The 55,871-nt window shown below is 66.2% G+C and carries 61 protein-coding genes (1 of these 61 running past the window's edge); 52 read left to right on the top strand and 9 right to left on the bottom strand.

Annotation, left to right across the window (positions count from 1 at the left end; genetic code table 11):
• Positions 1 to 122 precede the first annotated feature (122 nt).
• Positions 123 to 758, bottom strand: a complete 636-nt coding sequence (locus V3W46_RS06260) for a hypothetical protein (protein WP_331782240.1) — start codon at positions 756 to 758, stop codon at positions 123 to 125.
• Between the two features lie 157 nt (positions 759 to 915).
• Between V3W46_RS06260 and V3W46_RS06265 the strand changes: the two genes are divergently transcribed.
• From V3W46_RS06265 to V3W46_RS06275, 3 genes are all read left to right on the top strand, one after another.
• Positions 916 to 1,464 carry a hypothetical protein gene (locus V3W46_RS06265; RefSeq protein ID WP_331782241.1) on the top strand — a complete coding sequence of 183 codons (549 nt, stop codon included), beginning with the start codon at positions 916 to 918 and terminating at the stop codon, positions 1,462 to 1,464.
• 61 nt (positions 1,465 to 1,525) lie between these two features.
• Complete coding sequence (locus tag V3W46_RS06270) at positions 1,526 to 1,828, top strand: DUF427 domain-containing protein (RefSeq protein WP_331782242.1); 303 nt, start codon at positions 1,526 to 1,528, stop codon at positions 1,826 to 1,828.
• A 185-nt stretch (positions 1,829 to 2,013) separates the two neighbouring features.
• Positions 2,014 to 3,789 (top strand): DUF4214 domain-containing protein, encoded by a 1,776-nt coding sequence (locus V3W46_RS06275; RefSeq protein WP_331782243.1) that lies wholly within the window; start codon positions 2,014 to 2,016, stop codon positions 3,787 to 3,789.
• A 97-nt stretch (positions 3,790 to 3,886) separates the two neighbouring features.
• Here the strand turns inward: V3W46_RS06275 and V3W46_RS06280 are convergent, their stop codons facing one another.
• From V3W46_RS06280 to V3W46_RS06295, 4 genes are all read right to left on the bottom strand, one after another.
• Positions 3,887 to 4,375, bottom strand: coding sequence for a SprT-like domain-containing protein (locus V3W46_RS06280; RefSeq protein WP_331782244.1), 489 nt, complete (start codon positions 4,373 to 4,375; stop codon positions 3,887 to 3,889).
• 2 nt (positions 4,376 to 4,377) lie between these two features.
• Complete coding sequence (locus tag V3W46_RS06285; protein ID WP_331782245.1) at positions 4,378 to 4,890, bottom strand: hypothetical protein; 513 nt, start codon at positions 4,888 to 4,890, stop codon at positions 4,378 to 4,380.
• Positions 4,891 to 4,970: 80 nt separating this feature from the next.
• Positions 4,971 to 6,347 (bottom strand): PQQ-dependent sugar dehydrogenase, encoded by a 1,377-nt coding sequence (locus tag V3W46_RS06290; RefSeq protein WP_331782246.1) that lies wholly within the window; start codon positions 6,345 to 6,347, stop codon positions 4,971 to 4,973.
• A 43-nt stretch (positions 6,348 to 6,390) separates the two neighbouring features.
• Positions 6,391 to 7,290 carry a spermidine synthase gene (locus tag V3W46_RS06295; protein WP_331782247.1) on the bottom strand — a complete coding sequence of 300 codons (900 nt, stop codon included), beginning with the start codon at positions 7,288 to 7,290 and terminating at the stop codon, positions 6,391 to 6,393.
• A gap of 401 nt (positions 7,291 to 7,691) precedes the next feature.
• Between V3W46_RS06295 and rpoB the strand changes: the two genes are divergently transcribed.
• Positions 7,692 to 11,183 carry a DNA-directed RNA polymerase subunit beta gene (gene rpoB, locus V3W46_RS06300; RefSeq protein WP_331782248.1) on the top strand — a complete coding sequence of 1,164 codons (3,492 nt, stop codon included), beginning with the start codon at positions 7,692 to 7,694 and terminating at the stop codon, positions 11,181 to 11,183.
• A 101-nt stretch (positions 11,184 to 11,284) separates the two neighbouring features.
• Positions 11,285 to 15,184 (top strand): DNA-directed RNA polymerase subunit beta', encoded by a 3,900-nt coding sequence (locus V3W46_RS06305; RefSeq protein ID WP_331782249.1) that lies wholly within the window; start codon positions 11,285 to 11,287, stop codon positions 15,182 to 15,184.
• 222 nt (positions 15,185 to 15,406) lie between these two features.
• Here V3W46_RS06305 and V3W46_RS06310 read toward each other — a convergent pair whose 3' ends face one another.
• Together V3W46_RS06310 and V3W46_RS06315 are read right to left on the bottom strand one after the other, a co-directional pair.
• Entirely contained in the window at positions 15,407 to 16,723 is a 1,317-nt protein-coding gene (locus tag V3W46_RS06310) for an FAD-dependent oxidoreductase (RefSeq protein ID WP_331782250.1), read from the bottom strand.
• Positions 16,698 to 17,576 (bottom strand): spermidine synthase, encoded by an 879-nt coding sequence (locus tag V3W46_RS06315; RefSeq protein WP_331782251.1) that lies wholly within the window; start codon positions 17,574 to 17,576, stop codon positions 16,698 to 16,700. The genes V3W46_RS06310 and V3W46_RS06315 overlap by 26 nt, the downstream gene beginning before the upstream one ends.
• A gap of 259 nt (positions 17,577 to 17,835) precedes the next feature.
• On the opposite strand from V3W46_RS06315, the gene V3W46_RS06320 reads away from it, so the two are divergent.
• The 10 genes from V3W46_RS06320 (at position 17,836) to V3W46_RS06365 (ending at position 29,299) form a co-directional block, all read left to right on the top strand.
• Complete coding sequence (locus tag V3W46_RS06320; protein ID WP_331782252.1) at positions 17,836 to 19,641, top strand: hypothetical protein; 1,806 nt, start codon at positions 17,836 to 17,838, stop codon at positions 19,639 to 19,641.
• 283 nt (positions 19,642 to 19,924) lie between these two features.
• Complete coding sequence (gene rpsL, locus V3W46_RS06325; protein ID WP_104242432.1) at positions 19,925 to 20,299, top strand: 30S ribosomal protein S12; 375 nt, start codon at positions 19,925 to 19,927, stop codon at positions 20,297 to 20,299.
• Positions 20,299 to 20,769, top strand: coding sequence for a 30S ribosomal protein S7 (gene rpsG, locus V3W46_RS06330; RefSeq protein ID WP_331782253.1), 471 nt, complete (start codon positions 20,299 to 20,301; stop codon positions 20,767 to 20,769). Before rpsL ends, rpsG begins: the two co-directional genes overlap by 1 nt.
• A gap of 144 nt (positions 20,770 to 20,913) precedes the next feature.
• Positions 20,914 to 23,031: an elongation factor G gene (gene fusA / locus V3W46_RS06335; RefSeq protein WP_331782254.1), complete on the top strand. Its 2,118-nt coding sequence runs from the start codon at positions 20,914 to 20,916 to the stop codon at positions 23,029 to 23,031.
• 136 nt (positions 23,032 to 23,167) lie between these two features.
• The gene (gene tuf / locus V3W46_RS06340) at positions 23,168 to 24,358 is read left to right on the top strand and encodes an elongation factor Tu (protein ID WP_188675408.1); all 1,191 of its coding nucleotides are present in this window, start codon (positions 23,168 to 23,170) and stop codon (positions 24,356 to 24,358) included.
• Between the two features lie 152 nt (positions 24,359 to 24,510).
• On the top strand, positions 24,511 to 25,578 hold the full coding sequence (locus V3W46_RS06345; protein WP_331782255.1) for a DNA topoisomerase IB: 1,068 nt from the start codon (positions 24,511 to 24,513) through the stop codon (positions 25,576 to 25,578).
• Positions 25,579 to 25,732: 154 nt separating this feature from the next.
• A complete protein-coding gene (locus tag V3W46_RS06350; protein ID WP_331782256.1) occupies positions 25,733 to 26,728 on the top strand; it encodes an ABC transporter ATP-binding protein in 996 nt (331 codons plus the stop codon).
• Complete coding sequence (locus V3W46_RS06355; RefSeq protein ID WP_331782257.1) at positions 26,725 to 27,525, top strand: ABC transporter permease; 801 nt, start codon at positions 26,725 to 26,727, stop codon at positions 27,523 to 27,525. Before V3W46_RS06350 ends, V3W46_RS06355 begins: the two co-directional genes overlap by 4 nt.
• A gap of 2 nt (positions 27,526 to 27,527) precedes the next feature.
• Positions 27,528 to 28,691, top strand: coding sequence for a sensor histidine kinase (locus V3W46_RS06360; protein WP_331782258.1), 1,164 nt, complete (start codon positions 27,528 to 27,530; stop codon positions 28,689 to 28,691).
• Positions 28,688 to 29,299 carry a response regulator transcription factor gene (locus V3W46_RS06365; protein ID WP_331782259.1) on the top strand — a complete coding sequence of 204 codons (612 nt, stop codon included), beginning with the start codon at positions 28,688 to 28,690 and terminating at the stop codon, positions 29,297 to 29,299. The genes V3W46_RS06360 and V3W46_RS06365 overlap by 4 nt, the downstream gene beginning before the upstream one ends.
• A 131-nt stretch (positions 29,300 to 29,430) precedes the next feature.
• Here V3W46_RS06365 and V3W46_RS06370 read toward each other — a convergent pair whose 3' ends face one another.
• A complete protein-coding gene (locus tag V3W46_RS06370) occupies positions 29,431 to 29,907 on the bottom strand; it encodes a winged helix-turn-helix transcriptional regulator (RefSeq protein ID WP_331782260.1) in 477 nt (158 codons plus the stop codon).
• A gap of 63 nt (positions 29,908 to 29,970) precedes the next feature.
• Here V3W46_RS06370 and V3W46_RS06375 point away from each other — a divergent pair, with 63 nt between their 5' ends.
• The 24 genes from V3W46_RS06375 to map all read left to right on the top strand — a co-directional run bounded on the left by V3W46_RS06375 (position 29,971) and on the right by map (position 44,353).
• On the top strand, positions 29,971 to 31,182 hold the full coding sequence (locus V3W46_RS06375; RefSeq protein ID WP_331782261.1) for an MFS transporter: 1,212 nt from the start codon (positions 29,971 to 29,973) through the stop codon (positions 31,180 to 31,182).
• A gap of 405 nt (positions 31,183 to 31,587) precedes the next feature.
• Positions 31,588 to 31,896, top strand: coding sequence for a 30S ribosomal protein S10 (gene rpsJ, locus V3W46_RS06380; RefSeq protein ID WP_104242452.1), 309 nt, complete (start codon positions 31,588 to 31,590; stop codon positions 31,894 to 31,896).
• A 10-nt stretch (positions 31,897 to 31,906) separates the two neighbouring features.
• On the top strand, positions 31,907 to 32,563 hold the full coding sequence (gene rplC / locus V3W46_RS06385; protein WP_331782262.1) for a 50S ribosomal protein L3: 657 nt from the start codon (positions 31,907 to 31,909) through the stop codon (positions 32,561 to 32,563).
• 3 nt (positions 32,564 to 32,566) lie between these two features.
• Complete coding sequence (gene rplD, locus V3W46_RS06390) at positions 32,567 to 33,220, top strand: 50S ribosomal protein L4 (RefSeq protein ID WP_331782263.1); 654 nt, start codon at positions 32,567 to 32,569, stop codon at positions 33,218 to 33,220.
• Positions 33,217 to 33,516: a 50S ribosomal protein L23 gene (gene rplW / locus V3W46_RS06395; RefSeq protein ID WP_331782264.1), complete on the top strand. Its 300-nt coding sequence runs from the start codon at positions 33,217 to 33,219 to the stop codon at positions 33,514 to 33,516. The genes rplD and rplW overlap by 4 nt, the downstream gene beginning before the upstream one ends.
• A 23-nt stretch (positions 33,517 to 33,539) precedes the next feature.
• Positions 33,540 to 34,379 (top strand): 50S ribosomal protein L2, encoded by an 840-nt coding sequence (rplB, locus tag V3W46_RS06400; protein ID WP_331782265.1) that lies wholly within the window; start codon positions 33,540 to 33,542, stop codon positions 34,377 to 34,379.
• An 11-nt stretch (positions 34,380 to 34,390) separates the two neighbouring features.
• A complete protein-coding gene (gene rpsS / locus V3W46_RS06405; RefSeq protein WP_104242462.1) occupies positions 34,391 to 34,672 on the top strand; it encodes a 30S ribosomal protein S19 in 282 nt (93 codons plus the stop codon).
• Positions 34,673 to 34,696: 24 nt separating this feature from the next.
• The gene (gene rplV, locus V3W46_RS06410) at positions 34,697 to 35,095 is read left to right on the top strand and encodes a 50S ribosomal protein L22 (RefSeq protein ID WP_331782266.1); all 399 of its coding nucleotides are present in this window, start codon (positions 34,697 to 34,699) and stop codon (positions 35,093 to 35,095) included.
• Complete coding sequence (gene rpsC, locus V3W46_RS06415; protein ID WP_331782267.1) at positions 35,095 to 35,898, top strand: 30S ribosomal protein S3; 804 nt, start codon at positions 35,095 to 35,097, stop codon at positions 35,896 to 35,898. Before rplV ends, rpsC begins: the two co-directional genes overlap by 1 nt.
• A 2-nt stretch (positions 35,899 to 35,900) precedes the next feature.
• Positions 35,901 to 36,320: a 50S ribosomal protein L16 gene (gene rplP, locus V3W46_RS06420; RefSeq protein WP_331782268.1), complete on the top strand. Its 420-nt coding sequence runs from the start codon at positions 35,901 to 35,903 to the stop codon at positions 36,318 to 36,320.
• Positions 36,320 to 36,661 carry a 50S ribosomal protein L29 gene (gene rpmC / locus V3W46_RS06425; RefSeq protein ID WP_331782269.1) on the top strand — a complete coding sequence of 114 codons (342 nt, stop codon included), beginning with the start codon at positions 36,320 to 36,322 and terminating at the stop codon, positions 36,659 to 36,661. Before rplP ends, rpmC begins: the two co-directional genes overlap by 1 nt.
• Positions 36,661 to 36,972 carry a 30S ribosomal protein S17 gene (rpsQ, locus tag V3W46_RS06430; protein ID WP_331782270.1) on the top strand — a complete coding sequence of 104 codons (312 nt, stop codon included), beginning with the start codon at positions 36,661 to 36,663 and terminating at the stop codon, positions 36,970 to 36,972. Before rpmC ends, rpsQ begins: the two co-directional genes overlap by 1 nt.
• A 41-nt stretch (positions 36,973 to 37,013) precedes the next feature.
• Positions 37,014 to 37,382 (top strand): 50S ribosomal protein L14, encoded by a 369-nt coding sequence (gene rplN, locus V3W46_RS06435; RefSeq protein ID WP_205107253.1) that lies wholly within the window; start codon positions 37,014 to 37,016, stop codon positions 37,380 to 37,382.
• Positions 37,383 to 37,384: 2 nt separating this feature from the next.
• Entirely contained in the window at positions 37,385 to 37,744 is a 360-nt protein-coding gene (gene rplX, locus V3W46_RS06440) for a 50S ribosomal protein L24 (protein ID WP_231026310.1), read from the top strand.
• Positions 37,744 to 38,334, top strand: a complete 591-nt coding sequence (gene rplE / locus V3W46_RS06445) for a 50S ribosomal protein L5 (protein WP_331782271.1) — start codon at positions 37,744 to 37,746, stop codon at positions 38,332 to 38,334. Before rplX ends, rplE begins: the two co-directional genes overlap by 1 nt.
• Positions 38,335 to 38,518: 184 nt before the next feature.
• Positions 38,519 to 38,917 (top strand): 30S ribosomal protein S8, encoded by a 399-nt coding sequence (gene rpsH / locus V3W46_RS06450; RefSeq protein WP_331782272.1) that lies wholly within the window; start codon positions 38,519 to 38,521, stop codon positions 38,915 to 38,917.
• 6 nt (positions 38,918 to 38,923) lie between these two features.
• Positions 38,924 to 39,460, top strand: a complete 537-nt coding sequence (rplF, locus tag V3W46_RS06455; RefSeq protein WP_331782273.1) for a 50S ribosomal protein L6 — start codon at positions 38,924 to 38,926, stop codon at positions 39,458 to 39,460.
• 2 nt (positions 39,461 to 39,462) lie between these two features.
• Positions 39,463 to 39,834, top strand: coding sequence for a 50S ribosomal protein L18 (rplR, locus tag V3W46_RS06460; protein WP_331782274.1), 372 nt, complete (start codon positions 39,463 to 39,465; stop codon positions 39,832 to 39,834).
• A 26-nt stretch (positions 39,835 to 39,860) separates the two neighbouring features.
• Positions 39,861 to 40,544 carry a 30S ribosomal protein S5 gene (rpsE, locus tag V3W46_RS06465; RefSeq protein ID WP_331782275.1) on the top strand — a complete coding sequence of 228 codons (684 nt, stop codon included), beginning with the start codon at positions 39,861 to 39,863 and terminating at the stop codon, positions 40,542 to 40,544.
• Positions 40,544 to 40,729: a 50S ribosomal protein L30 gene (gene rpmD, locus V3W46_RS06470; protein WP_104242488.1), complete on the top strand. Its 186-nt coding sequence runs from the start codon at positions 40,544 to 40,546 to the stop codon at positions 40,727 to 40,729. The genes rpsE and rpmD overlap by 1 nt, the downstream gene beginning before the upstream one ends.
• Entirely contained in the window at positions 40,729 to 41,460 is a 732-nt protein-coding gene (gene rplO / locus V3W46_RS06475) for a 50S ribosomal protein L15 (RefSeq protein ID WP_331782276.1), read from the top strand. The genes rpmD and rplO overlap by 1 nt, the downstream gene beginning before the upstream one ends.
• A gap of 153 nt (positions 41,461 to 41,613) precedes the next feature.
• The gene (gene secY, locus V3W46_RS06480; RefSeq protein ID WP_331782277.1) at positions 41,614 to 42,936 is read left to right on the top strand and encodes a preprotein translocase subunit SecY; all 1,323 of its coding nucleotides are present in this window, start codon (positions 41,614 to 41,616) and stop codon (positions 42,934 to 42,936) included.
• Positions 42,933 to 43,523 (top strand): adenylate kinase, encoded by a 591-nt coding sequence (locus V3W46_RS06485; protein WP_331782278.1) that lies wholly within the window; start codon positions 42,933 to 42,935, stop codon positions 43,521 to 43,523. Before secY ends, V3W46_RS06485 begins: the two co-directional genes overlap by 4 nt.
• Positions 43,524 to 43,570: 47 nt before the next feature.
• The gene (gene map / locus V3W46_RS06490) at positions 43,571 to 44,353 is read left to right on the top strand and encodes a type I methionyl aminopeptidase (protein ID WP_331782311.1); all 783 of its coding nucleotides are present in this window, start codon (positions 43,571 to 43,573) and stop codon (positions 44,351 to 44,353) included.
• A gap of 84 nt (positions 44,354 to 44,437) precedes the next feature.
• Here map and V3W46_RS06495 read toward each other — a convergent pair whose 3' ends face one another.
• Complete coding sequence (locus V3W46_RS06495) at positions 44,438 to 46,351, bottom strand: BglG family transcription antiterminator (RefSeq protein WP_331782279.1); 1,914 nt, start codon at positions 46,349 to 46,351, stop codon at positions 44,438 to 44,440.
• A gap of 164 nt (positions 46,352 to 46,515) precedes the next feature.
• On the opposite strand from V3W46_RS06495, the gene V3W46_RS06500 reads away from it, so the two are divergent.
• The 13 genes from V3W46_RS06500 to V3W46_RS06560 form a co-directional block, all read left to right on the top strand.
• Entirely contained in the window at positions 46,516 to 46,845 is a 330-nt protein-coding gene (locus tag V3W46_RS06500) for a PTS sugar transporter subunit IIB (protein WP_331782280.1), read from the top strand.
• On the top strand, positions 46,842 to 47,111 hold the full coding sequence (locus V3W46_RS06505) for an HPr family phosphocarrier protein (RefSeq protein WP_331782281.1): 270 nt from the start codon (positions 46,842 to 46,844) through the stop codon (positions 47,109 to 47,111). The genes V3W46_RS06500 and V3W46_RS06505 overlap by 4 nt, the downstream gene beginning before the upstream one ends.
• Positions 47,101 to 48,801, top strand: a complete 1,701-nt coding sequence (gene ptsP, locus V3W46_RS06510) for a phosphoenolpyruvate--protein phosphotransferase (RefSeq protein ID WP_331782282.1) — start codon at positions 47,101 to 47,103, stop codon at positions 48,799 to 48,801. Before V3W46_RS06505 ends, ptsP begins: the two co-directional genes overlap by 11 nt.
• A gap of 11 nt (positions 48,802 to 48,812) precedes the next feature.
• Positions 48,813 to 50,423: a PTS mannitol transporter subunit IICB gene (locus V3W46_RS06515; protein ID WP_331782283.1), complete on the top strand. Its 1,611-nt coding sequence runs from the start codon at positions 48,813 to 48,815 to the stop codon at positions 50,421 to 50,423.
• Between the two features lie 69 nt (positions 50,424 to 50,492).
• Entirely contained in the window at positions 50,493 to 50,930 is a 438-nt protein-coding gene (locus tag V3W46_RS06520; protein ID WP_331782284.1) for a PTS sugar transporter subunit IIA, read from the top strand.
• A 15-nt stretch (positions 50,931 to 50,945) separates the two neighbouring features.
• Positions 50,946 to 52,097 (top strand): mannitol-1-phosphate 5-dehydrogenase, encoded by a 1,152-nt coding sequence (locus tag V3W46_RS06525; protein ID WP_331782285.1) that lies wholly within the window; start codon positions 50,946 to 50,948, stop codon positions 52,095 to 52,097.
• Positions 52,098 to 52,237: 140 nt separating this feature from the next.
• On the top strand, positions 52,238 to 52,459 hold the full coding sequence (gene infA / locus V3W46_RS06530; RefSeq protein WP_022883252.1) for a translation initiation factor IF-1: 222 nt from the start codon (positions 52,238 to 52,240) through the stop codon (positions 52,457 to 52,459).
• A 72-nt stretch (positions 52,460 to 52,531) separates the two neighbouring features.
• Positions 52,532 to 52,648, top strand: coding sequence for a 50S ribosomal protein L36 (rpmJ, locus tag V3W46_RS06535; protein WP_104242511.1), 117 nt, complete (start codon positions 52,532 to 52,534; stop codon positions 52,646 to 52,648).
• Between the two features lie 234 nt (positions 52,649 to 52,882).
• Positions 52,883 to 53,257: a 30S ribosomal protein S13 gene (gene rpsM, locus V3W46_RS06540; RefSeq protein WP_331782286.1), complete on the top strand. Its 375-nt coding sequence runs from the start codon at positions 52,883 to 52,885 to the stop codon at positions 53,255 to 53,257.
• Positions 53,258 to 53,327: 70 nt separating this feature from the next.
• Positions 53,328 to 53,726 carry a 30S ribosomal protein S11 gene (gene rpsK / locus V3W46_RS06545; RefSeq protein ID WP_331782287.1) on the top strand — a complete coding sequence of 133 codons (399 nt, stop codon included), beginning with the start codon at positions 53,328 to 53,330 and terminating at the stop codon, positions 53,724 to 53,726.
• A gap of 171 nt (positions 53,727 to 53,897) precedes the next feature.
• Positions 53,898 to 54,887 (top strand): DNA-directed RNA polymerase subunit alpha, encoded by a 990-nt coding sequence (locus tag V3W46_RS06550; RefSeq protein WP_116283869.1) that lies wholly within the window; start codon positions 53,898 to 53,900, stop codon positions 54,885 to 54,887.
• Positions 54,888 to 54,950: 63 nt separating this feature from the next.
• Positions 54,951 to 55,541 carry a 50S ribosomal protein L17 gene (rplQ, locus tag V3W46_RS06555; RefSeq protein WP_331782288.1) on the top strand — a complete coding sequence of 197 codons (591 nt, stop codon included), beginning with the start codon at positions 54,951 to 54,953 and terminating at the stop codon, positions 55,539 to 55,541.
• Positions 55,542 to 55,681: 140 nt separating this feature from the next.
• Positions 55,682 to 55,871 carry the beginning of an Lrp/AsnC family transcriptional regulator gene (locus V3W46_RS06560; protein ID WP_331782289.1) on the top strand. The gene runs 365 nt beyond the window's last position, so the window shows 190 of its 555 coding nt (coding positions 1-190); it begins with the start codon at positions 55,682 to 55,684; its stop codon lies off the right edge, out of view.

Here is a 55,871-nt window from a genome sequence, read left to right on the forward strand (position 1 = left end):
CGCGTTCGCGACACCGCCGCCGCCCGCCGCGTTCGCGACACCGCCGCCGCCCGCCGCGTTCGCGACACCGCCCCCGCCCGCCGCGTCCGCGACACCGCCGCCGGGCATCCCCTCGTCGCCCATCACTCTGACGCCAGGTCGGGGTCGACTCCGAGCGCCGACGAGTCGGGCGTGGGCGCCTCGGCCAGAACCTCGGCCGGCGATTCCTTCGCATGCCGCGCGGCCTCGGCGGCCGCCCGTTTCGCCGCGGCGGCCTTCGCGTCTCCGCTGAACTCAGGGTCGAAGGCCCACGTCGAAGCCAGCTGCTGCAACCGCACCCCGCGCAGCTGCCAGAACGACCACAGCGACGCCCACACGGCGGGAGTGAGCGGCCCCGCCTTCACGATCAGCCGGTCGCGGTACAGCGTCTTGCCCGTGCCCGCCGGATCGGCCGACACCGCCATGCGGTGATCCCACGTCGTGACGACCTTGAGCGCGCCCGTGACCCCGCGGCCCTTGTCGTGCACGATGCGCACCCCCGGATGCTGCGTGTGAGTGCGGTCGATGTCGATGATCTGCATGCCCACTGGAACCAGCCCCAGCGCCTGGATCTCGACCCGATTCTCGCCCTCGGGCCACACCGACTCGAACCCGCCCGGCTCGAGCGACCGCACCTTCAGCAGCGGTGCCGACACCTCCCTGAACACCGTCGGACTCTGCAGCGCGCGCCACGCGGCGTCGGGCTCGCAGTCGAGAACGAACTTCAGCAGTACCTTCATGCCTCCAGTCTCGTCGTTCCCGCGCCGTTCTGTCGCCGACTCGACCTTCCGCGAGACGAGTTCGACATGAGAGTTCGACATGACACACTGCCCGGTACAGCTGTGTACGGTCTGCCGACCCGTATGTCATGTGCAGCGAGGCGATTACGATCGTGAGATGCCCGAAACTCCGCCCCTCGCCGCCCAGACCCACTACCAGGTGCGCTTCGGCCGCGGCCTCGAGGGCCTGCAGACCGTGGGCGCCCTCGCCGACCTGGTCATCTGGGTCGACGCCCTGCCCGAGCCCGGTGCGGTCGCCGGCCAGAAGGCGCCGCGCGCCGAAGACGCGCACGCTCATGGCTGGCCTGAGCTCATCGGGGTGCCGATCATCCACGCTGACCTGACGAATCGCAGCGATGCGGCGAGGTGGATGCTCGAACAGCAGGTCGAGGCCGGCGACCGCGTCTCAGTCGCCATCGTCACCGCGGGTGACGGTGTGGAAGACACTCTCGCCGCCGGCGCCGTCATCGACGCCCTCGCGGGGCTCGGAATCGACTTCAGTTCGCCCGAGGCGGCCGTGGTGTGCGCCTCGTTCACCGCCCTCGAGCGGGCCGTCGGCCACCTGCTCAGTGCCTCGGTGGCCGGGCGCGCACTCATCGCTGACGGCTACGCGGATGTGGTTTCGAGCGCAAGTGGTATCGATTCGCAGAGCTCGGTGGTTGCATAGACATGCAGCCGTACGGGCTGCTGACCGCGGCTGGGCCGCGCGAGACCATCGGAGGTTCGAAGTGAAGGCTGTCGTCAACGGCACTGTGATTGCCGAAGCATCCAAGGATGACCTGATCGCCATCGAGGGCAACTGGTACTTTCCGCCCGAGAGCGTCAAGCAGGAGCTGCTCGTCAAGAGCGACACCCCCTACACGTGCCCGTGGAAGGGCGAGTGCCAGTACTTCAGCGTCAAAGACGGCGACGGCACGCTGAAAGACCGTGCGTGGAGCTACCCGACTCCGTACCCGTCGGCGTTCGACCGCGTGGGCAAAGACTTCAGCAACTACGTCGCCTTCTGGAAAGAAGTGAACGTCACCGACTAGCGCCACAGGTCGACCAGCCCCGGGTGTGCTGCACGGGCCACTCGCCCCCTCAGTCGCCCCCTCGGTCGGCTCGCCGTGTCTGACTCGTCAGCCGTGCTGCTGCGTGCGTCTGCTGCGCGCGTCGCCCGCGTGCTACCCTGATGCGCCGTGCCGAAGCTCGGCGTCGACGTTGCGGGGAGATGCTGGTGAAGAGACGGCTGCTGAGTAGTGTCGTGGCGCTGGCGTTGGCGACCGCGTCGCTGACCCTTGGCGCCGAAGCGGCCGACGCCGCGCCGGCGACTCCATTCGCGTCTGTCGCCGTTCCGGATGCGGCCGCCACCAGCTACACCGTGAGCGGCAGAGTGACGCTCAGCGGCGGCCGCCCCGCGACGACGGGCACCGTCGCGATCACGTACCTGGGCTACGTCGACGCCAGCGAGGGCTGGACCGACGGCTACCTCGGCACCAAGACCTTTTCTACCGCCGCCGACGGCTCGTACAGCATCCCCGTCGCCCCCTGCGCCGCGGTCGTCATCGAGGTCACGCCGACATACCCGCAGACCGGCGGCGGGTACCTCACGACATTCAACGTGCCGTTCACGATAGCATCGTTGCCGACAGACGCAGGGATGCTGCACCCGACGAAGACCCCCTCGATCACCGGCGTCGACGTGTCGATGACTCCCGCGGCTCAGGTCACCGGCCGAGTCACCGACCTGTCGGGAAAGCCGGTTGCGAACGAGCCGGTCAGTCTCTTCGCAAAGAACGCGACCACCGGCGCCTACGACGTGCTGACATCGAGTACCCAGACTGACGCGAACGGCGCCTACTCCACCGATCACGTCGCGGTCGGCGACTACAACGTGTTCTTCGGCGGATCGTCGTGGAGCGTTCCCGACTCGACCGGCACCCAGCCCCAGTGGTACGGAACCCAGGCCTCGACCCTTGACACCGGAACACCCTTCACCCTCGCGGCGGGTCAGGTGCGCACCGCAGACCAGGTCATGACGAAACCTGCGGGCATGTCGGGCTCGATACAGTGCGATGACTGCGGAATCGGCGACACGATCACGATGTCGCTCGAGGGACTCGACCCCACGACGTCGACGTGGATGCCGCTCTCTCACTACATCTCGGTTCAACAGTGGAATTCGTCGTATTCGATCACCGACCTCGTTCCCGGCAGTTACCGACTGACGGTCGGCCTGAACGGCACCTACGATTCCCTCGCGCAGACCACCGGCGCGCTCGTCGTCGCGAGCGGCTCCACACTCGCCCAGAATGTGACGTTCACCCCCGACCTCTCGAAGCCTCGCATCGTGCCGGCGGTTGCGGGAGTCTCCTCCAACGCCACGACGTACGTGAACGCTCTGTATTGGGACTATCTGAAGCGCCTGCCCTCGACAGCCGACGTGGCCTGGTGGGGCTCGCAGATCGATCGTGGCCAGCCCCGGTCATCCATCGCCCAGGGCTTCGTCAACAGCGACGAGTACCGGCTGATGCGCATCGACGCGGCGTACGTCACCATTCTCGGCAGGCCGACCGATCAGAACGGGGGCCGGCAGAGCTGGCTCGACGGCATGAAGCGCGGCCTGCTGACGACGGATGACGTCGAGAAGTCGTTCTACGCTTCTGACGAGTATTTTCGCAACAGTGGTGGCACGAACGCAGCGTTCGTCTCGTCGCTGTACTCGACCCTGCTGCACCGAACCGGATCAGCCGCCGACTACTCGTGGTGGGCATCCCTCGCCCAGGCGCACGGGCGCCTCTGGGTCGTGACGAACTTCTGGTCGACGGCCGAAACGGTGGCAGCGCGCGTGAGCAGCATGTACCAGCATTACCTGGGCCGCGTGCCCGACGCGACCGGTCTGGCGGGGTGGGTGAACTTCGGCCTGACGAACGGCGACACCGCGCTGCGCGCCGGTTTCACCCAGAGTGACGAGTACTTCGCACGTTCCCAGGCCCGGTTCAGCGTGCGCTGACCCGGTGGCGTGCGCCGACCCGGCGGCGTGCGCCGACCCCGTATCGTGCGCCGACCCGGTGGCGTGCGCCGACCCCGTAGACGGATGCCCGGCACCGCTACCGAGCCACCGCCGACCGTCGCCCGGCCGCCGTCACCTCGCGCGGCCGCCACTCGATCACGTACCGGCTGTCGAACCGTCGCGAGCACGCGCCGCACGCCATCACCTTCGTGGGCTTGCGGTACCTGAAGTGCTCGTGGCCGTTCGGGCAGGTTCCCACCCACGGCGCCATCTCGTGCGCGATCGCGCCGTGATGCAGGCGCCCGCCCTCGTAGCCCAACTCGTGCGCGGTGGCCCGCCACGCCGCCCCGTGTCCGGCCTTCGACCCCGCGATGGCGTGCGCCACCTCGTGCAGCAGAATCTGATGGATCTCGTCGTCGTCATACCTCGACGCCAGATACTTCGAGACGGTGATGCGTTTCAGCGTGTAATTGCACAGGCCCGCCCGGGTCTTCGCGTTGTCGAACCCGAACGTCCACACGGCCGGGTCGAGGTACAGCGCGATGAGGGCGTCTGCCCAGTTGCGCACGCGGTGCAGGTCGGCCACGACTACTTCGCGACGAACGCCTCGACCACGCCGATCGCGATCATCGAGCTTTCGAGCTGGTCGATGGATGCCCCGCTCTTCTCCCAGAGGAAGACGGCCGCCTTGAGGTCGGCCAGAGCATCCGGGTATTCGTGCAGGTCGAAGTGCACCTTGCCGCGGTTGTGCAGCGCCGTGGCCTCGAGTGCTCCCCACTCGTGTCCGTGCGCCTCTTCTACACAGATCGTCAGATCGGTGAGGGCCGGCTGCAGCTTGCCCTGGTACTGCTGCACCTGGGCCCGGCGGATGCGCGCACCGAGCGCGGTCTCGCGGTCGCCGGAGAAGCGAGCCTGGCGCAGGGCCTCGTTCGCGACATCCCACGCCTCGTCGGCGCGGCCGAGCAGGCGCAGCAGTTCGACCTTCTCGTTCAGCGCCGACAGGCTGCGCAGGTTGCCGAGGTCGGCCAGTCGCGCTTCGGCTGCGGCGACATCGACCGTCTCACGGAGTGTCTTCGGGTCGTAGCCGGTAATGATGCTCACAGACGAACCGCTCCAGAACTTGAATCGACCGCACATCCCGAGGTCACGGGGCACGAGGGGTGGTGGGTCAAGCTTACGGCTCAGCCCGCCGCGGGTTGCAGAGGCACGCTGAGCAGACGGTCATCCGAGGCCGAAGGAGAACCCCGGCCATCCGTGTTGTTCGTCAGCAGCAGGAGCGTCGAATCGGCGCCGATCGCGACGTCACGGATGCGCCCGAATGCCCCGTCGAACACCGAGGCGACCACCACCGGCTGGCTCGTGCCGGTGACCTGGGCGGTGACGGTGATGCTCCACAGGCGCTCGCCGCCGAGGCCGGCCATGAAGAGGGTGTCGCCGACCATCACCAGACCGCTCGGGCTGGCATCGTCGGTCGACCACTGGGCGATCGGGTCGATGAACGACGACCCCGATCGGCCAGAGATGCCCTCGACCGTCGGCCAGCCGTAGTTGCCGCCGGGGGTGACGATGTTGAGTTCGTCCCAGGTGTCCTGACCGAATTCGGCGGCGTACAAGGTGCCGTCGGCGCCCCAGGTGATGCCCTGCGGGTTGCGGTGGCCGAGGCTGTACACCGGCGACCCCGCGAACGGATTGTCGGCCGGAACGGCACCCGTCGGCGTCACCCGCAGAATCTTGCCCGACAGCGATCCGACGTCTTGGGCGTTCTCGCTCTGGCCGGCGTCGCCGGCGGTGATGTAGAGCATTCCGTCGGGGCCGAACTTCAGGCGGCCGCCATTGTGATTGCCCGACTTCGGGATGCCCGTCAGCACATCGCTCGCGGCCCCCAGGCTGAAGGCGCCGGGGCTCCCCACGAGAGGCATACGGATCACGCGGTTGTCGGTCGCGGTGGTCTCGTAGGCGTAGAGGAACGTCTGCGGGGTGCCGCTGGCGGTAGGGGAGCCGGTGGAGCCGGTGGTTCCGGTCGTGCCGGTCGTGCCGCTTGTGCCGGTTGAGCCGCTTGGGTCTACGTAGGGCTCGAGGCCGAGCAGTCCACCCTCACCCGCCGCCGCGACGCCCGGAACCGTGCCGACGGCGCCGGCCGACCCGTCTGACAGGATCTCCTTGATCACGCCCGTGTCGCGCTCGTCGATGAGTATGGCGCCGCTCGTTCCGCCGGCGGGGGTACCGCCGGGGGCGGTCGCGGTGATGAGCCGCACGATCGACCACGGCGCGTCGAGGTCGTCGGCGAGGGTGGTGGCGGCGGCAGGGTCTGCGGAGACCTGCTGGGGCCCGGTGAGTCCGCCCGCCAGGGGCGCGGTCGGCGCGGCGGATCCCCCTGTCGCGGGTGCAGGTGGAGCAGCAGATTCGGTGGCCGAAGAGGTCGTCTCCGGGCGGGGAGAGGCAGAAGTGGCGGTCGAGTCACTCGGCTGCGGTCGGTCTGCCGTGCATCCGGTCACCAGCAGAACGAGGGTCACCAGGGTGGGAACGACGGTGGCACGTGAGAGAACCGTCATCTGCATCAGAAACCTCCTCTACCGCGTAGGCCACGCCACGCGAGAACGCTCAGTCGCCCGCACCCGGCTTCACCTGGAAGATGCTGCGCGCAGGCGGCGGCGATGGCACCGCCGTCTGGTCGGTCACGACCGGCGCGTCGGCGATGAACTCCCGCAGTTCGGCCCCGTCGACCACCTTCGCCGGCACCGGATCGCTCGCGACCAGCCGCGGCAGCCGCTCGAACGGCAACGGCTGGTCTGACGCGAGCATCACCACGTTGCCGAACCGCCGCGACTTCAGCACCTGCGGATCGACCACCAGCGCCACATGCCCGAACACCGCCGACAGCGTCGCCGCCTGCCGCCGCGCGAACGCCAGCCCGGCCCCGTCGGCGACGTTGGCCGCCAGAATGCCGGTCGGCTTCAGAAAACCGGCGAGCTGGGTGTAGAACTCCATGCTCGTGACGTGGGCAGGGGTGCGGGCTCCGGCGAAGACGTCGACGACGACCACGTCGACGGCGCCCCGCAGACCGACCGGCAGTTTCGACAGCACCGCGCGGGCGTCACCGTGCCGAACCCTGATCTGGGCATCCCGAGGCAGCGGAAGCTGCTCGCGCACGAAATCGACCAGATCGCTCTCGAGCTCGACCACCTGCTGGCGCGAGCCGGGCCGGGTCGCCGCGATGTACCTCGGCAGTGTGAACGCCCCGCCGCCGAGGTGCAGCGCCGTGACGGCCTCACCCTCGAGGGCGACGAGGTCGATGGCGTGCCCGATGCGGCGCACGTACTCGAACGAGAGGTATTCGGGCTCGTCGAGTGAGACATGCGATTGCGGAGTGCCGTCGACCACCAACGTGAAAGCTCCCGGCTGGTGCCGGTCGGCCTCGATGACGGCCCGGTACCCGTTGCTGAGTGTGACCGACGGATGCTCGGCGGCCCCGTCTCGTCGCCTGCCCCTGCTCTCGCCCACGTCTCGACCCTACCCCGCACGATTCCCTTGCGTGGCGGCGCGTCTCGTGCTCCTATACGCCCCGAAGTAGGCCTCGGCGGGCAGGAATGGCGGGGGAGGGGCGGCGGTTATACCCGAAGACGCAAAAATGGTCAAGGCGAAGACTTTACAACCGGGCGCAATGCGCATATAGTTGTTCTTTGCGCTCCCAGTACTCCTACGCCTTCATATTGCGGTTGGCTCGCGCTGCAGAATCCTCTGATCCCACGGTCTCGCGACCACGAGTCAGAAGTGACCGCAGCATCACTCTAGAACGTCAACCGGCCCTTCGTGTCGATTGACTTCTGTTCGAGGGTCTGGCGAGTTCTCGACCAAAAGTAAACCCAGTACTGAGACCGACTAGGTCCACGGAGGTTATTTCCTTGGCTGCTGCGAGCAACGCAACCACCACCACACCCAAGAACGGTCGCGGAGCATCGCGACTCTCGTTCGCCAAAATCACAGACAACCTGACTGTCCCCGATCTGCTCGCGCTGCAGACCGAGAGCTTTCACTGGCTCGTCGGCGACGACGCGTGGAAGGCACGCGTAGCCGAGGCCAAGAAGCAGGGTCGTCAAGACCTTCCCGAGCACTCCGGCCTCGACGAGATCTTCGAGGAGATCTCGCCGATCGAAGACCTCGGCGAGACCATGCAGCTCAGCTTCACGAGCCCGTTCCTCGAGCCCGAGAAGTACACCATCGACGAGTGCAAGGAGCGCGGCAAGACCTACGCCGCCCCGCTCTACGTCGAGGCCGAGTTCATGAACCACCTCACCGGTGAGATCAAGACCCAGACGGTGTTCATGGGCGACTTCCCGCTCATGACCGAGAAGGGCACGTTCATCATCAACGGCACCGAGCGTGTCGTCGTGTCGCAGCTCGTGCGCAGCCCCGGTGTGTACTTCGACCGCCAGCTCGAGAAGACGAGCGACAAAGACATCTACTCGGCGCGCATCATCCCGAGCCGCGGAGCATGGCTCGAGTTCGAGATCGACAAGCGCGACCAGGTCGGCGTTCGCATCGACCGCAAGCGCAAGCAGAGCGTCACCGTCTTTCTCAAGGCCCTCGGCCTGACCAGCGAAGAGATCCTCGAGCAGTTCAAGGGCTACTCGTCAATCGAGGCCACCCTGGAGAAGGATTCGATCCTCACCAAAGAAGAGGCGCTCAAAGACATCTACCGCAAGCTGCGCCCGGGCGAGCAGGTCGCTGCCGAGGCCGCGCGTGCGCTGCTCGACAACTTCTACTTCAACCCGAAGCGGTATGACCTCGCGAAGGTCGGTCGGTACAAGATCAACCGCAAGCTGGGCATCGAGAGCGAGCTGTCGAACTCCGTTCTGACGAACGAAGACATCATCGCGACCATCAAGTACCTGGTCGCCCTGCACGAGAACCAGACCACGCTGCCCGGCCGTCGCAATGGCAAGGCTGTCGAGATCCGTCTCGACGTCGACGACATCGACCACTTCGGCAACCGTCGCATCCGCGCCGTCGGCGAGCTCATCCAGAACCAGGTTCGCACCGGCCTCAGCCGCATGGAGCGCGTGGTTCGCGAACGGATGACCACGCAGGACATCGAGGCGATCACCCCGCAGACCCTGATCAACGTGCGCCCCGTCGTCGCCGCGATCAAGGAGTTCTTCGGCACCTCCCAGCTGTCGCAGTTCATGGACCAGAACAACCCCCTCGCGGGCCTGACGCACAAGCGTCGCCTGTCTGCGCTGGGCCCGGGTGGTCTGAGCCGTGAGCGTGCCGGCGTCGAGGTTCGCGACGTGCACCCCAGCCACTACGGCCGCATGTGCCCCATCGAGACCCCTGAAGGCCCGAACATCGGCCTGATCGGCTCGCTGGCGTCGTTCGCCCGCATCAACTCGTTCGGTTTCATCGAGACCCCGTACCGTCGCATCGTCGACGGCGTGGTCACCGAGACCATCGACTACCTGACCGCGAGCGAAGAAGACGAGTTCGTCGTCGCACAGGCCAACGCGCCGCTGACGAAAGACAACCGTTTCGCCGAGCCCCGCGTTCTGGCCCGCCAGAAGGGCAACGAGGTCGACCTGTTCCCGATCGAGCAGATCGGCTACATGGATGTCTCGCCGCGCCAGATGGTGTCGGTCGCGACCAGCCTCATCCCGTTCCTCGAGCACGACGACGCCAACCGCGCCCTCATGGGTGCGAACATGCAGCGCCAGGCCGTTCCGCTCCTGATGAGCGACAGCCCGCTGGTCGGCACCGGTATGGAGGGCTTCGCGGCCGTCGACGCCGGTGACGTGGTCACCGCCACCAGGGCCGGCGTCGTGCAGGAGGTCTCTGCAGACTTCGTGACCGTCGCGCTCGACGAGGGCGGCACGCAGGACTACTACCTGCGCAAGTTCGACCGCTCGAACCAGGGCACGAGCTACAACCACCGCGTCATCGTCAACGAGGGCGACCGCATCGAGGTCGGAGAGGTCATCGCCGATGGCCCCGCCACTGAGAACGGCGAGCTCGCGCTCGGCAAGAACCTGCTCGTGGCGTTCATGCCGTGGGAGGGTCACAACTTCGAAGACGCCATCATCCTGAGCCAGAACCTGGTGAAAGACGACGTGCTGTCGAGCATCCACATCGAAGAGTACGAAGTGGATGCCCGTGACACGAAGCTCGGCAAGGAGGAGATCACCCGTGACCTCCCCAACGTCAGCCCCGAGCTGCTCGCCGACCTAGACGAGCGTGGCATCATCCGCATCGGAGCCGAGGTTCGCCCCGGCGACATCCTCGTCGGCAAGGTCACGCCGAAGGGCGAGACCGAGCTGAGCGCCGAAGAGCGACTGCTGCGCGCGATCTTCAACGAGAAGAGCCGCGAGGTTCGTGACACGAGCCTCAAGGTTCCCCACGGTGAGCGCGGAACCATCATCGCCGTCAAGGAGTTCTCTGCCGAGAACGACGACGAGCTCGGTTCGGGCGTCAACCAGCGCGTGGTCGTCTACATCGCCCAGAAGCGCAAGATCACCGAGGGTGACAAGCTCGCCGGCCGTCACGGCAACAAGGGCGTCATCGCGAAGATCCTGCCCGTCGAAGACATGCCGTTCCTCGCTGACGGCACCCCCGTCGACGTGGTGCTCAACCCGCTCGGCATCCCGGGTCGCATGAACTTCGGCCAGGTGCTCGAGATCCACTTGGGCTGGATCGCCAAGCAGGGCTGGCAGGTCGAGGGCAAGGGCAACAAGTGGGCGGGCCGTCTTCCGGCCGACGCCCACCAGGCCGATCCCAACACCAAGGTCGCCACCCCGGTGTTCGACGGTGCGCTCGAAGAGGAGATCGCGGGTCTGCTCGACTCGACGCTGCCCACCCGTGACGGCGACCGCCTGGTCGACGGCACAGGCAAGGCGACGCTCTTCGACGGCCGCTCCGGCGAGCCGTTCCCGCGCCCGATCTCGGTCGGGTACATGTACATCCTGAAGCTGCACCACCTTGTCGACGACAAGATCCACGCACGCTCCACCGGCCCGTACTCGATGATCACGCAGCAGCCGCTGGGTGGTAAGGCACAGTTCGGTGGCCAGCGCTTCGGTGAGATGGAAGTGTGGGCGCTCGAGGCCTACGGCGCCGCCTACGCGCTGCAGGAGCTTCTGACGATCAAGTCAGACGACATCCTGGGCCGCGTGAAGGTGTACGAGGCGATCGTCAAGGGTGAGAACATCCAGGAGCCCGGTATCCCCGAGAGCTTCAAGGTGCTCATCAAAGAGATGCAGTCGCTCTGCCTGAACGTCGAGGTGCTCTCGGCTGACGGCACGGCGGTCAGCCTCCGCGACACCGACGACGAGGTGTTCCGCGCCGCCGAAGAGCTGGGCATCAACATCTCGACGCGCTTCGAGAACTCGTCGATCGACGACATCTGAGTTAGCCAATGATGTGATTCGCGAGATCGCGAATCAGCGGCTCGCGAATCACATCATCACCAGGACAGAACTGTAACTTCCTAATTTCAGGAGAATATAAATTGCTCGACGTTACAACTTTCGACGAACTGCGAATCGGTCTCGCTACGGCAGACGACATTCGCAAGTGGTCGCACGGTGAGGTCAAGAAGCCCGAGACGATCAACTACCGCACGCTGAAGCCCGAGAAAGACGGTCTCTTCGGAGAACAGATCTTCGGACCCTCCCGCGACTGGGAGTGCTCGTGCGGCAAGTACAAGCGAGTGCGCTTCAAAGGCATCGTCTGTGAGCGCTGTGGTGTAGAGGTCACGAAGTCGTCGGTGCGCCGTGAGCGCATGGGCCACATCGAGCTCGCCGCCCCGGTCACCCACATCTGGTACTTCAAGGGTGTGCCCTCGCGCCTCGGCTACCTGCTCGACATGGCTCCGAAAGACCTCGAGAAGGTCATCTACTTCGCCGCCTACATGATCATCTCGGTCGACGAAGACGGTCGTCACGAAGACCTGCCCGGCCTCGAGAACGAACTGCGTCTCGAGATCAAGGCTCTCAGCGACCAGCGCGATGCCCGCATCGCCGATCGTCTCACCAAGCTCGAAGCCGACCTCGCCGCTCTTGAAGAAGAGGGTGCGAAGAGCGACCAGAAGCGTCGTACGAAAGACGGCGCCGAGAAGGAGATGGGCCAGGTTCGCAAGTCCTTCGACGAGCAGATCGCCCAGCTCGAGCGCGTGTGGGAAGACTTCCGCAGCCTCAAGGTCGGTGAGCTCAAGCCCGAAGACAGCGTCTTCCACGAGCTGCAAGACCGCTACGGACAGTACTTCGAGGCCTACATGGGCGCCGAGGCCATCAAGAAGCGCCTCGAGGCCTTCGACCTGGCCACCGAGAGCGACACGCTGCATCTGCAGATCGCCGAGGGCAAGGGTCAGAAGAAGATCCGCGCCATCAAGCGCCTGCGTGTAGTGAACTCGTTCCTGCAGACCGGCAACTCGCCGGCCGCCATGGTGCTCGACGTGGTTCCGGTCATCCCGCCGGAGCTTCGCCCGATGGTTCAGCTCGACGGTGGCCGCTTCGCGACCTCCGACCTCAACGACCTGTACCGCCGCGTCATCAACCGCAACAACCGCCTGCGTCGCCTGCTCGATCTCGGTGCCCCCGAGATCATCGTGAACAACGAGAAGCGCATGCTGCAGGAGGCCGTGGACGCCCTGTTCGACAACGGTCGTCGTGGCCGCCCCGTCACGGGCACCGGCAACCGCGCGCTGAAGTCCCTGAGCGACATGCTCAAGGGCAAGCAGGGCCGGTTCCGCCAGAACCTGCTCGGCAAGCGCGTCGACTACTCGGGTCGTTCGGTCATCATCGTCGGCCCGCAGCTGAAGCTGCACCAGTGCGGTCTGCCCAAGCAGATGGCTCTGGAGCTGTTCAAGCCGTTCGTCATCAAGCGCCTGATCGATCTGAGCCACGCCCAGAACATCAAGGCCGCCAAGCGCATGGTCGAGCGCAGCCGTCCCCAGGTGTGGGATGTTCTCGAAGAGATCATCCGCGAGCGCCCGGTGATGCTGAACCGCGCACCCACGCTGCACCGTCTGGGCATCCAGGCGTTCGAGCCTCAGCTCGTCGAGGGTAAGGCCATCCAGTTGCACCCGCTCGTCTGCACCGCGTTCAACGCAGACTTCGACGGCGACCAGATGGCCGTTCACCTTCCCCTCTCGGTCGAGGCCCAGGCCGAGGCGCGCATCCTGATGCTCGCCTCGAACAACATCCTGAAGCCGTCGGACGGCCGCCCCGTGACCCTGCCCACGCAGGACATGATCATCGGTCTGCACCACCTCACGACGCTGAAAGAGGGCGAGGTCGGCGAAGGCCGTGCCTTCTCGAGCATCGCCGAGGCCATCCTGGCCATGGACCAGCACACGCTCGACCTCAACTCGAAGGTCCGCATCCGTCTGGAGAACATCACGTTCGCCGAGGGTGCCGTTCCGGAGAACGCGAACGTCGACGAGAACAACTTCGCGGCGGGCATGACGCTCGTCGAGACGACTCTCGGCCGTGCGCTGTTCAACGAGACCCTGCCGTCGGACTACCCGTACGTCGAGGCCGTCGCTGACAAGGGCCAGATCTCTGCGATCGTCAACGACCTCGCCGAGCGCTACCCCAAGGTGGAGGTCGCCGCAGCACTCGACCGCATCAAAGACGCCGGTTTCCACTGGGCCACCCGCTCAGGCGTCACCGTTGCTCTCTCTGACATCCTGACCCCGCCGAACAAGCGGGAGATCGTTGCCCAGTACGAGAAGCTAGCCGCCAAGGTGCAGTCGCAGTACGAGAAGGGTCTGACCACCGACGCCGAGCGTCGCCAGGAACTCATCCAGATCTGGACCAAGGCGACCGAAGACGTCGCCGAGGCCATGCAGGCGAACTTCCCGGCCGACAACACGATCAACCGCATGGTGACATCGGGTGCTCGTGGTAACTGGCTGCAGGTGCGCAACATCGCCGGTATGCGAGGCCTGGTGAACAACCCGAAGGGTGAGATCATCCCTCGCCCGATCATCTCGTCGTACCGCGAGGGTCTGTCGGTGGCCGAGTACTTCATCGCCACCCACGGCGCCCGCAAGGGTCTGGCCGACACGGCTCTGCGTACCGCAGACTCGGGTTACCTGACGCGTCGACTGGTCGACGTCTCGCAGGATGTCATCATTCGTGAAGACGACTGCGGCACGACCAAGGGTCTCGACCTGCCGATCGCTGCGCACGACGCCAACGGCGTGCTGGTGAAAGACTCCAACGTCGAGAACTCGGTGTTCGCCCGTTCGCTCGCCGCAGATGCAGTGGATGCCTCCGGTACCGTCATCGCCGAAGCCGGCGAAGACATCGGTGACGTTCTGATCGACAAGCTGGTCGAGGCCGGTGTCGAGAACATCAAGGTGCGCTCGGTGCTGACCTGCGAGTCGGCCGTCGGTGTGTGTGCTGCCTGCTACGGCCGCTCGCTCGCCACCGGACTGCTCGTAGACATCGGAGAGGCCGTCGGCATCATCGCCGCACAGTCGATCGGTGAGCCCGGCACCCAGCTGACCATGCGTACCTTCCACACGGGTGGCTCTGCATCGGCCGACGACATCACGCAGGGTCTGCCCCGCGTGCAGGAGCTCTTCGAGGCGCGCACCCCCAAGGGTGCGTCGCCCATCGCAGAGGCTGCCGGCCGCATCACCATCGAAGACACCGACCGCAGCCGCAAGCTGATCCTCACGCCCGACAACGGCGACGAGGCGATTGCCTACCCGGTGCTCAAGCGTGCCAGCCTTCTCATCGAAGACGGCCAGCACGTCGAGCTCGGTACGCAGCTGCACGTCGGCGCGATCGACCCGAAAGAGGTTCTGCGAGTGCGTGGCGTTCGCGCCGTGCAGGAGCACCTCGTCGGTGGTGTGCAGGGCGTCTACCGCTCGCAGGGTGTTCCGATCCACGACAAGCACATCGAGGTCATCGTTCGCCAGATGCTCCGCAAGGTGACTGTCGTCGACCACGGTGACACCGACCTGCTGCCCGGTGAGCTCGTCGACCGCCAGCGCTACAACATCCTCAACCGCGAGGCGCTGACCGAGGGTCGCAAGACCGCTTCGGCCCGCCAGGAGGTCATGGGTATCACCAAGGCCTCGCTCGCGACCGAGTCGTGGCTCAGTGCCGCTTCCTTCCAGGAGACCACGCGTGTTCTCACGCAGGCCGCCATGGAGGGCAAGAGCGACCCGCTGGTCGGGCTCAAGGAGAACGTCATCATCGGTAAGCTCATCCCGGCCGGAACGGGCTTGCAGAAATACCGCAACGTCACCGTCGAGGCGACCGAAGAGGCCAAGGCCGAGCGCTACCCGAACCGCATCTTCACCGATGACGCCGTGTTCAGCGAAGCCGACCTCTCGTTCGTCGACTTCGACAGCTTCTCGAGCGACGACTACACCCCCGGCACCTACAACTAACCTGTAGCGCCCACAAAAATGGCCCCGCACTTCGGTGCGGGGCCATTTTCGTGCTCGCTGGTTGATAGGCCGCAGGCCACCAACTCGCTGGTTGAGTAGGCCGCAGGCACAACTCGCTGGTTGAGTAGGCCGTAGGCACAACTCGCTGGTTGAGTAGGCCGTAGGCCGTATCGAAACCAAGATGGGCCCTCTCACTTCGGTGAGAGGGCCCTTCTTCGTCTGTCAGGCAGTCTCCGGATGCTCGAGCTGCCGCAAAGCATCCAGAACCTGCACAGCGACCAGCCGCCCGGCCCTGTTGGCGCCGATCGTCGAGGCCTGGGGCCCGTAGCCCGCCAGAAAGACGCGGCCGTCGCGAGCAACGCGACCCTTCTCGACACGCACCCCGCCGCCGGTCTCGCGCAGGTTCAGCGGGTCGAGGTGCCGAAGCTCGGAGCGGAAGCCGGTGGCCCAGATGATGGCGTCGGCGGGCTCGAACGAACCGTCGGCGAAGCGCACGCCGTCGGGCTCGACGGAGGTGAACACGGGCCGCGCGACCAGAACGCCGCGGGCCTCGCCGGCGAGATTGGCGGGGGTGGCGGGCAGGCCCGTTCCGCTGATGATGCTCGGCAGCACGCGGCCCTCGCGGGCAGCCGCGTCTTGCGCCGCCACGGCGGCGAGGCGCGACTCGAGGCCCACCGCGGTCGCCGGTGGCGTGGCCGCGGTGGACTGGGGCGTCGACGACGCCGGCGGCGCAGGCTCGATGACCGGGTCGCCGAACACGACCGGGCGACGCGTGACCCAGAGGGTCGACGCGGCGACGCCCTCGAGCTCCAGCAGAAACCCCACGGCCGAGGTGCCCCCGCCGACCACCACGACCCGCTTGCCGGCGAATTCGGTGGCCGAGCGGTATTCAGGAGTCGCGAGCTGCCGCCCCGCGAAGGTGTCGACGCCCGGATAGTACGGCCGCACCGGCGTCGCCCATGTGCCGCTGGCGTTCACAACGATCTCGGTGCGGATGTCGCCTGCGCTCGTGCCGACCAGCAGCGAAGCGCGGCCACCGGCTGTGTCTGCGCCCACCCTGTCGCCGCCGACCGCGTCGCCGCCGACTGTGCCGGCTCCCCGAGCGTCGTGCTCCGCCCGTACCTCGACAGGCGCGTAGCGCACCGCCCCCGCCTCGACATGCGCGTCGCGCACGGTCCGTACCTCGACCGGCCGGAACACGTGCAGGCCGAAGTGCTGCTCGTAGCGCGCGTAGTACTCCGCCACCACGTCGCGCGCGGCTTGCGACTGGTCGGCCGTCTCGAAGCTCAGCCCCAGCTCGCCCATGCCGGGCAGGTCGTTGACGCGGTGCGCGGTGCCGAGCCGCAGTGACTCCCAGCGGAACTGCCACGCCCCACCCGTCTTCGGCCCGCGGTCGACGATCACGAGGTCGCGACCGGCAGTGAGTCCGCGGCGCTGCAGATGGTAGGCGGCCGAGAGGCCGGCCTGGCCCGCCCCGACGATCAGCACCCGCGTGCTGGCGGGCAGGGCGGGATCAGGCGCCGTACTCGAGTTCGGCATCCGTCACCGCCTTCGCGTCGCCGATGAACTCCGCGAGGCGACCGGGTTCGACGATGCCGGCCGGGTGCGGCCCTTCTGCGGCGAGCCTCGGCACCAGATCGAGGATGCCCGGGGCCGGCGATCCAACCAGAACGGCGTTGCCCTCACCGAGGCCCACGATGAGGTCTTTCGATCCGAGTATCACCACGTGCTCGAGCGCCGCCGCGAGGGCTGCCGTCTGCGCCCGTACGAGAGCGAGCCCGGCGTCGTCGGCCACATTCACCATCAGAATGCCCTGGGGGGAGAGCATCGCTGCGACCTGTGTATAGAACTCGACGGTGGTCAGGTGTGAGGGAGTGGATGAGCCCGCATACACGTCGAGCACGATCAGGTCGAAGGGGCCGAACGTGGCGGCCCAGGGCAGCCCGCGGCGGGCGTCGTCGGTGCGTACGGTGAATTCGGTTCCGCGGGGCAGGGGCAGATGGGATGTGACGAAGTCGAGAAGGTTCTCCTCCGACTCGAGCACGAACTGCTGCGAGTCGGGCCGAGTGATGGCGATGTAGCGCGGCAGAGTGAGCGCGCCGGCGCCGAGGTGCAGGGCGGCGATGGGCTCCCCGGTGGGAGCGAACAGGTCGACGACGTTCGCGATGCGCTGCAGGTAGTCGAACAGCAGGTGCGTCTGATGCTCTACGAACACGTGCGACTGGGGTTCACCGCCGATGTAGAGGGTGAAGCCGTCGCTCGCGACGGCCGGCTCGGCGCTGGATTCGGTGCCGGCCTGGGCGGTTCCCCTGCGAGCGAACTGCAGCTCGTCGGGCCGGATCTCGGCCGGGAGCCCGCTCGGAACCAGCGTGCGGAAGGGGAACGTCGTCACCTGCCGATACTACTGTCGCCGCAGTGGGCTGCTGCCCTCGCCGCGGTGGGCTGCTGCCGTCGCCGCGGGGGTTCCCGCCGTCGCGGCCTGGGGTCGGGCATGCGGATGCCCGTTCGGCGCCACAGCGCCACATTCCCTCAGTTTCGGGCGAGGCGTTGTTAGAGTGTGGCTGCGGCTACCCTGCCGCGTACAGTACGGCCGTCGGGGCCCGACAGCCGAGAGAGCCGGGCGGCGTCTGCGGCCGGTGAGGAGCTTCATCATGAGCGACGATCGCACCACAGGCGAGACCGACGCCCCGCACGACGCGCACCAGCCCGCCGACGGTACCGTCTCAGGGCATGCACCGGCCGGCCCCGAGCCGACCGTCGCCGAGCCGACTGCCGCCGACCCGACTGCCGCTGAGCCGACTGCCGCCGAGTCGCCCGTTCCGGCGCCTGCCGTCGACGACGAGCCCCAGGCGTTCACCGAGCTGCCGTCCGAGCCCGCCGCCGCCGAGCCCTACTCCGATCTCGCCGACCACCCGACCGAACCGGTCGGCGAGTACCCCGCCGAGCCGACCGAGACGGCCGTGTACGGCACGGAGCCGGTGACGGATTCGACTGAGCATGCCGCCGACGCAGACCCGGCCGCCCAAGCTGCGCCGACCGCCCAAGCTGCGCCGACCGCCCAAGCTGCGCCGGCCGACGAGGCCGAGCCGGTGACACTCGCTGAACCTGTCTCGCCGGCAGAACCCGTCGAACCCACCGCCGCGCCGGAGCCGGTGACGCTCGCCGAGCCTGTCTCGCCGGCCGAGACGTTCGCACCGGCCGAGACGTTCGCACCGGCCGAGGGGAGTTCGGCGCCAGCGGGAACCGCGTACGCCGCTCCTGTCGTGGCGAGCGTCACGCCCGACGACCTGCGGGCCGTCGCGACCCACTCGAGCGCCACGGCAGACCCCTCCGCCACGGCAGACCCCTCCGCCACGGCAGACTCGTCCGCCACGGCAGACCACTCCGCCGCGGGCGAGACGGGCGCCGGAAGCGCCCCAGGCACGATGGCCGCCACCGGAGCCGTGGCCGGCACGGGGGCGGTGGCGTATCCCGCCGCCGCCTTCCAGACGCCGGCCCCGTACGTCGCCCCGGGTGCATCGGGAGGGTTCTCCCAGGATGCCGCCGCTGGAGCGACGGGCTACGCGGCCGCCCCACAGAGCGCCGCCCCCGGCGCGCCGGGCTACACGGCCGACGGTAACTCCTCCAGCCGGGAGGCTGCTCCGGCTGGGGGAGTGCCCGCAGCGGCCGCCGTGGCCGCGACCGGGGCCGCTGCAGCAGTCGCCGCGACGCATCTCGCGAGTCCCTCCGGAGCTTCGACCGCAGCCGCCCCCGCCGGAGCCCCGCCCGCAGCGAACCCCGGCGGCTACCCCTCCACCGCCGCCTATCCGCCGGCCGAGAACACCGGTGCGGGCACAGCGCCGGGTGCACCCAGCGCGCAGGGTGCGTATCCGTCGGCGTACGGAACCCCGTCGGCGGTCGTCGTACCCGTGCTGACGCCGCCGAAGAAGCGCGGCAACCGGGGTATCGGCACCTTGATCGCCCTGGTCGGCACGCTGATCTTCGCCGTCGTGTTCGCACTGGTCGCCGCTGTCATTCTCGCCTTCACCGTTCCGGTGGACCGGCTCGGCACGGTGCTCGGCGAGTTCGCCGCGAGCCCGGCCTTCTACGTGCCCGTCATCTTCTTCGCCATCGCGTTGATCCTGCTCGTGCTGATCGTGAACCGGGCGGGGTGGTGGGCCTACGTGCTCGGCGGATTCATCGTGGCGGTGATCGTGTACGGGGCGGCCATTCTGGGGGCCCTGCTCGCCGTTCAGGCGTGGAACTTCACCGCCGCCGACGCCACCACGTTCATCCGGGGCCTGGTGATGGACCCGCTCACGCTCGCCGCTGCCATCGTCGCCCGAGAGGCGACCATCTGGATCGGGGCGTGGCTCAGCTCGCGCGGCCGTAAGCTGAAACTGAAGAACGCGGCCGACCGCGAGGAGTACGATCGCGCGGTCGCCGAGACCTCGGCGGCGACGTACCCGGCCATTTGACCGAAGGCCTCCGGCCGCGTAATATTCTCTGGGTGTGCGCTTTGTCGTGCTCTCGTGCCGTCACCGGCTGCGAGCCACGCACAATCACTCAAAGCAGGGTTTCACCGATCACATCGATCGGCCGGCCCCCACGGCATACCTGCCCCCGACGAACCAAGCTCTGGTTCGCAAGCAGGTCCAAATGAACTCGACACGCATGGCCGCAGAACGTTGCTGCCGTGCCGCGTTCGAATGCGAATCAGCAACAACTGTCACCGTGCAGTAAACACAAGGAGTTACGTCAGTGCCTACCATTCAGCAGCTGGTCCGAAAGGGCCGAACGCGCAAGGTCACGAAGACCAAAGCGCCTGCTCTCAAGTCGAACCCGCAGCAGCGCGGCGTGTGCACCCGTGTGTACACCACCACGCCCAAGAAGCCGAACTCGGCCCTGCGCAAGGTCGCCCGTGTCAAGCTGTCGAACGGCACCGAGGTCACCGCCTACATTCCCGGCGAGGGCCACAACCTGCAGGAGCACTCGATGGTGCTCGTTCGCGGCGGTCGTGTGAAAGACCTCCCCGGCGTTCGTTACAAGATCGTTCGCGGCGCCCTCGACACCCAGGCCGTCAAGAACCGCAAGCAGGCTCGTAGCCGCTACGGCGCGAAGATGGAGAAGAAGTAATGCCTCGTAAAGGTCCCGCTCCCAAGCGCCCCGTCGTCGCAGATCCCGTCTACGGCGCACCCATCGTCAGCCAGCTCGTCAACAAGATCCTGCTCGACGGCAAGAAGGGTCTCGCCGAGAAGATCGTCTACGACGCCCTCGAGGGTGTCGCGAATAAAAACGGTGCCGACGCTGTTGTAACTCTCAAGAAGGCGCTCGACAACGTGCGCCCGACCATCGAGGTCAAGAGCCGCCGTGTCGGTGGCTCGACGTACCAGGTGCCCGTCGAGGTCAAGCCTCACCGCGCCAACACCCTTGCACTGCGCTGGCTCACCACCTACGCGAAGGGTCGTCGCGAGAAGACCATGACCGAGCGTCTCACCAACGAGATCCTCGATGCGTCGAACGGTCTGGGCGCCGCTGTGAAGCGTCGTGAAGACACCCACAAGATGGCCGAGTCGAACAAGGCCTTCGCGCACTACCGCTGGTAGACCGCCCGCCGGTCGAGTAGCGCAGGAGGCGCGTATCGAGACCAGAAGGTGCCGCAGGGCATCCGGTTTCGATACGCGCTTCGCGCTACTCAACCAGCGTGACGTACCAGCCCACTCTTTTAGCAATCCAATCGGAGGAAATCCGTGGCACAGGACGTGCTTACCGACCTGAACAAGGTCCGCAACATCGGCATCATGGCCCACATCGATGCCGGCAAGACCACCACCACCGAGCGCATCCTGTTCTACACGGGCATCACTCACAAGATCGGTGAAGTGCACGACGGCGCCGCCACGATGGACTGGATGGCGCAGGAGCAGGAACGCGGCATCACGATCACGTCGGCTGCGACCACGTGCTTCTGGAACAACCACCAGATCAACATCATCGACACCCCCGGCCACGTCGACTTCACGGTCGAGGTCGAGCGCTCGCTTCGCGTGCTCGACGGTGCCGTCGCCGTCTTCGACGGCAAGGAGGGCGTCGAGCCCCAGTCTGAGACCGTCTGGCGCCAGGCCGACAAGTACGACGTGCCGCGCATCTGCTTCGTCAACAAGATGGACAAGCTCGGTGCCGACTTCTACTTCACCGTCGACACCATCGTGAAGCGCCTCGGCGCCCGCCCGCTGGTCATCCAGCTGCCCATCGGCGCCGAGTCGAACTTCGAGGGTGTCGTCGACCTGGTCGAGATGCGCGCGCTCACCTGGCGCGGTGACTCCAAGGGTGACGTCGCCCTGGGTGCGAAGTACGAGATCGAGCCGATTCCCGCAGACCTGCAGGAGCTGGCCGACGAGTACCGCGAGAAGCTGATCGAGGTCGTCGCCGAGACCAGCGACGAGCTGCTCGAGCGCTACCTCGGTGGCGAACCCGACTTCACCGTCGCAGAGATCAAGGCGGCCATCCGCAAGCTCACCGTGAACAGCGAGATCTACCCGGTTCTCTGTGGTTCGGCGTTCAAGAACCGTGGTGTGCAGCCGATGCTGGATGCCGTGGTCGACTACCTGCCGAGCCCGCTCGACGTTCCGAGTGTCGAGGGTCACGACGTGCGCGACGAGGAGATCGTCATCTCGCGCGGCGCCAACTCGACCGACCCGTTCGCCGCACTGGCGTTCAAGGTCGCGGTTCACCCGTTCTTCGGTCGTCTGACCTACATCCGCGTCTACTCGGGTCACGTCGACTCGGGCGCGCAGATCATCAACGCGACCAAGGGCAAGAAGGAGCGCATCGGAAAGATCTTCCAGATGCACGCCAACAAGGAGAACCCCGTCGACTCGGTGACCGCCGGTCACATCTACGCGGTCATCGGCCTGAAAGACACCACCACCGGTGACACCCTGGCCGACCCGGCGCACCCCGTCGTGCTGGAGTCGATGACGTTCCCCGAGCCCGTCATCGAGGTCGCGATCGAGCCGAAGACGAAGGCCGACCAGGAGAAGTTGGGCCTGGCCATCCAGAAGCTGGCCGAAGAAGACCCGACCTTCCGTACCGAGCAGAACCAGGACACCGGCCAGACGGTCATCAAGGGCATGGGCGAGCTTCACCTCGACATCCTGGTCGACCGCATGAAGCGCGAGTTCAACGTCGAAGCCAACGTGGGCAAGCCCCAGGTGGCCTACCGCGAGACGATCCGCCGCACGGTCGACAAGCACGACTACACGCACAAGAAGCAGACCGGTGGTTCAGGTCAGTTCGCGAAGATCCAGATCTCGATCGAGCCGCTCGAAGTGACGGCCGAGAAGGTCTACGAGTTCGAGAACAAGGTCACGGGTGGCCGCGTTCCGCGCGAGTACATCCCCTCGGTCGACCAGGGCTTCCAGGCCGCTATGGCCGTGGGCGTGCTGGCCGGGTACCCGATGGTCGGCGTGAAGGGCATCCTGCTCGACGGCGCCGCGCACGACGTCGACTCCTCGGAGATGGCGTTCAAGATCGCCGGCACCATGGCGTTCAAGGAGGCGGCTCGCAAGGCGCAGCCCGTTCTCCTCGAGCCGCTGATGGCCGTCGAGGTGCGTACCCCTGATGACTACATGGGCGACGTCATCGGCGACCTGAACTCTCGCCGTGGCCAGATCCAGTCGATGGAAGACGCCACCGGCGTCAAGGTCATCCGTGCCAACGTGCCGCTGAGCGAGATGTTCGGCTACGTGGGCGACCTGAGAAGCAAGACCTCGGGCCGCGCCGTGTACTCGATGACCTTCGACAGCTACGCTGAGGTGCCGAAGGCCGTGGCAGACGAGATCATCCAGAAGAACAAGGGCGAGTAGTCGCGCTGGTCTGCCTGCCCTCACAGGCGGGCAGATCAGCTACACTGTTGCGGTTGCCCAAACACGTAAAATAAAGAAATCCCCCGTAGAAGCCTGCACGTTCAGGCCTCTACATTGAAGTCCTGAGGAGGACCCAGTGGCTAAGGCCAAGTTCGAGCGGACAAAGCCGCACGTAAACATCGGAACAATCGGTCACGTCGACCACGGAAAGACCACGCTCACCGCGGCCATTTCCAAGGTCCTTTCCGAGAAGTACCCCGAGTCCAACAAGACCTTCAACTTCGACCAGATCGACTCTGCGCCCGAAGAGAAGCAGCGTGGTATCACGATCAACATCTCGCACATCGAGTACGAGACCCCGAAGCGCCACTACGCTCACGTCGATGCTCCCGGCCACGCCGACTACATCAAGAACATGATCACCGGTGCTGCCCAGATGGATGGCGCGATCCTCGTCGTCGCCGCCACCGACGGCCCGATGGCCCAGACGCGTGAGCACGTTCTGCTCGCTCGCCAGGTCGGCGTTCCCTACCTGCTCGTCGCGCTGAACAAGAGCGACGCTGTCGACGACGAAGAGATCCTGGAGCTCGTCGAGCTCGAGGTTCGCGAGCTCCTCTCGAGCCAGAACTTCGACGGCGACAACGCCCCGGTCATCCGCGTCTCCGCTCTGAAGGCACTCGAGGGCGACCCGGAGTGGACCGAGAAGATCGTCGAGCTGATGGACGCGGTCGACGAGTCGATCCCCGACCCGATCCGCGACAAGGACAAGCCGTTCCTCATGCCGATCGAAGACGTCTTCACGATCACCGGTCGTGGCACCGTCGTCACCGGTCGCGCCGAGCGTGGCACCCTCGCCATCAACTCCGAGGTCGAGATCGTCGGCATCCGCCCGACGCAGAAGACCACGGTCACCGGTATCGAGATGTTCCACAAGCAGCTCGACGAGGCATGGGCCGGCGAGAACTGTGGTCTGCTTCTCCGTGGCACCAAGCGCGAAGACGTCGAGCGCGGCCAGGTCGTCGTGAAGCCCGGTTCGGTCACCCCGCACACCGGCTTCGAGGGCACCGCCTACATCCTGTCGAAGGATGAGGGTGGCCGTCACAACCCGTTCTACACGAACTACCGTCCGCAGTTCTACTTCCGCACCACCGACGTCACCGGCGTCATCACGCTGCCCGAGGGCACCGAGATGGTCATGCCCGGCGACACCACCGACATCAGCGTCGAGCTCATCCAGCCCATCGCGATGGAGGAGGGCCTCGGCTTCGCCATCCGTGAGGGTGGCCGCACCGTCGGCGCCGGAACGGTGACCAAGGTCACCAAGTAGCACCTCTGCCTTCGGTTCGCCCTCTGGGCGACGCCATCGGTTGACGTTTCACACGAAGGGCCACACTCCTCACGGGGGGTGCGGCCCTTCGTCGTTGTCAAGGGAGTCCCGCCCGAGCTCGTGCCGGTGAACCGGAGCGGTAGCGTAAAGGCATGGTGAGGCTCAGGCGCAGCGACGTGGCCGGCAAGGGGTACCGACGGGTCAGGGCCGGCACGGGCTTCACGTACAAAGACCTGAACGGCGACGTGCTGCGCGACGACGAGCTGCGGGCGCGCATCCAGCACCTCGCCATACCGCCCGCCTGGAACGACGTGTGGATCGCCCCCTACGCGAACGGCCACATCCAGGCCACGGGCATCGACGCCGCGGGACGGCGGCAGTACATCTATCACCCCACCTGGCGCCAGCAGAAAGACCGCATCAAGTTCGACCGCGCGCTGATGCTGGCCGAGGCGCTGCCGACGGCGAGGCGCAAGGTGACGCTTGACCTGCGGCACGAGCATCCCGACCGTGACCGGGCGCTGGCGGCGGCCTTCCGCATGCTCGACCAGGGCTCGCTGCGGGTCGGCAGCGAGCGGTACGCAGAACAGCACGGCAGTTTCGGCCTCTCGACGCTGCTCTGCGCACACGTGAAGGTGAGCGGCGACGACGTGCATCTGAAGTTCCCGGCCAAGAGCGGGCAGCCGTGGGAGTCTGACATCCGCGACGCCGAGCTCGCGCGCGTCATCGCGGGGCTGAAGCGCCGGGGGCCCAATGCTCACCTGCTGGCGTTCCGCGCCGAGGCGCATCCGCACGCGCACTCGGCGGCGACGGATGCCGCGGCCGCGGTCTCGCGGGCAGAGCACCCCGATCGTCCCGCGCACGCTCAGGCGCACGGGCGCGCCGTGTGGCATCCGTTAGATGCCGCCGAGATCAACGCGTACGTGCGCGGCCAGACCGGGGGAGACTTCACGGCGAAAGACTTCCGCACGTTGCACGGCACGCTCGCGGCCGCCATCAGCCTCGCGAAGGCCGGCCCGCAGAAGTCGGAGAGCGCCCGCAAGCGTGTCGTCGCCCAGAGCATGCGCGACGCCGCGGCGGTGCTCAGCAACACCCCCACCATCGCTCGCACGAGCTACGTCGACCCGCGGGTGGTCGACAAGTACAGCGAGGGTGTAACGATCGACCCCGACCGCCTCGGCTCGGCCGAGACGGAGCTGCGAAACCTGCTCTACGAGTGACTCCGGTCGCTCTCATCAGAACCCGGTGTGCGTCGAGTGGTGATCCACACGTCGACCGCGCTGTCGCGAAGAGATCAGGGCCGTGACAAATGTCACGATCGACACGTGACGTTCGGGCGCAGCGCGCCGCGGTCAAACGCGCGAAGATCGTTGCATGGCACACACAACACTCAGCGCACCTCGCATCGACCCCGCCACCGCGGGCGATGCCGTCGCCCTGCGCGGCCTCACCAAGTCATTCGGCAAGGTGCACGCTGTCACGAATCTCGATCTGACGGTGAAGCCCGGCGAGGTTGTCGCCTTTCTCGGCCCGAACGGTGCCGGCAAGACGAGCACCGTCGACATGATCCTCGGCCTGAGCAAGCCCGACGCGGGCGAGGTCACGATCTACGGCATGCCGCCGCACCTGGCCATCTCGCGCGGGCAGGTGGCGGCGGTGATGCAGACGGGCGGCCTGCTGCGCGACCTGACCGTGCGTGAGACCGTGCTGCTGACGGCCACCCTCTTTCCCGGCGCGCGGCCCGTCGACGAGGTGCTCGACCGGGCGGGCATCCTGAACATCGGCGACCGCCGCGTGGGCAAGTGCTCGGGCGGCCAGCAGCAGCGCCTGCGCTTCGCCCTCGCGCTGCTGCCCGACCCCGACCTGCTCATTCTCGACGAGCCCACCACGGGCATGGATGTCGAGGGCCGCCGCGACTTCTGGAACGCCATCCGCGCCGACGCCGCCACCGGCCGCACGGTGATCTTCGCCACTCACTACCTCGAAGAGGCCGATGCCTACGCCGACCGCATCGTGCTCATCCGCGAGGGCGAGATCGTGGCCGACGGAACCGCCGCCGAGATCAAGAATCTCGCCTCGGGCCGCACAGTGCGTGCCACCGTCTCGAACCTCGACAGAGCCGCCGTGCTCGCCCTGCCCGGTGTCGACGACGTCGAAGACCGCGGCGAGGGCGTGCTCATCCACGCCAGCGACTCTGACGCCGTCGCGCGGTACCTGCTCACGCAGACGGATGCCCGTGACCTCGAGATCACGTCGCACAACCTCGAAGACGCCTTCGTCGCGCTGACCTCATCACGCGGGTCGACGCCGCCCGGCGGCGGCCGCACCCCCCAGCTCGCACCGACCGATTCAACCGGGAGCCTCTCATGACCACCGCACCCACGCTGCCCGACCGCACGCGCATCGAACGCCGCGTTCCTCCCTTGGGCGGCTTCAACGTCACCTTTCTCGCCCTCGAGATCAGACGCGTTCTGCGCAACCGCCGCACCCTGGTCTTCACCATCGTCATGCCGGTCGTCTTTCTGGTGCTGTTCGCGCTGCCGAACAAAGACCAGCCGCTCGGCGACACAGGCTACTCGTACGCGGCCTACGTGATGATCAGCTTCGCCGTCTACGGCGCCATGCTGGCGGCGACCTCGGGCGGGGGTATGGTCGCCGTCGAGCGGGCCCAGGGCTGGAGCAGGCAGCTGCGCCTGACGCCGTTGCGCCCGGCCGCGTACATCACGATCAAGATGCTGTCGGCCATGTTCCTCGGGCTGATCGCGGTGGTCGCAGTGTTCGTCGCCGGGCTTCTGATGGGCATCACGATGCCGCTGCAGGTGTGGTTCCTGTCGGGCCTCGTCGCGTGGATCGGCTCGATGGTGTTCGCCACCCTCGGCCTGTTCGTGGGGTATCTCGTGCCGAGCGAGAACGTGATGCAGATTCTCGGCCCGCTGCTGGCGTTCCTCGCCCTGTTCGGCGGGTTGTTCGTGCCCCTCGAGGTGCTGCCGCAGGTGCTGCAGGACATTGCGAAGTTCACCCCGGCCTACGGTGTCGGTGCCATCGCACGCACCCCGCTGCTCGGCAACGGCTTCGACTGGTGGGCGCTGGTGAACGTGCTGGCCTGGGGCATCATCTTCGGGCTGGCTGCGGCACGCATGTTCCGCCGCGACACGAAGCGGGTCTGACCGTGCCGGCGGAGGCTGCCGAGGGCCGAGCTCCCGCGACCGCGACCGCGACCTGGCGCGGCGCCCTCGACCGCCGCGGCGCCCGGCGCTGGTACCTCGGCTCGCTGGTCGGGCTGGTGTGGCTCGGCATCCCGATCGCCACCCTCTGGACCAATGGCCTGCCCCTCTGGGCCGAGCTGCTCGGCCAGGTTCTGCTGGTCGCCTGGGCAGCGGTGTACGTGCTCGGCCCGCCGCTGTTCTGGGGGCGAACGACGCGCCAGACGATCGCCGGCGGCGTGGTGTTCACCCTGTCGACGGTGGTGTTCGTGCCGTTTCTCGGGGTGGGCGTCACGTCGCTCTGGGTGTTCGTGGCGATCGCGGTGGCGATGGCGGGAACGACGGTGCGGGCCGAAGCGCTCTTCGCGGGCATCCTCGCCGTGCTCATCTTCGTCGTGCTCGCCCTCACCGGTCCGGTCGGCGATGCGATCTACCTGCCGCTCATCACGTTCTCGATCGCGATGATGATGTCGGCGTTCGCCCGCCAGCTCGACCTCGTGCGGCGCCTGCGCGAGTCGCAGGCCGAGGCGGCACGGCTCGCCGTCGAGCAGGAGCGCTCACGGGTGGCGCGCGACATCCACGACATTCTCGGGCACTCGCTGACCGTCATCACGGTGAAGGCCGAGCTGGCGGGCCGGCTGCTGCCCGAGCATCCGCTGCGCGCCGGTGCCGAGATCGACGACATCGAACGCCTCGCCCGCGGAGCCCTCGCCGACGTGCGCGCCACGGTCACCGGGTACCGTGGGGTGAACCTCGCAGCCGAGCTCTCGGGCGCACGCGAGGCGCTCAACAGCGCGGGAATCCAGGCCGACCTGCCGAACAGCATCGAGAATGTGCCGGGCGAGACCAGCCAGCTCTTCGCCTGGGTCGTGCGAGAGGGCGTCACCAACGTGATCAGGCATTCCCGTGCCGGACGCTGCACCATCACCCTCGAGCCGCACCGGGTCGAGATCGCCGACGACGGCTGGGGCGTGCCGGGTGATGGCGGGGTCGCGGCTGCGGATGCCCATGTGACGGTCACCCGCGGCAACGGGCTGAGTGGGCTCGCCGAGCGCGTCGCGAACGCCGGCGGCTCGCTCACGGCCTGCCCCGCGCCGCAGGGCGGCTTCGTGCTGAGCGTGACCGCATGATCAGGCTGTTGCTCGCCGATGATCAGGCCCTGGTGCGCGGTGCCCTGGTGGCGCTGCTCGGCCTCGAACCCGACCTCGAGATCGTCGCCGAGGCCGAGCGCGGCGACGTCGTGGTCGAGCTCGCCCTCGAGACACGGCCCGATGTCGCCCTGCTCGACGTCGAGATGCCGGGCCGTGACGGTATCGCCGTCACCGCCCAGCTGCGGGCAGCCCTGCCGAGCTGCCGGGTGCTCGTCGTCACGACCTTCGGCCGCCCCGGCTACCTCAAGCGTGCCATGGCCGCGGGCGCCAGCGGCTTCGTCGTCAAAGACACACCCGCGCGCCAGCTGGCCGAGGCCGTTCGCCGCGTGCACGACGGCCAGCGCGTCGTCGACCCCGCCCTCGCCGCCGAGTCGCTGGCCTCGGGCGACAACCCGCTGTCGGCGCGCGAGTCAGACGTGCTGCGGGCCGCCCAGCGCGGCACCAGCGTGGCCGAGATCGCGGCGGCGCTCTTCCTCTCCGAGGGCACGGTGCGCAACTACCTCTCGAGCGCGATCGGCAAGACCGCGGCGCGCAGCCGTGCCGAGGCCGTTCGCATCGCCGAGGAGAACGGCTGGCTGCTCAGCTGAGCCCCACCCCGCCGCCGGTTGAGTAGCGCGCAGCGCGTATCGAAACCAGCCGCCAGCGCGCCCGGGCGGTTGCTCAACCGATTTCGATACGGCCCTGTGGGCCCACTCAATCAGCGCAGCGCGGCGGGGGGTCACCAGCTGATCGCCGCCGCCGGCCCCGGCACCATGGTGACCGCCGAGGAGTCGAGCACAGAACCGTCGTCGCCGATGAACCCGATCGACGCGTGCTGGCCGGTTGCGGCATCCTGCGTCAGCGACACCCGGCCGCCGGGACTCGGGTTGTACTCGTCGCCCCACTCCTGCAGGGCGATCAGCACGGTCTTCAGTGCCTGCCCCTGCTCGGTGAGGTGGTAGCTGTACCGCTCGCGCTCGCCGGGCTCGCGGTACGACCGTCGTTCGAGCACACCCGCGTCGACCAGCGTCGCCAGCCGGGCCGAGAGCACGTCGCTCGGAATGCCGAGGTTGTCGCGCAGCTCGGAGAACCTGCTCTCGCCCCGCAGGGCGTTGCGCACAATCAGCAACGACCACTTCTCGCCCACCAGGTCGAGACTGCGGTGAATCGAGCAGTGGTGTTCTTTCTTGGTTCGGGAGTTCGCTGGCGTGACCACGTCTTAACGATAGAACGAGCCAGCTAGATTGGCAATCCCAACTGAGACGGGTAGTGTGCAGCCATGACCACCACGATCACGAGATTCTCGCGCAGAGGCAGCTTCTGGGCATCCGCCGCGGTTCTCGCCCTGTGCCTGTGGGCCAGCGGGGCCCCCTCGGTGCTCTACCCGAGCTACGCCGCCGAATGGCAGCTCTCGTCGACCGTCATCACGACCATCTTCGCTACCTACCCGCTCGTGCTGCTCGTCGGCCTGCTCGTCTTCGGCAACATCTCTGACACCATCGGCCGCCGCCGCGCAATGCTCATCGGGGTCGGCCTCATCCTCGTCTCGGGCGCCCTGTTCGCCATCGCGCCCAACGTGGCATGGCTCTACGTCGGTCGGGCGCTGCAGGGCATCGGCACCGCCTTCGCGCTCGGCGCCGCCAGCGCCTCGCTCGTCGAGAACAACACGTCGTCGAACCCGCGCCTCGCGAGCTCGCTCACCACGGCGTCGACCGCCCTCGGTCTCACGCTGGCGCTGCTCATCTCCGGAACCCTGGCCCAGTACGCGCCGTGGCCCCAGCAGCTCAGCTACATCGTGCTCGCGGTGCTGAGTGCCCTCGTCTTCGCGGCGGTCTACCGTATGCCCGCGCAGACTCCGGATGCCCGGCCGGCCTGGCGCCCGCAGCCCATCCGTGTGCCCCGCGGAACTGTTCGCGTGTTCCTCGTGTCGACCCTCTCGGTCGCCCTCGCCTACTCGGTCGGCGCTGTGTTCCTCTCGCTGGGCGCATCGATCGCCCGCGACCTCACGGCCACCACCAACCTTCTGGTGATCGGCGGACTGCTCGCCGTCTCTTCGGTGATGATCGGCGCCACCGCGATCGCGCTGCAGCGCATCCACGCCCACGTCGCCGTCATCGTCGGAGCCGTGCTGTCGATCGCCGGTCTGGGCGTGCTCGAGATCGTCGTCAGTTCGGGCTCGATCGGGCTGTTCCTGCTCTGGTGCGTCGTCGGCGGCGCCGGCTATTCGCTCGCCTTCATGGGCGGGCTGCAGCTGATCGGGCGCCTCACCCGCCCCGAGCACCGTGGCGCCACGCTGTCTGCGCTCTACCTCTTCTCGTACCTGCTGCAGGCGCTGACCGCCGTGGGTGCGGGCATCCTCGCCACCGGCCTCGGGCTCGCCGCCTCGGTCGACATCGTGGCGCCGCTGGTCGCCGTTCTCGCGGTGGCGACGGGGGTTCTGGCCCTAGTCGACTGGCGCCTGCGGGCGCGCGCGGCGGTCGCGGTCGCCTGAGTCGTTCGCCAGCGCAGGCGTGACACGCCGCCGCGACACGCCCGGGTTGCACGAACCCCTACGGTGTGGCAGACTCTTCTAGTTCAGTATTTCGGGTCGAACTGTGTCGCGTTGTGCCAGTCACATACGCATGACAGGGGCGGTCCGCATCACTACCAGGCAGTGCATAGCTATAGATCCTCGATCTTGTAGGGCTAGGCCGCGGGTAGCAGAACGCAAGTTCAAACATCAGCTTCAGAATCCCCTCTCGAAATCGCGTCGATTTCTGCGCGGTCGAATCGCGCCAGTACTCTGCGCGGCGGCGGGTGGGGCTTTGACAGAAGAACAGTGTTCTAAGCGCGTCCAATGCCGCCCAGGTGAACAACACCTGAGATGTACGACGCAAGACAAGAGAGTGAGTCACACATGGCGGGACAAAAGATCCGCATTCGACTTAAGTCGTACGACCACGAGGTCATCGACAGCTCGGCGCGCAAGATCGTCGACACAGTCACGCGTGCAGGTGCGACCGTAGTGGGCCCCGTGCCGCTGCCGACCGAGAAGAACGTCATCGCGGTCATCCGTTCGCCTCACAAGTACAAAGACAGCTTCGAGCACTTCGAGAAGCGCACCCACAAGCGCCTCATCGACATCATCGACCCGACGCCCAAGGCTGTCGACTCACTGATGCGCCTCGACCTTCCGGCCGATGTCAACATCGAGATCAAGCTGTAGGGAGTGACTGATGGCTACTACAACTAAGACGTCCAAAGGTCTGCTCGGCATCAAGCTCGGCATGACCCAGGTGTGGGACGAGAACAACCGTCTCATCCCCGTGACCGTCGTTCAGATCACCCCGAACGTCGTGACTCAGATTCGCACCCCCGAGGTCGACGGCTACGAAGCCGTTCAGATCGCGGCGGGCCAGATCGACCCCCGCAAGGTGAACCAGCCGCAGACCGGCCACTTCGACAAGGCAGGCGTCACGCCTCGCCGTCACGTGACCGAGATCCGCACCGCCGACGCCGCGGAGTACGCGCTCGGCCAGGAGCTCACCGTAGACGCCGTGTTCGAAGCCGGCAAGAAGGTCGATGTCGTCGGCACTTCGAAGGGCAAGGGCTTCGCCGGTGTCATGAAGCGCCACAACTTCAAGGGTGTCTCGTCGTCGCACGGTTCGCACCGCAACCACCGCAAGCCGGGTTCCATCGGCGCCTCGTCGACCCCCAGCCGTGTCTTCAAGGGCATGCGCATGGCCGGCCGCATGGGTGGCGAGCGCGTCACCGTGCTGAACCTCGTCGTGCACTCGGTCGACGCCGAGAAGAACCTCCTCCTCGTCAAGGGCGCCGTTCCCGGCGGCCGTGGCCGTCTCGTTTTCGTTCGTACCGCAGTAAAGGGGGCGTAACCCATGGTTGACGCAACTGTCGACGTCGTCGACGCCCAGGGCAAGAAGGCCGGCACGGTCACTCTTCCCGGTGAGCTCTTCGACGTTCAGACCAACATCCCGCTGATCCACCAGGTCGTCGTCGCGCAGCTCGCTGCTGCACGCCAGGGCACGCACAAGACCAAGCGTCGCGGCGAGGTCTCCGGTGCCGGCCGCAAGCCGTTCAAGCAGAAGGGAACCGGCCGCGCCCGTCAGGGCTCGATCCGCGCTCCCCAGATGACCGGCGGTGGCATCGTGCACGGCCCGACCCCGCGCAGCTATGACCAGCGCACCCCCAAGAAGATGATCGCGGCAGCTCTGCTGGGTTCGCTCTCCGACCGGGCCCGCGGCAGCCGCGTGCACGTCGTCGACTCGCTGACCCTCGGGCCGGTTCCGTCGACCAAGACTGCTCTCGACCTGCTGAACCTCATCGCGACCAGCAAGCACGTTCTCGTGGTCGTCGAGCGCGGCGACGACATCGCCGTCAAGAGCGTTCGCAACGTTCCCGAAGTCCACGTTCTGACGTACGACCAGCTGAACGCCTACGACGTACTGGTGAGCGACGACATCGTCTTCACCAAGGGCGCCATCGACGGCTTCATCGCGTCGAAGAACAAGAAGCAGGAGGTTGACGCATGAGCGGCAACAACAAAGACCCCCGCGACATCATCATCTCGCCGGTCGTCTCTGAGAAGAGCTACAGCCTGATCGACGAGGGCAAGTACACGTTCATCGTGGCCCCCACGTCGAACAAGACCGAGATCAAGCTCGCCATCGAGAAGATCTTCGGTGTTCAGGTCGACTCGGTCAACACGCTGAACAAGCAGGGCAAGACCCGCCGTACCAAGTTCGGCATGGGAAAGCGCAAAGACACCAAGCGTGCCATTGTCACTCTCAAGTCCGGCACCATCGACATCTTCACGGCTGTCGGCTAGCCGGAAAGCGTAAGGACAAAAACATGGCTATTCGCAAATACAAGCCGACTACTCCCGGCCGTCGTGGTTCATCTGTTGCAGACTTCGCAGAGATCACCCGCACCACGCCCGAGAAGTCGCTTCTCCGCCCGCTGCCCAAGACCGGTGGCCGCAACAACGCCGGTCGCATCACGACCCGTCACATCGGTGGTGGCCACAAGCGCCAGTACCGCGTCATCGACTTCCGTCGCAATGACAAAGACGGCGTCAACGCCCGCGTCGCCGAGATCGAGTACGACCCGAACCGCACGGCTCGCATCGCACTGCTGCACTTCGTCGACGGCACCAAGCGCTACATCATCGCCCCGAACAAGCTCAACCAGGGCGACATCGTAGAGTCGGGTGCCGGCGCCGACATCAAGCCGGGCAACAACCTGCCGCTGAAGAACATCCCCGTCGGTACCGTCATCCACGCGATCGAACTGAAGCCGGGCGGCGGTGCCAAGATGGCACGGTCAGCCGGTGCATCCGTTCGTCTCGTCGCAAAAGACGGCCCCTACGCCCAGCTCCGTCTGCCCAGCGGTGAGATCCGCAACGTGGATGCTCGCTGCCGCGCGACGATCGGCGAGGTCGGCAACGCCGAGCAGTCGAACATCAACTGGGGCAAGGCCGGCCGTAAGCGCTGGCTCGGAGTTCGCCCCACGGTTCGTGGTGTCGCGATGAACCCTGTCGACCACCCGCACGGTGGTGGTGAGGGCAAGACCTCCGGTGGTCGCCACCCGGTCAGCCCGTGGGGTCAGAAAGAGGGCCGCACCCGCCACCCCAACAAAGAGAGCGACAAGCTCATCGTTCGTCGCCGCAACGTCGGCAAGAAGCGTAAGTAGGAGTCGAGAAGATGCCACGCAGTCTCAAGAAGGGCCCCTTCGTTGACGATCACCTGCTCCGCAAGGTCGTCGTACAGAACGAAGCCGGTTCGAAGAACGTCATCAAGACCTGGTCACGCCGGTCGATGATCATCCCAGCCATGCTGGGCCACACGATCGCCGTTCACGACGGTCGTAAGCACATCCCCGTGTTCATCACGGAGACCATGGTCGGTCACAAGCTCGGCGAGTTCTCGCCGACGCGTACCTTCCGCGGCCACGTGAAAGACGACAAGAAGGGTCGTCGCCGCTAACGCGGTGGCGTAAGGAGGAGAGAAATGGTGGAGTCGATCGCACGCGTGCGTCACATCCGCGTCACCCCCATGAAAGCTCGTCGCGTCGTCAACATGATTCGCGGCAAGCAGGCCATGGAGGCCCTGGCAATTCTGAAGTTCGCCCAGCAGGGCGCGAGCGAGCCTGTCTACAAGCTCGTCGAGTCTGCGATCGCGAACGCGAAGGTCAAGGCCGACAGCAGCAACAGCTACCTCGACGAGCAAGACCTGTTCGTCTCGAAGGCATTCGTCGATGAGGGCGCAACCCTCAAGCGCTTCCAGCCCCGTGCACAGGGACGCGCTTTTCAGATCTTGAAGCGCACCAGCCACATCACGATCGTGCTCGCCACGCCCGATGAGGCCGGCGTCGTTTCACAGGGTTCCAAGAAGGCAGGAAAGAAGTAATGGGCCAGAAAGTAAACCCCTACGGTTTCCGTCTGGGCATCACGACCGACCACGTGTCGCGCTGGTTCTCTGACAGCACCAAGCCGGGTCAGCGCTACGCCGACTTCGTCGCCGAAGACGTGAAGATCCGCAACCTGCTCACGAAGTCCCTCGACCGTGCGGGCGTCGCCCGCATCGAGATCGAGCGCACCCGTGACCGCGTTCGCGTCGACATCCACACCGCCCGTCCGGGCATCGTGATCGGTCGCCGTGGCGCCGAGGCCGAGCGCATCCGTGCCGACCTCGAGAAGCTCACCAAGAAGCAGATCCAGCTGAACATCCTCGAGGTGAAGAACCCCGAGGCTGAGGCCCAGCTGGTGGCGCAGGGCATCGCCGAGCAGCTCAGCGCACGTGTGGCGTTCCGCCGCGCGATGCGCAAGGGCCTGCAGGGCGCCCAGCGCACGCCGACCGTCAAGGGTGTTCGCATCCAGGTCTCCGGCCGCCTCGGTGGCGCGGAGATGAGCCGCTCGGAGTTCTACCGCGAAGGCCGTGTGCCACTGCACACCCTGCGCGCGAACATCGACTACGGGTTCTACGAGGCCAAGACGACCTTCGGTCGCATCGGCGTCAAGGTGTGGATCTACAAGGGCGACATCACCAACAAGGAGCTTGCCCGCGAGCAGGCCAACCAGAAGTCAACGCGCCCCGAGCGTCGTGACGACCGTCGCGACGGTGGCGACCGCCCCCGTCGTAACAGCGGAGCCCCGACCAGTGCGCCCAAGGCAGACGCCGCCCCCGTGGCAGCTGCAGGAGTTGAGGCATAACCATGTTGATCCCACGCAGAGTCAAGCACCGCAAGCAGCACCACCCCGGCCGTAGCGGCCAGGCCACCGGCGGCACCACCGTGTCGTTCGGCGAGTGGGGCATCCAGGCCCTGACCCCGGCTTACGTGACCAACCGCCAGATCGAGTCCGCTCGTATCGCGATGACGCGTCACATCAAGCGTGGTGGAAAGGTGTGGATCAACATCTACCCCGACCGCCCGCTGACCAAGAAGCCGGCCGAGACCCGCATGGGTTCCGGTAAGGGTTCGCCTGAGTGGTGGATCGCGAACGTCAAGCCGGGTCGCGTGCTCTTCGAGCTCTCCGGTGTCAACGACACCGTCGCTCGTGAGGCGCTCACCCGAGCTATCCACAAGCTGCCCCTGAAGGCACGCATCATCAAGCGCGAGGAGGGCGACGCATAATGGCGATCGGTTCTAAAGAGCTCAACCCCGTCGAGCTCGACACATTCGAAGATTCACGCCTCGCCGACGAGCTGCGCAAGGCCAAGGAAGAGCTGTTCAACCTGCGCTTCCAGTCGGCCACCGGCCAGCTCGAGAGCCACGGCCGCCTGCGCGCCGTGAAGCGTGACATCGCCCGCATCTACACGATCGTGCGCGAGCGCGAGCTGGGCATCCGTGCCACGCCCGTCGCCGTCGAGGTCGCGCCGGTGGAGGCACCCAAGAAGACCCGCAAGGCAAAGGCCGCCCCTGTCGAAGAGGCGCCCGAAGCCGAAGCAACCGAGACAACTGAGGAGGCCAAGTAATGGCTAAGACTGAAGCAGCCGCTGCTGCAGCCGTCGAGACTGTTGCCGCGCCCGATCACGAGCGCGGTTACCGCAAGACCCGTCGTGGCTACGTCACCAGCGACAAGATGGAGAAGACCATCGTCGTCGAGGTCGAAGACCGCGTGAAGCACCCGCTCTACGGCAAGGTCATCCGCCGCACCTCCAAGGTGAAGGCGCACGACGAGGCCGGCGCCGCCGGTATCGGCGACCTGGTGCTCATTTCGGAGACCCGTCCGCTGAGCGCCACCAAGCGCTGGCGCCTGGTCGAGATTCTCGAAAAGGCCAAGTAGGCGCCCGCGCTTACTGACCTCTCGATTAGGAAGAGTAGAAAATGCTTCAGCAGGAATCCCGAGTCAAGGTTGCCGACAACACCGGCGCCAAGGAGCTCTTGACGATTCGCGTTCTCGGTGGCTCAGGCCGTCGGTACGCCGGCCTCGGTGACATCATCGTGGCGACCGTCAAAGACGCCATCCCCGGCGGCAACGTGAAGAAGGGTGACGTCGTCAAGGCGGTCATCGTTCGCACCAAGAAAGAGACCCGTCGCGTCGACGGTTCGTACATCAAGTTCGATGAGAACGCCGCCGTGATTCTGAAGGCCGACGGAGACCCCCGTGGTACCCGCATCTTCGGACCGGTCGGCCGCGAGCTTCGCGACAAGAAGTTCATGAAAATCATCTCGCTGGCACCGGAGGTCATTTAGTCATGGCGAACATCAAGAAGGGTGACCTGGTTCAGGTCATCTCGGGCGCGACCCAGGAACGCGGCGGAGACCGCGGCAAGCAGGGTCGTGTCATCGAAGTACAGGTCGAGAAGAATCGCGTGATCGTCGAAGGCGTGAACTACGTCAAGAAGCACGTGCGCGTCGGCCAGACCCAGCGCGGCACCAAGACCGGTGGCATCGAGACCGTCGAGGCCCCGATCCACGTGTCGAACGTCGCACTCGTCGACCCCGAGACCAAGAAGCCGACCCGCGTCGGTTTCCGCGTCGAGCAGGTCACCAAAGACGGCGTCACCAAGAACGTTCGCGTTCGTTACGCCAAGAAGAGTGGCAAGGACATCTGATGACTGACACAACAACTGCCGCGCAGGCTGTCAAGGTGCAGCCGCGCCTGAAGCAGAAGTACAAGAACGAGATCGTTCCCCAGCTCACGAAAGACTTCAGCTTCACGAACGTCCACCAGGTTCCCGGCCTCATCAAGGTCGTCGTGAACACCGGTGTCGGTGAGGCTGCACGCGATGGCAAGATCATCGACGGCGCCGTGAAAGACCTGACCGCCATCACCGGCCAGAAGCCGCAGGTCACCAAGGCCCGCAAGTCGATCGCCCAGTTCAAGCTGCGCGAGGGCCAGCCCATCGGCGCCCACGTCACGCTTCGTGGCGACCGCGCGTGGGAGTTCCTCGATCGGCTGCTGTCGCTCGCGCTTCCCCGCATCCGCGACTTCCGTGGTCTCTCCGACCGCCAGTTCGACGGCCAGGGCAACTACACCTTCGGTCTCACCGAGCAGTCGATGTTCCACGAGATCGACCAGGACAAGATCGACCGCGTTCGCGGTTTCGACATCACCGTCGTCACCACGGCGAAGAACGACGACGAGGGTCGTGCGCTGCTCAAGGCGCTCGGCTTCCCGTTCCGTACGGCCGACAACGCGTAACACCTCGTTGATCGAGTAGCGCGAAGCGCGGATCGAGATCCAGGTTTCGATACGCTCCTGCGGAGCTACTCAACCAGCGAGAAAGCAGTAAACCAGGCTCAGCAATTCGGCTGGGCCTGGCCGAGACCACAGGTCGGCATCCTCGAAAAGGGTGTCGAAACCAGGCCAGAAGGGCAACTCTCCAATGACAATGACAGATCCGGTCGCAGACATGCTGACCAGACTGCGCAACGCCAACTCGGCATTCCACGACACCGTGTCGATGCCGCACAGCAAGCTCAAGTCGCACATCGCTGACATCCTCAAGAGCGAGGGCTACATCTCTGCATGGGATGTCAAAGACGCAGAGGTCGGCAAGACCCTGACTCTCTCGCTCAAGTTCGGTCCGAACCGTGAGCGCTCCATCGCGGGCATCAAGCGCGTTTCGAAGCCCGGCCTCCGCGTATACGCGAAGTCGACCGAGATCCCCACCGTTCTGGGTGGCCTCGGCGTCGCAATCCTCTCAACGTCGTCGGGTCTGCTGACCGATCGACAGGCCTCACAGAAGGGCGTGGGTGGGGAAGTCCTCGCCTACGTGTGGTAGACACTCATGTCACGTATTGGAAGACTGCCGATCGAGATTCCTGCTGGAGTCGACATCACCATCAACGGTCAAGACGTCACCGTCAAGGGTCCGAAGGGTGAGCTCGCGCTCACCGTCAAGGCTCCCATCGAGGCGAAGGTCGAAGACGGCCAGATCCTGGTCACCCGCCCCGACGACGAGCGCGAGTCGCGTTCGCTGCACGGCCTGACCCGCACGCTCATCGCGAACCAGATCATCGGCGTGACCCAGGGCTACACCAAGGGCCTCGAGGTCGTCGGTACCGGTTACCGCGTCGCCGCCAAGGGAGCGAACATCGAGTTCGCCCTCGGCTACTCCCACCCCATCACCGTCGAGCCGCCCGCGGGCATCAGCTTCACGGTCGAGGGTGTCAACAAGCTCACTGTCAGCGGTATCGACAAGCAGGCTGTCGGCGAAGTAGCTGCCAACATTCGTAAGTTGCGCAAGCCGGAGCCCTACAAGGGCAAGGGTGTGCGCTACGCCGGCGAAGTCGTTCGTCGCAAGGCCGGAAAGAGCGGTAAGTAATCATGGCTACTGGAACCAGAGGCAAGAGCAAGGCCGCAGCACGCGGCCGTCGCCACGACCGCCTGCGCAAGAAGGTCGAGGGTACCGAGGTTCGTCCTCGCCTCGTCGTCACCCGCTCGGCCCGTCACGTGTTCGTTCAGGTCGTCGACGACAGCAAGGGTTTCACCCTCGCATCGGCATCGACGCTCGAAGCAGACCTGCGCACCTTCGATGGTGACAAGTCGGCGAAGGCCCACAAGGTCGGCGAACTGGTCGCCGAGCGCGCCAAGGCTGCTGGCATCGAAGCAGTCGTATTTGACCGCGGTGGCAACCGTTACGCCGGGCGCGTGGCGGCAGTCGCCGATGGCGCTCGTGAAGGTGGACTTGACCTGTGAGCGACGAAAAAGCAAAGGAAGCTGACGTGGCAGAAGCTACGACCGCCGAGCCGACAACGGCAGCGGCGACGACCGAAGCGCCCGCAGCGCAGAACGAGCCTCGTGAGGCCCGTCGCGGCGGTCGCGAGCGCAACCCCAACAAAGACCGCGGATCGCGTGACTCTGAGAAGAGCCAGTTCCTCGAGCGCGTCGTCACCATCAACCGCGTCTCCAAGGTGGTGAAGGGTGGTCGTCGCTTCAGCTTCACCGCCCTCGTCGTCGTCGGTGACGGCAACGGTCTGGTCGGTGTCGGCTACGGCAAGGCCCGCGAGGTGCCCACGGCCATCTCGAAGGGCGTCGAAGAGGCGAAGAAGAACTTCTTCCGCGTTCCCCGCGTCGCCAACACCATCCCGCACCCTGTACAGGGTGAGGCGGCTGCCGGCGTCGTTCTGCTGCGTCCCGCAGCGGCCGGTACCGGCGTCATCGCCGGTGGCCCCGTTCGCGCGGTGCTGGAGTGTGCGGGCATCCACGACGTTCTGAGCAAGTCGCTCGGGTCGTCGAACACGATCAACATCGTGCACGCAACCGTCGAAGCACTCAAGCAGCTCGAGGAGCCCCGCGCCGTGGCAGCACGCCGTGGCCTCGACCTCGACCGCGTCGTACCCGCTCGTCTGCTGCGTGCCCAGGCTGAGGCCGATGCGGCCGCAGCACTCGCAAAGGCAGGTGCATGATGGCTACGAGCCTGAAGATCACGCAGATCAAATCCAAGATCAGCGAAAAGCAAGACCAGCGCGACACCCTGCGTAGCCTTGGCCTTCACCGCATCGGACAGTTCGTCGTGCGTGAAGACAACTCGCAGAACCGCGGCTACGTTCGCCACGTCGCTCACCTGGTGAAAGTCGAGGAGATTGACTAATGGCTGAAGAGAAGAATGGCGCTGCCGAGGTAGCGCCGAAGGCTGCATCCAAGACGGCAGGCGCCGCCAAGGCCGCGCCCAAGGCGAAGGCCGCGTCGACCGAGACCACGACCGCTGCAGCGAAGGCCCCCAAGGCCACCGCCGCGAAGGCCAGTGCCTCGACCGACGAGGCGCCGAAGGCCGCCAAGGCTGCCAAGGCCCCCGCGACCACGGCCGCTGCTGCGGACTCCAGCTCGGAGACCGTGACGGCACCGAAGGCCGCCAAGGCCAAGGCCGAGCCGGCCGAGGCGCGCGAGCAGGTGCTGAAGGTTCACCACCTCCGCCCCGCCGCCGGGTCGAAGAAGGCACGCACGCGTGTCGGCCGCGGTGAAGGCTCGAAGGGCAAGACCGCGGGCCGTGGCACCAAGGGAACCAAGGCGCGTTACAACGTGCGCCTGGGTTTCGAGGGTGGCCAGATGCCGCAGCACATGCGCACACCGAAACTGCGCGGGTTCAAGAATCCGTTCAAGATCGAGTATCAGGTGGTCAACCTCGATCGTCTGGCAGAGCTGTACCCGACCGGTGGTGAGGTCACGATCGCCGACCTCGTCTCGAAGGGCGCAGTTCGCGACAACGAGAAGGTCAAAGTTCTCGGCAATGGGGATATTGCGGTCAAGCTGAACGTCACCGTCGACAAGGTCTCCGGCTCTGCCGAGCAGAAGATCGTCGCGGCTGGTGGCTCCGTCAAGTAACGCTGCATGCTCGTCGCGGGGGCGGCTGTCTTATGGCAGCCGCCCTTCGGCCTCCCGGCCCCGGCGAGTTCGAGTAGAGTCTTCGGTGGGAATCACTTCCTGCGATGACTCTGCTCGCGCAAGTCTCGTTTTCACCTAGCAGGAGGCCTTTTTTTGTTTAGAGCCGTCGGCAGGATCTTCCGTACTCCGGATCTCCGCCGGAAAATTCTGTTCACGCTCGGCATCGTCGCGCTCTTCAGGCTGGGGTCGTTCATCCCGGCGCCGTTCGTCGACTTCGGCAACGTGCAGGCCTGTCTCGCCGCGAACCAGAACACCTCGGGCCTCTACGAGCTCGTCAACCTGTTCAGTGGTGGCGCGCTTCTCCAGTTGTCGATCTTCGCGCTGGGCATCATGCCGTACATCACGGCGTCGATCATCGTGCAGTTGCTGCGCGTGGTCATCCCTCACTTCGAGACCCTGTACAAAGAGGGCCAAGCCGGCCAGAGCCGCCTCACCCAGTACACGCGGTACCTCACGATCGCCCTCGGCGTTCTGCAGTCGACGACCCTCATCACCGTGGCGCGCAGTGGCGCCCTGTTCGGCACGAGCACCACGACGCAGTGCACGCAGCTCATCACGAACGACGCCTGGTACGCCATCCTGCTGATGGTCATCACGATGACCGCCGGCACCGGCCTCATCATGTGGATGGGTGAGCTCGTCACCGAGCGCGGCATCGGCAACGGCATGTCGCTGCTGATCTTCACCTCGATCGCCGCCCGCTTCCCGGGTTCGCTCGTCGCCATCCAGCAGGAGCAGGGAATCGAGGTTCTGCTGATCGTCATTCTCATCGGCGTGCTGATCATGGCGGCCGTGGTGTTCGTCGAACAGTCGCAGCGCCGAATACCCGTTCAGTACGCCAAACGAATGGTCGGCCGTCGAACATACGGCGGCAACAACACCTACATTCCCATCAAGGTCAACATGGCCGGTGTGGTGCCGGTGATCTTCGCGTCGTCGCTGTTGTACCTGCCCGCCCTGATCGCGCAGTTCAACCAGCCGAAGGCCGGCGAGACCCCTGCCGCCTGGGTGACCTGGGTCACCAACTACCTCACGAGCGGCAACCACCCGCTCTACATGCTGCTGTACTTCCTGCTGATCGTGGGCTTCACGTACTTCTACGTGGCCATCACGTTCAACCCCGAAGAAGTCGCCGACAACATGAAGAAGTACGGCGGGTTCATCCCGGGCATCCGCGCCGGCCGGCCGACGGCCGAGTACCTCGACTACGTGCTGACGCGCATCACGCTCGCCGGTGCGCTGTACCTCGGTCTCATCGCGCTCATTCCGCTGATCGCGTTCGTGCTGGTCGGTGCCAACCAAAACTTCCCGTTCGGTGGCGCCTCGATTCTGATCATCGTCGGCGTCGGCCTCGAAACGGTCAAGCAGATAGACTCGCAGCTCCAGCAACGCCATTACGAAGGGCTTCTGCGTTGACGCGTCTCCTGTTGATCGGCCCGCCGGGTGCGGGTAAGGGCACCCAGGCCGTGCGGCTGTCGGTCGCCTGCAACGTGCCCGCCATCTCGACCGGCGACATCTTCCGCTCGAATGTCGAGCAGGGCACCGAGCTCGGCGTGAAGGCCGCCGAGTTCATGAACGCGGGCAAGTACGTGCCCGACAGCCTGACGAACGACCTCGTGCGCAGCCGGCTCAACGAGGCCGACGTCGAAGGCGGGTTCCTGCTCGACGGCTACCCCCGCACGGTCGCGCAGGTGGCCGAACTCGACGACATCCTCGCCGGCACCGGGCACTCGCTCGACGTCGTCGTGCTGCTGAGCGCCGACACCGACGAGATCGTCGGCCGTCTGCTCAAGCGCGCGCACGAACAGGGCCGCGCCGACGACACCGAAGACGTCATCCGTCATCGGCTCGAGGTGTATGCCGAGCAGACCACCCCGCTGATCGACATCTACGCCGAACGCGGGCTCGTGGTCGAAGTCGACGGCCTCGGCTCGGTCGATGAGGTCACGACGCGCATCACCGCAGCTCTGGATGCCCGGGGCATCGCGCTTTTCGCCAGCTGAACGTGGCCCGCCCCTCGATCTACAAGACCCCGGCCGAACTGCGCCTGATGGTCGGGCCCGGCCTGACGACTCTGGCGTCGCTCGATGCCGTGCGTGCGGCCATCCGCCCCGGAATCAGCACGCTCGAGCTGAACGACATCGCCGACGCGGCCATCCGTGCGCGCGGGGGAGTGTCGAACTTCCAGCTGGTGCCAGGCTACCGGCACACCGTGTGCGCTTCGGTCAACGATGACGTCGTGCACGGCATCCCAAACGACCGCGTGGTGGGCCCCGGTGACATCGTCTCCATCGATTCGGGCGCAGACGTGGGCGGGTGGAACGGCGACTCCGCGATCACCGTCGTGGTGCCCGACGCGTCGAGGCCCGAGCTCGTCGCCGAACGCCAGCGCCTGGCCGACGTCACCGAAGCGTCGATGTGGCACGGCATCGCGCGCCTGGCCGTGGCCCGGCACCTGAACGAGGTGGGCGAGGCGATCGAAGACTATGTCGAGTCGCAGGGCGAGTACGGCATCCTCACCGACTACATCGGGCACGGCATCGGCCGAAGCATGCACGAGGAGCCGCCGGTGTTCAACTACCGCGTGCGCTCGCGCGGCCCGGCGGTCAAACCCGGGCTCGTGGTGGCGATCGAGCCGATGATCACGGCGGGTGGCATCGACACCTTCACGCGCGACGACGACTGGACGGTCGCCACCCGTGACGGCAGCATGGCGGCGCACTGGGAGCACTCGGTGGCCGTGCACCAGGGCGGCATCTGGGTGCTGACGGCGGCCGATGGTGGTGCGGCCGCGCTGGCGCCCCTCGGGGTAACGCCCGTGCCGATCGCCTGAGCCTGCGGCGCCGCACACCGCCGACGCACGTCGGCGACGCACACCGCCGACGCACACCGCCGCCGCTCGCCTCCGGTGCCCGCCCTACGAGTCCATCAGGTGCACGAGCTGCTCGATGAACGAAGAGAAGTCGACCGAACCGCGAATGAGCTGCTGAACGTCGTCGTGCTCAGAGAACACCTCGACGAACTGGTCGAAGATCGACTGGAACGATCGCCGCCCGGTGTCGCTGAACGCGATCAGCGCGACGACGTTGACCCGGTTCTCTCCCCACGGCATGGCCGTGTCGTTGAGTGCGATGGCGATGGCGGTCTTCGACGCGTTCATCAGCATCGAGTGCGGCACGGCCACCGAGTCGGTGAAAGCGGTCGACGACATGCGCTCGCGCTCGATGGCGCCGTCGATGTAGCTCTGGTCGATGATGCCCGCAGCGAGCATCCGACCGCCCAGCGCACCGATCATCTCGGCCTCGTCGGCGGCCTCGAGGTTTCGCACGAAGAGATCTTCGCTGAAGTACAGCAGCAGCTCTTCTTTGAGCTGGCGGCGACGCTGCAGGCGCCGCACTCTGGCCGTGGCACGACGGATGCTCTCGATGTCGCCGTCGGTCAGAAACGGCTGCACGAGCACCACGTTGTCGCCGTAGGCCAGCGAGGGCACGGTGGTGATGACCAGGTCGGTCGTGAGCATCTTCGGGTCGATGTCGGTGCGCGTGATGATGGTGTCGACCCGCACGTCGTCGCCGAGGGCGTTCTCGAGCCGCCGCAGCATCATGAGGTGGATGTCGTAGTAGTTCGGAAAGACGACCGTGGCCGTCACTGCGTCGTCTCGGCGCGCCTTGCGCTCGAGGTGCGACCCCACGTGCAGGGCGATGTAGGCGATCTCGTCGTCGCTGATGACGATCGACTCTCTGCGCTGGATCTCGCTGGCGATGAACACCGCCAGCTCGTACGTCATCGGGTAGGTCGTCTTGATCGAGCGGGTCATCGGGTTGCGCGAGAACGAGCTCACCCGGGCCCGGGCGATGAGGTTGCGCACGTGCAGTGCGAGCCGCACCGTGAACTCGTCGTCGTCGAGGTCGATCAGGTACTGCTCGCTCGCCCGTCGGGCGACCTGGCGAATGAAGTCGACATCGTCGGTCAGCCCGAGCTCTTCGGCCTGCACCGAGACCTCGATGCCGTGACCGGGGGTGATGACCCGTGTCGTCAGCAGCAGCACGAGGTGGTCGAGGTCGGCGTCGGTCAGCGAGACGCCGAAGTGACGGTCGACCAGGGCCAGGATGCTCGCCGACAGCCCTGCAGCATCGGCGACCGGCGCCGTGACCGACTCGAGCGGCCGGTTCTTCGAACTGCGGTCGACGGCGATGGCCACGTGCAGCAGCACGCTGTCGAGGCCGTACTCATTGACGAAGTAGCCGCCTGTGCCGAGCAGGGCGAGCAGGTCGGTCTTGAACGCCGTCAGGTTCTCTGAGTCGAACTCCTGCTGAATGCGCTCGATCTCGAGAAACCCGCGGGCGCTCTCGGCGCGGAACATGCGGCTGATGAGCTTGCGCCGGTTCTCCTCCGACCCCTGCACACTGGTGGCGCTGCCGGTGCGAACCAGGCGCAGGCCCGAATCGTCGAACAGCGACTTCACCTTGCGCAGGTCGGCCTCGATGGTCGACTCGCTGACGAAGAGCTGCGCGGCGAGGTCGTACACATCGAGCCCGTCACGGGCATCCAGCAGCGTGCGCACCAGGTGGTAGAGGCGGTCGCGCGGTGTCTCGTGTTCGCTGCGTCGCCCGCTGCCCTTCAGGTATTCGGCGTAGGCGTCACGATTGAGCCGATAGCCGTCTGCCGACGAACGGATGATCTCCAGCGGTGCAGCGGCCGATTTCGCTGCGGTGACGTAGCTGCGCACGCTGCGCGTGGTGACGCCCAGACGGTCGGCGAGCTGCGCCGAGGTGATCCAGCCCTCGGTCTGGGCCAGGTACTCCAGCAGCTGCCTTCGGCGGTCGGTCATTCGTGAAACTCTAGACATCTTTCCGCCCGGGCGGAAAGTTTCCTGCTGGAAGGCCCCGCCGATACGCAGCACACTTGCCTTCAGAAGACGAGAAGGTTCGTCTGTACCCACAGGCGACACCCGCGACAGGCAGTTCGGCACGATCGCGCAAGGAGGCGAGAAACGTGAAGCACATCCTTGTGGTCTGCGGCGCCGGGGCGTCGAGCACGTTCCTCGCCCATCGCATGCGCAAGGTCGTTCTCGCGCGTGGGCTCGAGGTCACCGTCAAGGCGGCCAGCCAGGTCGGTCTCGACCAGCGTCTGCCCGAGTTCGACGTGCTGCTCGTCGGGCCCCATCTCGCCGCCGACTTCGACGAGCTCGAGCTGCTAGCCGCGCGTTTCGGTGTCGACGCCGCCCTGCTGCCCGAGACGGTGTTCGACGGGGGCGGCGACCGGGTCGCCCTCGACCTGGCCCTGACCCTGCTCATTCCGACACAACCGAAGGAACTCTCATGACCGAACGCACCGCATTGATCGCTTCGTCGCACGGGCTGCACGCCAGGCCCGCGTCGCTCTTCACCCAGGCCGTGGCCAAGTCGGGAGTCAAGGTCACCATCGCCAAAGACGAAGGCAAGCAGGTCAACGCCGCCAGCATTCTGGGTGTCATCTCGCTCGGCATCGAGAGCGGCGACACCGTCACCCTCAGCGCCGACGGTTCTGACGTCGACTCTGTTCTCGACGAACTGGTGGGCCTGCTGGAGCGCGATCTCGATGCCGAGTAACTCCTCCACCGTCACGCACACGCTCAGCGGAGCGGGCATCGGTCGCGGTCTTGCCGTCGGCCGGGTGGTACGGATGCCCGAGCCGCTGCCCGAACCGGCGAGCACCCCGTCGACGCTGTCGGTCGAGGCCGAGCTCTCGCGGGCATCCGCCGCCCTCGCCGCCACCGCGGCCGACATTCGCGAACGGGGCACCCGTGCGGGCGGAACCGCCCACGACGTGCTCGAGGCGCAAGCTTTCATGGCCGAAGACCCGACCCTCGCCGACGACGTCGAGACCCGGCTGCAGGGCGGCCTCACCGCCGAGCGCGCGGTGTTCGAGGCGTTCGCAAGCTTTCGCGACCTGCTGGTGAGCATGGGCGGCTACATGGGCGAGCGCGCCACCGACCTCGACGATGTGTCGCAGCGGGTCGTCGCGCACCTGCAGGGCGTGGCGGCCCCCGGCATTCCCGACCCCGACTATGCGTTCGTTCTTGTCGCCCGCGACCTCGCTCCCGCCGACACGGCGCTGCTCGACCTCGACAAGGTGCTGGCCCTGGTCACCAGCGACGGCGGGCCGACCTCGCACACCGCCATCCTGGCCCGCGACAAGGCCATCGTCGCCGTGGTCGGTGCGCCGGATGCCCTGCGGCTCGCCGAGGGCGAGACGGTGATCGTCGACGCGGCCGCCGGCACCGTCACGGTGGCGCCCTCGACCGACGAGATCGCCGCGGCCGAGGCCGACCTCGCCGAACGCAGGGCACGCCCCGTCGCGGCTCTGGGCGCAGGCGCTCTCGCCGACGGAACCGCCGTGGCGCTGCTCGCCAACCTCGGTTCTGCCGACGCGGCGGCCGACGCCGTGGCGAAGGGCGCAGAGGGCGTCGGGCTGTTCCGCACCGAGTTTCTGTTTCTCGACGCCCAGACGGCCCCGACGGTCGAGGCGCAGCAGGAGCAGTACACGCGATTGCTCGCTGCCTTTCCCGGCAGGAAGGTCGTCGTGCGGGCGCTCGACGCCGGCGCAGACAAGCCGCTCAGCTTTCTGAACGACTCGCCGGAGGAGAATCCGGCGCTCGGCCTTCGCGGACTTCGGGCGCTGCGCGCCAACGAGCAGATTCTGCGCGACCAGCTCACCGCGCTGGCAGGTGCCGACGCCGCCACCGACGCCGATCTCTGGGTCATGGCGCCGATGGTGTCGACCGTCGAAGAGACACGCTACTTCACAGGCCTGGGCCGCGAGCTCGGCCTGCAGACCCTCGGCGTGATGGTCGAGGTGCCCTCGGCCGCGCTGCTCGCCGACCGCATCCTGGCCGACGCCGACTTCGCCAGCATCGGCACCAACGATCTCACGCAGTACACGCTCGCGGCCGACCGCCTGCTCGGCTCGGTGGCGGCGTTCCAAGACCCGTGGCACCCTGCGGTGCTGCGACTGGTCGGCGAGGTCGGGCGGGCCGGGGCATCCCTCGGCAAGCCGGTGGGCGTGTGCGGCGAGGCGGCGGCCGACCCCCTGCTGGCCGTGGTGCTGGTCGGGCTCGGCGTCACCTCGCTCTCGATGTCGCCGGCAGCGCTGGCAGACGTTCGATCTGAACTTTCGCTCTACACCCTCGCCCAAGCGAAAGAGTTCGCCGACGTCGCGCTCGCCGCGAATTCGGCATTCGAGGCCCGCGCCGCGGTTCTCGAGGCAACCACCCACGCAACACCAATCACAGGTAGTTAAGGAGAGAGGCAATGACAACGTTGTCACAACCACAGGCAGGCGACGCGACCGCCACAAAGGGCGGCGCGCGCGTCGCCGTTCAGCGGTTCGGTACCTTCCTCAGCGGCATGATCATGCCGAACATCGCGGCCTTCATCGCGTGGGGACTGATCACCGCCTTGTTCATCAAGACGGGCTGGCTCGCCGGCCTCGGCATTCTCGTCCCCGCGATCGGAGGGTTCCCGAGCGACGACGGTACAGCGAACATCGGTCTCGTGGGCGCGATGCTGACCTATCTGCTGCCGCTGCTGATCGCGAACACGGGCGGCCGGATGGTCTACAACACGCGAGGCGGTGTCGTCGCCGTGATCGCGACCATGGGCGTGATCGTCGGCAGCTCGATTCCCATGTTCATCGGCGCGATGATCATGGGCCCGTTGGCGGCCTACATCATGAAACAGGTCGACAAGCTCTGGGCCGGCAAGATCAAGCCCGGGTTCGAGATGCTGGTCGACAACTTCTCGGCGGGCATCCTGGGCACCATTCTGGCGATCGCCGGCTTCTACCTGGTGGCCCCCATCATCAGCGCGCTCAGTAACGCGCTCGAGGCGGCTGTGAACTGGCTGATCGCGCTCGGGCTTCTGCCGCTGGCATCGATCCTTGTCGAGCCAGGCAAGGTGCTCTTCCTGAACAACGCCATCAACCACGGTGTGTTCACCCCTCTCGGAGCCCAGCAGGTGCAGGAGACCGGAAAGTCCGTTCTCTTTCTGATCGAGGCGAACCCCGGCCCCGGCCTCGGAATTCTGCTCGCCTTCGCGATCTTCGGTGTGGGACTCGCGAAGTCGAGCGCACCGGGTGCCATCATCATTCAGTTCTTCGGCGGGATCCACGAGATCTACTTCCCGTATGTTCTGATGAAGCCGTTGACCATCATCGGTGCGATTCTCGGCGGCATGACCGGCGTGTTCATCAACGTGCTGTTCCACACAGGTCTGCGGGCTCCAGCGTCTCCCGGGTCGATCTTCGCGATTCTGTTCGAGACGGCACCTGACAGCTATGTCGGGGTCGCCCTGTCGGTCGTCGGCGCGGCGACGGTCTCGTTCCTGGTGACCGCCGTCATTCTGCGGGCCAGCCGCAAGCGCGACCTGGCCGCCGAGAACGCCGGCGACCTCAGCGCCGCGATCGCGGCGACCGAGGCCAACAAGGGCAAGGCGAGCTCGGTGCTCGGCCACCTGCAGGCCGACGGACTGGCGAACGAGGCTGCGGCAGTGGCCGACCTGACCACCCGCGACCCGGAGTCGGCCGAACTGGTCGAGCGCTCTCAGGAGGCCCAGAGCATCGAGGCGGTGCACAACATCGTGTTCGCGTGCGACGCCGGAATGGGTTCGAGTGCCATGGGTGCCTCTGTGCTGCGCAACAAGATCAAGAAGGCGGGCATCACTGACGTTACTGTGGTGAACAAGGCGATCAGCAACCTCGTTGGCGACGAAGATCTGGTGATCACACACCAGGATCTGACGGCGCGGGCCCGGCAGCAGTCGCCGAGTGCTGAGCATGTGTCGGTCGACAACTTCATGTCGAGCCCGAAGTACGACGAGATCGTCGGCCTTCTGCAGCGCCAGCACGAAACAGAGAAGGCGTGATCGCGCCGGATCGCCCCGCAGAGCAGCCGCCGGCTGCACCGCACGACAAGTAAGAGGAGCCCTGGAGTCATGAGCGACGTACTCACCCCGACATCGATCAAGATCAACGGAACGGCCAGCACGAAAGAAGAGGCGATCGCCGAGGCGAACGACCTGCTGCTCGCTGCCGGCGCCGTGACCAACGATTACCTGGCGTCGATGCTCGAGCGTGAGAAGTCGGTCTCGACCTACATGGGCAACTACCTGGCGATTCCGCACGGCACGAACGAGGGCAAGGAGGCCATCCTGGCCTCTGCGCTCTCGTTCGTGCGGTACGCCAAGCCGATCGACTGGAACGGCGAAGAGGTGCGGTTCGTGGTCGGCATCGCCGGCAAGGAGAACGGCCACCTCGACATTCTGTCGAAGATCGCCGTCATCTTCAGCGACGAAGACGAGGTCGAGAAGCTGTTGAAGGCGCCGAGCGACGAGGCCGTGTTCGCTCTGCTGTCAGAAGTAAACGAAGACTAGAACGTAAGGAACCACGTGAAAGCCGTACATTTCGGAGCAGGGAACATCGGGCGAGGGTTCGTCGGGCTGATCCTGCACAATGCCGGCTACGAGGTGGTTTTCGCCGACGTCAACGCCGAGTTGATCGACGCGTTGGCGTCGGCCCCCAGCTACCAGGTGTTCGAGGTGGGCATGTCGCCGGCCAGCCACACGGTCGACGGCTTCCGGGCGCTGAACAGCGCCACCGACGAGGCGGGCGTGGTGGCCGAGATCGCCACGGCCGACATCGTGACCACGGCCGTCGGGCCGAACATCCTGCGCTTCGTCGCGCCGCTCATCGGGCGCGCGCTGCAGTCGCGTGCCGCCGAGCTGGCGCCGCTGCAGGTGATGGCGTGCGAGAACGCGATCAACGCGACGGATGCCCTGCGGCAGCACATCGAGACCTCGCTCGGTGCCGAGGCCTTCGCTGCGGTCTCGACGCGGGCGGTCTTCGCGAACACCGCCGTCGACCGCATCGTGCCGGGGCAGGCCGCGGATGCCGGACTCGACGTCACGGTCGAGGACTTCTTCGAGTGGGCCATCGAGTCCGGCCCCTTCGGCGACGCGCTGCCGAGCATTCCCGAGGCGCATTTCGTGCCCGACCTCGCACCCTACATCGAGCGCAAGCTCTTCACGGTGAACACCGGTCACGCGGCGACCGCCTACCTGGGGTACGAGGAGGGCGTGCAGCCGATCGCCGAGGCGATCGCGATTCCCGACATCTTCGCCGCCGTCAAGGCGGCCCTGCAGGAGACGTCGGCGCTCCTCGTGACGAAACACGAGTTCGACGCCGCTGTTCAAGAGGCGTACCTCGAGAAGAACCTGGTGCGGTTCGCCAACCCCTACCTGCCCGACACCGTCGACCGGGTCGGGCGCGCGCCGCTGCGCAAGCTCAGCAGGCACGAGCGGTTCATCGGCCCGGCCGCACAGCTGGCCGAACGCGGCATCACGCCGACCGCTCTGTTGCACGTGATCCGTGCCGCACTGGTCTTCGACCTGGCTGCCGACACCGAGGCGGTGCAGCTGCAGGAGGTGCTGTCGGCGCACAGCGCCGAGGAGGCCGTGCGGTCGGTGACCGGAATTTCCGACGGGCATCCGCTGTTTCACTCACTGGTGGAGACATTCCGATCGGTGCAGGCCAGCCGCTGACGGGGCAGGCCGCGGCACAATATACACCCGTTTTTGTGCTAGGCTCGATCTTTGGTGTTTCGAGCGTGTTCACGCGCGCCAATCACACCGATACAAATAACCGCACGACCAGCAATCAATACTTTAAACGACAGTGAGTTATGGCCAAAAAAGACGGTGTCATCGAGATCGAGGGCGCAGTGGTCGAGGCTCTTCCCAACGCGATGTTTCGCGTTGAGTTGACCAACGGACACAAAGTTCTTGCCCACATTTCGGGCAAGATGCGACAGCACTACATCCGCATTCTTCCTGAAGACCGCGTGATCGTGGAGCTCAGCCCCTATGACCTCACCCGTGGTCGTATCGTCTACCGCTACAAGTAAGAAGTAACGATCGCTGAGAAGTAACGGCCCGGGCGATCTCGGGTACGAAGACAGCGAAAAGGAAACAGAACAATGAAGGTCAACCCCAGCGTCAAGCCGATCTGCGAGCACTGCCGAGTGATTCGCCGCAACGGAAACGTCATGGTCATCTGCAAGTCGAACCCGCGCCACAAGCAGCGCCAGGGCTAGCCAGATCTCGATATGCTTCGCTACTCAATCAGCGGTCGCAGGCCGAGTAGGCCGAAGGCGGTCGCGGGTTGAGGCCGAAGGCCGTATCGAAACCCAGTTCGTACAACTGAATACAGATTGATAGCAAGGTCAGAACCCGGCGGAACGTGAGTCTCGCCGGGGGACACCTGCGGTTGGAGGCCGCAGCACAGGTCTTGCCCCACACCTCCACTCATCCACAGGAGACATGCCACCATGGCACGTATTGCAGGAGTAGACATTCCGCGCGAGAAGCGCGTGGAGGTCGCACTGACCTACATCTACGGCGTCGGCCGCACGAGGGCTCTTCAGACCCTCGCCGACACCGCGATCGACGGCAACACCCGCGTCAAAGATCTGACCGACGACCAGCTGGTTCTTCTTCGCGACCACATCGAGGGCACCTACAAGGTTGAAGGTGACCTCCGCCGTGAGGTCGCAGCCGACATCCGCCGCAAGGTCGAGATCGGCAGCTACCAGGGCATCCGTCACCGCCGTGGCCTGCCCGTGCACGGCCAGCGCACCAAGACCAACGCTCGCACCCGCAAGGGCCCGAAGCGCACCGTTGCAGGCAAGAAGAAGGCCCGATAGCCGACGCTCGTGAGGCTGCGTTCGAACGCAGCCCGCAGTCAGGCATCGCCACACGTTTTAGGAGAAAACAATGGCAGCACCAAAATCGGCCGCTCGTAAGCCGCGTCGTAAAGAGAAGAAGAACATCGCCGTGGGCCAGGCCCACATCAAGTCGACGTTCAACAACACCATCGTCACCATCACCGACCCCTCGGGTGCCGTGCTGAGCTGGGCCTCGTCGGGAACCGTCGGCTTCAAGGGTTCGCGAAAGTCGACCCCGTTCGCCGCGCAGCTCTCGGCCGAGTCGGCAGCCCGCCAGGCTCAGGAGCACGGCGTCAAGAAGGTCGACGTCTTCGTCAAGGGGCCGGGTTCAGGCCGCGAGACCGCGATCCGCTCCCTTCAGGCCGCCGGCCTCGAAGTCGGTTCGATCAACGACGTCACCCCGCAGGCGCACAACGGGTGCCGCCCGCCCAAGCGTCGCCGCGTGTAGGTCCTTTCCTTTCACGTTGATTGAGTAGCGCGCAGCGCGTATCAAAATCCACCTGGGTTTCGATACGCGGCTTCGCCGCTACTCAACCAGCGGTTAAGCACTTTCTTGACAACTCAATACCTCGCAAACGCAAGTGTCATATAGCGGACACTTAGCCGAAAGGAATCCACAGTGCTTATTGCACAGCGTCCAACGCTCACCGAAGAGAACATCTCGGAGTTCCGTTCACGGTTCGTCATCGAACCGCTCGAACCCGGCTTCGGCTACACCCTCGGCAACTCCCTCCGCCGCACCCTGCTCTCGTCGATTCCGGGAGCGGCTGTCACGAGCATCCGTCTCGACGGCGTTCTGCACGAGTTCAGCACGATTCCCGGTGTGAAGGAAGACGTCACCGAAATCATCCTGAACATCAAGGGCCTCGTCGTCTCGAGCGAGCACGACGAGCCGATCACCGCCTACCTGCGCAAGCACGCGTCGGGCCAGGTCACCGCGGCCGACATCTCGGCCCCGGCCGGCGTCGAGATCCACAACCCCGAGCTGGTCATCGCCACCCTGAACGACAAGGCGAAGTTCGAGCTCGAGCTCATCATCGAGCGTGGCCGCGGCTACGTGTCGTCGACCCAGAACCGCAGCGAGTTCAGCGAGGCCGGCCAGATTCCGATCGACTCGATCTACTCGCCCGTGCTGAAGGTCACCTACCGCGTCGAGGCCACTCGTGCCGGTGAGCGCACCGACTTCGACCGCCTGGTCGTCGACGTCGAGACGAAGCCGGCCATCACGCCGCGCGACGCCATCGCGTCTGCCGGTCGCACCCTGACCGAGCTCTTCGGCCTCGCCCGCGAGCTGAACACCGCCGCAGAGGGCATCGAGATCGGCCCCGCGCCGGTCGACGCCGTGCTGTCGAGCGAGCTCGCTGTGCCGATCGAAGACCTCGACCTGTCGGTTCGTTCGTACAACTGCCTCAAGCGTGAGGGCATCAACACTGTCAGCGAGCTCGTAGCGCTGTCGGAGACGCAGCTCATGAACATCCGCAACTTCGGCCAGAAGTCGGTCGATGAAGTCAAAGACAAGCTCGTCGAGCTTGGCCTGTCGCTGAAAGACACCGTGCCCGGTTTCGACGGTGCGCACTTCTACGGCGGCTACGACGACGAGAACATCTAACCCTTTCTGAACTCGTCGCGGGCGACCGCGACCTGATTTCATCGCACGTACTGGAGAAACGACATGCCTACCCCAACTAAAGGGCCCCGTCTCGGCGGCGGGCCGGCGCACGAGCGCCTTCTGCTCGCCAACCTGGCTGCAGCCCTGTTCACGCACAAGAGCATCAAGACCACCGAGACGAAGGCCAAGCGCCTCCGCCCGGTGGCCGAGCGCCTGATCACGTTCGCCAAGCGCGGCGACCTGCACGCGCGTCGTCGTGTGCTGGCCACCATCGGCGACAAGACCGTCGTGCACGAGCTCTTCACCGAGATCGCGCCGCTGGTCGCCGAGCGTGACGGCGGCTACACCCGCATCACCAAGCTCGGCTTCCGCAAGGGCGACAACGCCCCTATGGTGCAGATCGAGCTCGTTCTCGAGCCCGTGACGCCGAAGGTGCGCTCGACGCGCCGCCCGGGCGCCGCCGCAGCTGCGCCGGTCACCGACGACGCGGTCGACGAGGCTCCCGTCGCCGAGACCGCCGAGACGGCTGAGACCGACGTGCCGGCCGAAGAGACCGACGCGGTCGAGACCAGCGAGCTCGTCGAGGCCGAGGAGACCACTCCCGAAGCCGCCGAGGTCGAGGCAGACGCTGCCGAGAAGGCTGACGACAAGTAGGTTCGACGGTTCGGGCGCGTGACGCCCGAATCGCAGCGAAGAACCCCGGTACTCCACAGATGAGTGCTGGGGTTCTTTTTTGCTCTCAAAAGTAAGGTATGCTCAGATAATACTGGTGGGGGCACACTCTGGGAGCACGAATGAAACGACGCAGTCCTTTCTCAGCCTATGTCGGCGCCGACTTCGGCGAGCCTGAGGTCGACCTCGACAGTCGCGATGTGGCGCTGTTGCGTGAGCTGGCTGTCGACTCTCGGCAGTCGCAGCGCGCGCTGAGTCGCAAGGTCGGCATGTCGCCGCCGGCCGTGGCCGAACGGCTGGCCCGGTTCGAGC

It is taken from the genome of Subtercola sp. YIM 133946, from assembly GCF_036553535.1.
Classification (GTDB): domain Bacteria; phylum Actinomycetota; class Actinomycetes; order Actinomycetales; family Microbacteriaceae; genus Subtercola.

What these genes read in the sequence shown, in the direction of transcription:
- V3W46_RS06260 (WP_331782240.1), bottom strand. Translation starts at nt 758, where the DNA reads ATGAAGGTACTGCTGAAGTTCGTTCTCGACTGCGAGCCCGACGCCGCG.
- V3W46_RS06265 (WP_331782241.1), top strand. Translation starts at nt 916, where the DNA reads ATGCCCGAAACTCCGCCCCTCGCCGCCCAGACCCACTACCAGGTGCGC.
- V3W46_RS06290 (WP_331782246.1), bottom strand. Translation starts at nt 6,347, where the DNA reads ATGCAGATGACGGTTCTCTCACGTGCCACCGTCGTTCCCACCCTGGTG.
- V3W46_RS06310 (WP_331782250.1), bottom strand. Translation starts at nt 16,723, where the DNA reads ATGCCGAACTCGAGTACGGCGCCTGATCCCGCCCTGCCCGCCAGCACG.
- V3W46_RS06320 (WP_331782252.1), top strand. Translation starts at nt 17,836, where the DNA reads ATGAGCGACGATCGCACCACAGGCGAGACCGACGCCCCGCACGACGCG.
- rpsG (WP_331782253.1), top strand. Translation starts at nt 20,299, where the DNA reads ATGCCTCGTAAAGGTCCCGCTCCCAAGCGCCCCGTCGTCGCAGATCCC.
- V3W46_RS06345 (WP_331782255.1), top strand. Translation starts at nt 24,511, where the DNA reads ATGGTGAGGCTCAGGCGCAGCGACGTGGCCGGCAAGGGGTACCGACGG.
- V3W46_RS06350 (WP_331782256.1), top strand. Translation starts at nt 25,733, where the DNA reads ATGGCACACACAACACTCAGCGCACCTCGCATCGACCCCGCCACCGCG.
- V3W46_RS06355 (WP_331782257.1), top strand. Translation starts at nt 26,725, where the DNA reads ATGACCACCGCACCCACGCTGCCCGACCGCACGCGCATCGAACGCCGC.
- V3W46_RS06365 (WP_331782259.1), top strand. Translation starts at nt 28,688, where the DNA reads ATGATCAGGCTGTTGCTCGCCGATGATCAGGCCCTGGTGCGCGGTGCC.
- V3W46_RS06375 (WP_331782261.1), top strand. Translation starts at nt 29,971, where the DNA reads ATGACCACCACGATCACGAGATTCTCGCGCAGAGGCAGCTTCTGGGCA.
- rpsJ (WP_104242452.1), top strand. Translation starts at nt 31,588, where the DNA reads ATGGCGGGACAAAAGATCCGCATTCGACTTAAGTCGTACGACCACGAG.
- rplC (WP_331782262.1), top strand. Translation starts at nt 31,907, where the DNA reads ATGGCTACTACAACTAAGACGTCCAAAGGTCTGCTCGGCATCAAGCTC.
- rplD (WP_331782263.1), top strand. Translation starts at nt 32,567, where the DNA reads ATGGTTGACGCAACTGTCGACGTCGTCGACGCCCAGGGCAAGAAGGCC.
- rplW (WP_331782264.1), top strand. Translation starts at nt 33,217, where the DNA reads ATGAGCGGCAACAACAAAGACCCCCGCGACATCATCATCTCGCCGGTC.
- rplB (WP_331782265.1), top strand. Translation starts at nt 33,540, where the DNA reads ATGGCTATTCGCAAATACAAGCCGACTACTCCCGGCCGTCGTGGTTCA.
- rpsS (WP_104242462.1), top strand. Translation starts at nt 34,391, where the DNA reads ATGCCACGCAGTCTCAAGAAGGGCCCCTTCGTTGACGATCACCTGCTC.
- rplV (WP_331782266.1), top strand. Translation starts at nt 34,697, where the DNA reads ATGGTGGAGTCGATCGCACGCGTGCGTCACATCCGCGTCACCCCCATG.
- rpsC (WP_331782267.1), top strand. Translation starts at nt 35,095, where the DNA reads ATGGGCCAGAAAGTAAACCCCTACGGTTTCCGTCTGGGCATCACGACC.
- rplP (WP_331782268.1), top strand. Translation starts at nt 35,901, where the DNA reads ATGTTGATCCCACGCAGAGTCAAGCACCGCAAGCAGCACCACCCCGGC.
- rpmC (WP_331782269.1), top strand. Translation starts at nt 36,320, where the DNA reads ATGGCGATCGGTTCTAAAGAGCTCAACCCCGTCGAGCTCGACACATTC.
- rpsQ (WP_331782270.1), top strand. Translation starts at nt 36,661, where the DNA reads ATGGCTAAGACTGAAGCAGCCGCTGCTGCAGCCGTCGAGACTGTTGCC.
- rplN (WP_205107253.1), top strand. Translation starts at nt 37,014, where the DNA reads ATGCTTCAGCAGGAATCCCGAGTCAAGGTTGCCGACAACACCGGCGCC.
- rplX (WP_231026310.1), top strand. Translation starts at nt 37,385, where the DNA reads ATGGCGAACATCAAGAAGGGTGACCTGGTTCAGGTCATCTCGGGCGCG.
- rplE (WP_331782271.1), top strand. Translation starts at nt 37,744, where the DNA reads ATGACTGACACAACAACTGCCGCGCAGGCTGTCAAGGTGCAGCCGCGC.
- rpsH (WP_331782272.1), top strand. Translation starts at nt 38,519, where the DNA reads ATGACAATGACAGATCCGGTCGCAGACATGCTGACCAGACTGCGCAAC.
- rplF (WP_331782273.1), top strand. Translation starts at nt 38,924, where the DNA reads ATGTCACGTATTGGAAGACTGCCGATCGAGATTCCTGCTGGAGTCGAC.
- rplR (WP_331782274.1), top strand. Translation starts at nt 39,463, where the DNA reads ATGGCTACTGGAACCAGAGGCAAGAGCAAGGCCGCAGCACGCGGCCGT.
- rpmD (WP_104242488.1), top strand. Translation starts at nt 40,544, where the DNA reads ATGGCTACGAGCCTGAAGATCACGCAGATCAAATCCAAGATCAGCGAA.
- rplO (WP_331782276.1), top strand. Translation starts at nt 40,729, where the DNA reads ATGGCTGAAGAGAAGAATGGCGCTGCCGAGGTAGCGCCGAAGGCTGCA.
- map (WP_331782311.1), top strand. Translation starts at nt 43,571, where the DNA reads ATGGTCGGGCCCGGCCTGACGACTCTGGCGTCGCTCGATGCCGTGCGT.
- V3W46_RS06495 (WP_331782279.1), bottom strand. Translation starts at nt 46,351, where the DNA reads ATGACCGACCGCCGAAGGCAGCTGCTGGAGTACCTGGCCCAGACCGAG.
- V3W46_RS06505 (WP_331782281.1), top strand. Translation starts at nt 46,842, where the DNA reads ATGACCGAACGCACCGCATTGATCGCTTCGTCGCACGGGCTGCACGCC.
- ptsP (WP_331782282.1), top strand. Translation starts at nt 47,101, where the DNA reads ATGCCGAGTAACTCCTCCACCGTCACGCACACGCTCAGCGGAGCGGGC.
- V3W46_RS06515 (WP_331782283.1), top strand. Translation starts at nt 48,813, where the DNA reads ATGACAACGTTGTCACAACCACAGGCAGGCGACGCGACCGCCACAAAG.
- V3W46_RS06520 (WP_331782284.1), top strand. Translation starts at nt 50,493, where the DNA reads ATGAGCGACGTACTCACCCCGACATCGATCAAGATCAACGGAACGGCC.
- infA (WP_022883252.1), top strand. Translation starts at nt 52,238, where the DNA reads ATGGCCAAAAAAGACGGTGTCATCGAGATCGAGGGCGCAGTGGTCGAG.
- rpmJ (WP_104242511.1), top strand. Translation starts at nt 52,532, where the DNA reads ATGAAGGTCAACCCCAGCGTCAAGCCGATCTGCGAGCACTGCCGAGTG.
- rpsM (WP_331782286.1), top strand. Translation starts at nt 52,883, where the DNA reads ATGGCACGTATTGCAGGAGTAGACATTCCGCGCGAGAAGCGCGTGGAG.
- rpsK (WP_331782287.1), top strand. Translation starts at nt 53,328, where the DNA reads ATGGCAGCACCAAAATCGGCCGCTCGTAAGCCGCGTCGTAAAGAGAAG.
- rplQ (WP_331782288.1), top strand. Translation starts at nt 54,951, where the DNA reads ATGCCTACCCCAACTAAAGGGCCCCGTCTCGGCGGCGGGCCGGCGCAC.